We start from the raw sequence: 55,422 nt of genomic DNA, 5'->3' as shown, positions 1-55,422 counted from the left end.
ACCCCGCCGGAACCCGCCGCCTCGGGCACGCCGGGCATGCCCAGCCTGCCCGCGATGCCCGGCCCGGATGCCGACGCCATGGCCGCGGCCGAGGAAATGACCGCCGAAGAGCGCCAGCAGATGGTCGAGGGCATGGTCAAGGGGCTGGAGACCCGGCTGGCGACCCAGGGCGGCACGCCCGAGGAATGGGCGCGGCTGATCTCGTCCCTGCCGGTGATCGGGCAAAAGGACCATGCCGGCGACATCCTGGGCGAGGCGCGCAAGCAGTTCGCCGGCGATGCCGCGGCGCTGGAGGTGATCGAGGCGGCGGCAAAACAGGCCGGGCTGGAATGATCTGCGAGAACGTCGAGAGCTTCGCCGCAGCCCTGCCCCGCACCGGCGCCGTCGCCGGGCTGGACCTGGGCACCAAGACCATCGGCGTCGCGGTCAGCGACGGGCTGCGCAGCGTCGCCTCGCCGCTGACGGTGATCCGGCGCACGAAGTTCACCGTCGATGCGCAGGCGCTGCTGCAGATCGCCGCCGACCGGGCGCTGGTCGGGCTGGTGCTGGGCCTGCCGCGCAACATGGACGGCAGCGAGGGGCCGCGGGCGCAATCGACCCGCGCCTTTGCCCGCAACCTGGAACGGCTGACGCCGCTGCCGATCACCTTCTGGGACGAGCGGCTGTCGACCGTCGCCGCCGAACGCGCGCTGCTCGAGGGCGACACCTCGCGCAAGCGCCGCGCCGAGGTCATCGACCAGGTCGCGGCCGGCTATATCCTGCAAGGCGCGCTGGACCGGCTGCGCTTCCTGGGGGCCGGCGGATGAAGCCCTCGACGCCTTGCGTCAACATCTGCCGGATCGAGCCGGCAAGCCGGCTTTGCACCGGCTGCCTGCGCAGCATCGACGAGATCGCCGGCTGGGGCCGCCTGACCGAGGCCGAGCGGCTGGCGATCATGGCCGAACTGCCCTCCCGCGCCCTGCCCGCCTGCGGCAAGGCGGACTAGCGCGTCACCACCCGCACCTCGCGGATCGCGGCCTTGAGCCGCACCCGCGTCTCGACCGGCTCGCGCGCCACCGCGTCCAGGATCGCCCGCATGTCGCCCCTGAGCCCGTGCAGCTGGTCGACCAGCGACAGCACCAGGGCCAGCGCCTCTTCGTCCAGGTGATAGCCCTCGGCCAGGTCGACGACCAGGCTCAGCCGCGCCAGGTCGATGTCGCGAAACAGCGGACCCTGTTCGGATTGCACCGGCACGACCACGCCGGCGCGGATATAGCGCTCCAGCTGCTCGGGCGTCAGGTCGCTGATCGCCTCCAGCGTCTCGGCCAGGGTATGATGGGGCTGGGTCATTTTCCCCTCCTCGGATCATAGGCATGGTTCTGGCGCCACTCTTCGATGAAGCGGGCCAATTCGTCGTCGACCCTGGGCGGCATCACGATCTTCAGCACGACATGCTGGTCGCCGCGCCGCCCGTCCGCGCCCCTGATGCCGCGGCCCTTCAGCCGCAGCTTCTGGCCGGAGCTGGCGCCGCGCGGGACGGTCAGCATCACCGGGCCGTCGATGGTCTGCGCCTCGACCTTGCCGCCCAGCACGGCCTCGTCGATGGTGATGGGCAGCGTGGTCTCGACATCGTTGCCGTCGCGCTTCCAGTCGGGATCCTCGGCCACGATCAGGGTCAGCAGCGCGTCGCCCGGCTCGCCATTGCCCATGCCGGGACCGCCCTTGCCGCGCAGGCGGATGACCTGGCCGTCATGCGCGCCCTCGGGGATCTTGACCTCCAGCACGCTGCCGTCGGGCATGGTGATCCGGGTCGAACCGCCGCGGGCCGCGCTCATGAAGTCGATCTCCAGGGTAAAGCGCTGGTCGGGGCCGCGCATGTCGAAGCTGCGCGCCCCGCCGCGCCGGCCGCCGCCGCCGGCACGGCCGCCGAACAGGTCCGAGAACACGTCCGACAGATCGTCGAACCCATGCGGCTGGCGATAGGGGTTGTCGCCCGATTCGGCATATTCGCGATAGTAATGCCGCTGCGGCTGCTCCTGCCCCTGGGCGTCGATCTCGCCGCGGTCGAAGCGGGCGCGCTGCTCGGGGTCTTTCAGCAGGTCATAGGCGGAAGAGGCGGCCTTGAAGCGCTCATGCGCGGCAGGATCGGGATTGAGGTCCGGGTGGTCGGTCTTGGCGATCCGGCGATAGGCCCGCTTGATGTCGTCCTGGCTGGCGTTCTTGCCCAGCCCCAGCGCCTTGTATGGATCGTCGGCCATGGCCGCGGCTTCCTTTCTTCACCTGTCGTCACGGGAACGCGCGGGCGCACCCTGGGTTTCATGCCCGTTCCGGCCCGGCCGCGGGGCCGAGAAACTGCCGCCCGGCAGGAAGCCCGCCCCCAGCGGCAGCGCGGCCGCCCCCAGCGTGCGGGCCCGGCGGCCCAGGGTTCCGGCGCGCACCTCGGGCAGGGTGACGCCGTGGTGGCGCATCCCGGCCAGGCTGGCCGCGGTCGCCTGCACCAGCCCGGCCCGCAGCGCGGCCGGCATGGCGCCGTCGATCACCACCAGCGGCAGGTCCAGCACCGCCACCGCCCCCAGAGCCGCATGGGACAGCACCCGCGCCGATTCGTCCAGCCATTCCCGGACGATACCGGCCGGCAGATCCCAGGCCGCATCGTCCAGCGGCAGGTCGCCCCCCAAGGCCGATTCCAGCACGGAAATCGAGGCCACGTCCAGCACCTGCCGCCCCCCCGGCACCGGATAGGAGCCCATCGCCCCGGCATTGCGCGACGGCCCCAGCCGCAGCCGCCCGTCCAGCACCACGCCGCCGCCGGCGAAATGCGCGACATAGAAATACAGGAAATCCTGCGGCAATTCCTGGGTGCCGAACATCATCTCGGCCCCGCAGGCGCAGGAGCCGTCATTCTCCAGCCAGACCGGCAGGTCCAGCGCCTGCGCCAGTTCGGCGCGCAGGTCGCGGCCGCGCCAGGGGGCCATCTCCTCGGCCCAGTCCCACAGGTAGAAGGGGCTGGCGATGCCCATGCCCGACAGCCGCGCGCGCTGCGCTTGGGTCAATTCGGCCAGGATCTCGGCCGCGCCGGCGACGGCGAAGTCGCGAATCGCGTCGGGCTGCGGATAGGCATGGGGCAGCACCCGCATCTGCCGGATGCCGCCGGCGAAATCGACCAGCACCAGCTCGGCCACCCGGCGCCCGACCTTGAGGCCCAGGAACAGCGCCCCCTCCGGCGCCAGGGCCAGCGGCAGTAGCGGCTGGCCGACCTTGCCGCGCCGCCGCTCGCCCCTCGCATCCAGCAGGCCCGCGGCGATCAACTCGCGGGTGATGTTGGTGACGGCCTGCGCAGACAGGCCCGTGGCCTGGGCCAGCGCGGCGCGCGGCATCGGCCCGTTGCGGCGAATCAGCCACAGGATCAGCCGCTCGTTCTGGCTGCGGACCCCCTGCGGCGTCGCCGCCGGATTGGTGTTCGGCATGGTCGCTTCCTCCCTCCCCTATTAAATCAACGAAATTGATTTATTGACAAGCCCCCGTTTCTTCGGCAGCCTTTTACAGGAGGCGGCGGTCAGACCCGCCCAGAGGAGGAAGGACATCATGACCAAGACCAAACTGCTGCGCGCGGCGCTGGCGGGCACGGCCCTGACCCTGATCGCCGGCATGGCGCAGGCCGACAGCGCCTGCCTGATCACCAAGACCGACACCAACCCCTTCTTCGTGAAGATGAAGGAAGGCGCGCAGGCCAAGGCCGCCGAGCTGGGGCTTGAGCTGAAATCCTATGCCGGCCGCATCGACGGCGACCACGAAAGCCAGGTCTCGGCGGTCGAGGCCTGCATCGCGGACGGCGCCAAGGGCATCCTGATCACCGCCTCGGACACCAAGGCCATCGTCGATTCCCTCCAGGCGGCGCGCGATGCCGGGCTGCTGGTCATCGCGCTGGACACGCCGCTGGACCCGGTCGATGCGGCGGACGCGACCTTCGCCACCGACAATTTCAAGGCCGGCGAGCTGATCGGCCAATGGGCCAAGGCCACCATGGGCGATGCGGCGGCCGAGGCCAAGATCGCGCTTCTGGACCTGGCGATCTCGCAGCCCTCGGTCGACGTGCTGCGCGACCAGGGCTTCCTGCAGGGCTTCGGCATCGAGCTGGGCGACCCCGAGAAATGGGGCGACGAGACCGACCCGCGCATCGTCGGCCACGAAGTCACCTCGGGCAACGAGGAAGGCGGGCTGAAGGCGATGGAGACGCTGCTGGCCAAGGATCCCGACATCAACCTGGTCTATACCATCAACGAACCGGCCGCCGCCGGCGCCTATGAGGCGCTGAAGGCCGTCGGGCGCGAAGGCGACGTGCTGATCGTCTCGGTCGACGGCGGCTGTCCCGGCGTGCAGAACGTCAAGGACGGCGTGATCGGCGCCACCTCGCAGCAATATCCGCTGGACATGGCGTCGCAGGGCATCGAGGCCATCGCCGCCTTCGCCAAGGACGGCACCAAGCCCGTGCCGACCGAGGGCAAGGATTTCACCGATACCGGCGTGCAACTGGTGACCGACAAGCCAGCCGAGGGCATCGAATCCATCGACTCGGCCCGCGGCGCCGAGCTTTGCTGGGGCTGAGCCTCGACTGAACCGCAGGGCGGGGGAAACCTCGCCCTGACCACAGGCAGCGGCGCCCTGCACGGCGTCTTGCAAGGGGGGAGACCGTCCATGTCATCCGACACCAAGACGGCCGCCGGCTACGAGGAGGGCCTGCAAGGCGCCTCGGACAAGGTTGCCGAGTTCCACGAACAGAAAACCGCCCTGAAGCGCCTGCAGCACTGGCTGCACATGACGCCCTCGGCCGTGCCGATGATCGTGCTGGTCGCGGCGATCATCGTCTTTGGCCTGCTGTCACCGAACTTCTTCAAGGCGGTGACGCTGTCCACCATCCTGCAGCAGATCGCCATCGTCGGCATCCTGGGCTGCGCGCAGTCGCTGGTGGTGCTGACCGCCGGGATCGACCTGTCGGTCGGCGCCATCGCGGTGTTTTCCTCGGTGCTGATGGGGCAGTTCACATTCCGCTATGGCATCCCGGCGCCGGTCTCGATTGCGCTGGGGCTGGCGGCGGGCACGGCCATGGGCTTTGCCAACGGCTGGCTGGTCGCCCGCATCAAGCTGCCGCCCTTCATCGTGACGCTGGGCACCTGGCAGATCATCCTGGCGGCGAACTACATCTATTCCGCGAACGAGACGATCCGCTCGTCGGCCATCGCCGCCGAGGCGCCGGCGCTGCAATTCTGGGGCTATTCCATCCAGCCGGGCGGGGTGAAGATCCTTTACGCGGTGTTCCTGATGGTCGCGCTGGTCGCCATCCTGGCCTACGTCCTGCGCCATACCGCCTGGGGCCGGCATGTCTATGCGGTGGGCGACGACCCGGATGCGGCGGAACTGGCCGGCGTGCGCACCCGGCGGGTGCTGATCCAGGTCTATGCGCTGGCCGGGTTCTTCTGCGCCATCGCGGGCTGGGTGATGATCGGCCGCTTCGGTTCGGTCTCGCCCTCGGCCTCGACCGGGCAGCTGGGCAATATCCAGTCCATCACCGCGGTGGTGATCGGGGGGATCAGCCTCTTCGGCGGCCGCGGATCCATCGTCGGCATGTTCTTCGGCGCGCTGATCGTCGGCGTGTTCGAGATGGGGCTGAAGATGGTCGGCACCGATCCGCAATGGACCTTCTTCCTCATCGGCCTGCTCATCATCCTCGCCGTGGCGGTGGATCAATGGATCAGAAAGGCATCGGCATGAACGCGAACATTTCCGGGGAACCGCTTCTGAAAGCCCGCGGGCTGGTGAAACGCTATGGCAAGGTCACCGCGCTGGACCATTGCGACTTCGACCTGATGCCGGGCGAGATCCTGGCCGTCATCGGCGACAACGGCGCGGGCAAGTCCTCGCTGATCAAGGCGCTGTCGGGCGCGGTCCAGCCCGACGAGGGCGAGATCACGCTGGAGGGCAAGCCGGTGCGCTTTGCCAGCCCGCTGGATGCGCGCGGCTATGGCATCGAATGCGTCTACCAGACGCTGGCCATGTCGCCGGCCCTGTCCATCGCCGACAACATGTTCATGGGGCGCGAGCTGCGCAAGCCCGGCATCATGGGCAAGTGGCTGCGCAAGCTGGACCGGCCGGCGATGGAGAAATTCGCCCGCGAGAAGCTGACCGAGCTGGGGCTGATGACGATCCAGAACATCAACCAGGCGGTCGAGACGCTGTCGGGCGGCCAGCGCCAGGGCGTGGCGGTGGCCCGCGCCGCCGCCTTCGGCTCGAAGGTGGTGATCCTGGACGAGCCGACGGCGGCGCTTGGCGTCAAGGAAAGCCGACGCGTGCTGGAGCTGATCCGCGACGTGCGCTCGCGCGGGATCCCGATCATCCTGATCTCGCACAACATGCCGCATGTCTTCGAGGTGGCGGACCGCATCCATATCCACCGGCTCGGCCGGCGCCTTTGCGTGATCCGGCCGGACGACTATTCCATGTCGGACGCGGTGGCCTTCATGACCGGGGCAAAGGTGCCGGACGAGGTGGCAACGGCGGCCTGAACGGCGCGGCTGCGGGGGGCTTTGCCCCCCGTCCTTCGGACTCCCCCCAGGATATTTTTGCATGGAAGAAATACTGGACCTTGTGGCAAGGCTAGGCCCTGGCCGGCGGATCGTGGCCATCCTGGGTGCGCCCGGATCGGGGAAATCGACCCTGGCCGCGCAGCTGGTGGCCGGGCTGGAGGATGCGGTTCTGGTACCGATGGACGGGTTCCACCTGGACAACCGGCTGCTGGAGGCGGGCGGGCTGCGCGGCTGCAAGGGCGCGCCCGAGACCTTTGACGCCGCGGGTTTCGTCGCGCTGGTGCGGCGACTGAAGGCGGGGGGCGAGGTGGTCCATCCGGTCTTCGACCGCGGCCTGGACCTGGCCATCGCCGGCGCCGGCCGCGTCGAGACGGGGCACCGGCTGGTGGTGGTCGAGGGCAACTACCTGCTGCTGGACCGCGCGCCCTGGCGCGAACTGGCCGGGCTTTGGGATCTGTCGGTCATGCTGGACGTGCCGATCGAGGAGCTGCGCCGGCGCCTGACCGCGCGCTGGCAGGGGCTGGGGCGTTCGCCGGCCGAAGTGATGGCGCATCTGGAGAACGACCTCGGCAATGCCGAACTGGTGCTACGCGAATCGCTGCCCGCCGTTCTGCGGGTCCGGCCCGCGCCTATTTCTTCGGCCGGAACGCCTTGATGCGGCCGGGGTCGGTTTCGATCCAGGCCGCGCCGATCAGGTCGAGGCAATAGGGCACCGCCGCGAAGACCGCGTCGAGGCAGGTGGCGATGGCCGAGGGGTTGCCCGGCAGGGTGATCATGAGCGAGGCGCCGCGGATGCCCGCGGTCTGGCGCGACAGGATGGCGGTCGGCACCTCGCGCAGGCTGGCGCGGCGCATTTCCTCGCCAAAGCCGGGCAGTTCCTTTTCGATCACGTCGGCCATGGCCTCGGGCGTCTGGTCGCGCGGCGCCGGGCCAGTGCCGCCGGTGATCAGGATCAGGTCGGCGCCCTGGTCGTCGGCCAGGTCGCGCAGGCATTCGGCGACGATCTCGCGCCCGTCGGGGATGATGCGGCGCGTGATGTCCATGGGCGAGGTGATGGTGGCGCGCAGCCAGTCCTCGGCCCCCGGACCGCCCTTGTCCTCGTATTCGCCGCTGGCGGCGCGGTCCGAGACGGTGACGATGGCGATATGGGCGGGACGGGACATGGCGGGCCTCATGAAAAAGGCCGCGGGGGCTGCCCGCGGCCGGTGGGTCTTACTTGAACCTGGCGTTGCGGTTCGCCACCAGCTTCAGCCGCAGCGCGTTGAGCCGGATGAAGCCCGCCGCGTCCTTCTGGTCATAGGCGCCGGCGTCGTCCTCGAAGGTGACGTGCTTTTCGCTGTAGAGCGAATGGTCCGACCAGCGGCCGACCGTGTGGACGCTGCCCTTGTAGAGCTTCAGCCGCACGGTGCCGGTCACATGTTCCTGGCTCTTGTCGATCAGCGCCTGCAGCATCTCGCGCTCGGGGCTGAACCAGAAGCCGTTGTAGATCAGCTCTGCATAGCGCGGCATGATCGAATCCTTGAGATGGCCGGCGCCGCTGTCCAGCGTGATCTGTTCGATGCCGCGATGCGCCTCGAGCAGGATGGTGCCGCCGGGGGTCTCGTAGATGCCGCGCGACTTCATGCCGACGAAGCGGTTTTCCACGAAGTCGAGCCGGCCGATGCCGTGCCTGCGGCCGTATTCGTTCAGCGCGGTCAGGATGGTGGCGGGCGACAGCGCCTCGCCGTTGATCGAGACCGCGTCGCCCCGCTCGAAGCCGATCTCGATGTATTCGGGCTGGTCGGGCGCGTCCTCGGGGCTGACGGTGCGCTGGTAGACGTAGTCGGGCGCTTCCTCGGCGGGGTTTTCCAGCGCCTTGCCCTCGCTGCTGGTGTGCAGCAGGTTGGCATCGACCGAGAAGGGCGCCTCGCCGCGCTTGTCCCTGGCGATCGGGATCTGGTGTTCTTCGGCGAATTCGATCAGCCGGGTGCGCGAGGTCAGGTCCCATTCCCGCCAGGGCGCGATCACCTTGATCGAGGGGTCGAGCGCATAGGCCGACAGTTCGAACCGGACCTGGTCGTTGCCCTTGCCGGTGGCGCCATGGGCCACGGCATCGGCACCGTGGCGATGCGCGATTTCCACCAGGTGCTTGGAGATCAGCGGGCGGGCGATCGAGGTGCCCAGCAGGTAAAGCCCCTCGTAGACCGCATTGGCGCGGAACATCGGGAAGACGAAATCGCGCACGAATTCCTCGCGCACGTCGACGATATGGATGTTTTCCGGCTTGATGCCCAGCAGTTCGGCCTTCTGGCGCGCCGGCTCCAGCTCCTCGCCCTGGCCCAGGTCGGCGGTGAAGGTGATGACCTCGCAGCCATATTCGGTCTGCAGCCATTTCAGGATGATCGAGGTGTCGAGCCCGCCCGAATAGGCAAGGACGACTTTCTTCGGCGCGTCGGACATGCGATATGGCCCCCGTTTTTTGAGTTGATGTTGCAATAGGATGTTTTCCGATGACCGACAAGAGCGGGGCGCGGCCCAACCGCAGGCAGGGCTTTTCCGGCAAACCGGGGGGATTTCGGCACGGGGCCCGGAGCAGGGTCATCCTGTGCCGGCGCAGGCTGCGGCGGGCGCGCGATGCCTTCATGGACCAGGCGGGCGCGCTGCTGCGGCGCGTCTTTCGCGATTGCTGGTGGCTCAGCGCGATCATCGCCGCGGTCCTTTTCCTGCCGCCGCTGCTGGTCGAGCCGCTGCCCGCCTGGCATGATCCCGTCGCCCTTGCCGTGCTGACGCTGGCCTTCGGCATCGCGGTGCTGGGCTGGGCCATCGCGATCATGGGTAGCCTGCAGCTCTGGCCCGGTTTCAGGCTGGGGCTGACCATCGCCATTCCGCTTGGCATGGCCATGCTTGCCCGGCTGAGCGCGCGCGACATCCTGGCGCACAGTTTCGGGGTTTCGCCCGACGCCTTTCCGATGAGCCTGGACATGCTGACCGCGGTCATGAGCCTTTGGCTGACCTTCGCCGGGGTCGGGGCGCTGCTCATGCTGCTGCTGTTCGGGCTGTTTACCTTGCAAATGCTGACGGGGGGCGGCGGCGCAGCCCTGCGGTCGATGGCCTTTGCCCTGCCGCTCAGCGCGATGATCGCGATGCCGCTGGCATCATCGCTGGCGATCATGCCCGACCTGCCCGGCACCGTCCGCGCGCTGGATGGGCAGGAAAGCTACCGATGCGCGTTCCCTTCCATGCCGTCCCGGCCCCTTGCCGTCACCTTCCATTCCGATACGCAGGTGCTTGCCTGGATGCCCGATACCGCGCAGCCCGTCGTCCTGCCCTGCGAGATGGACGCCGCCCGCTAGCCAGGGCGGGCGGGCATCGCCCAGGGCGGCAAGCCATCCCCACTTGCCAACCGCCGCTTTTCGCGCCATTCGCCGGTCATGGAAAACTTTGCCGCCTCTGTCCGCCAGGCCGGGATCGCGCTGCGCGACCTTTTCGAGCCGACGCCCTTGCAGAAGAACGACCACCTCTCGGCGAAATACGGTGCCGAGATCTGGCTGAAACGCGAAGACCTGACGCCGGTGCGCAGCTACAAGCTGCGCGGCGCCTTCAACGCCATGCGCAAGATCGGCGCCGGGCCGCAGGGGCATTTCGTCTGCGCCAGCGCCGGCAACCACGCGCAGGGCATGGCCTATGCCTGCCGCCATTTCGGCACCCGCGGCACGATCTTCATGCCCGTCACCACGCCCCGGCAAAAGATCGACAAGACCCGCATCTTCGGCAATGGCGCCATCGAGATCGTGCTGACCGGGGATTATTTCGACCAGACGCTGGCCGCGGCGCAGGATTTCGCCCGCGCGCAGGGCGCCACCTTCCTGTCGCCCTTCGACGACCCGGACATCATCGAGGGGCAGGCCACGGTCGGGCTGGAACTGCTCGAGCAACTGGGCGGGGCGCCGGATGTCGTCGTCCTGCCGGTCGGCGGCGGCGGGCTGGCCGCCGGCGTCACCCGGCTGCTGGCCGAACTGGGCCCCGGCACCCGCGCCGAATTCGCCGAGCCAGAGGGCGGCGCCAGCCTGCGCGAGGCGCTGCTGGCCGGCGCCCCCGTGACCCTGCCCGCCGTGGACAATTTCGTCGATGGCGCCGCCGTGGCGCGGATCGGCGACCTGCCCTTTGCCGCGCTTGCCGGTTTCGACGCCGAGCGCGTCCATACCGCGCCCGAGGATCGCATCTGCGCTACCATGCTCGAGATGCTGAACATCGAGGGCATCGTGCTGGAACCGGCCGGGGCGCTGGCGGTGGACGTGCTGCGCGACATCCCGGATCTCGCCGGCAAGCGGGTGGTCTGCATCTGCTCGGGCGGGAATTTCGACTTCGAACGCCTGCCCGAGGTCAAGGAACGCGCCCAGCGTTTCTCGGGGCTCAAGCGCTATTTCATCCTGCGCATGCCGCAGCGGCCCGGCGCGCTGCGCGACTTCCTGCAGCTGCTTGGCCCCGAGGACGATATCGCCCGCTTCGAATACCTGAAGAAATCGGCGCGCAACTTCGGCTCGGTCCTGATCGGCATCGAGACCACCGCGCCGGAAAACCTCGCCCGGCTGTGCGAAAGGCTGGAGGCGGCGGGGATCGGCTATCGCGACATCACCCGCGACCCGGTGCTGGCGGAATTCCTGATCTGACCGACGCTCAGGCAAGGCGCGCCCGCCTGTCGGGGCGCAGCGCCGCGTCCAGTTGCCGCATCAGCGCCTGTTTCGACGCGGAATAGCTGGCCAGAAGCGATTCGACATCGACCTCGGCCGCCCGGCCGCCGGCGGCCTTGCGTTCGCCCGCGTCGCAAAGATTGCCGAAATCGGTAAAGCCCAGGTTCCAGGCGCATCCCTTCAGGAAATGCAGGTCGGTTTCCAGCTGCAGCACGTCCCGGCGCGACAGACGCATGATGACGCCTTCGACCTCGTCCAGAAACAGCTCCAGGATCAGCTGGAATTCGTCATCGCCGACCTCCCCGCGCAGTTCGTTGATACGGTTCCAATCCAGCATGGACAACCCTCGGAAGAATCACCCGGGCTTCATAACAGCAATTTCATCTATGACGTGTTAATCGCGAAAATTGTCTGGATTAACGGAACATTCAGACCCCGTGGTCTAGACCCTGGCGCATGATGATCCTCGAACCCCAGGCCGCGACGACGATACCGCACAGCATGCGGCTGGTGCTGCTTGTCGACGACAGCCGGGCGCAAAGGCGGACCCTGGCGGTGCAGCTCATCCGCGCCGGCTACCAGGTGGTCGAGGCGGCCAGCGGCGACGAGGCGATGCGCATCTGCCTGGAACGGCGGCCGGACATCGTGATCTCGGACTGGATGATGCCGGGGCAAAGCGGGCTGGAATTCTGCCGCCGCTTCCGCGAGATGCAGTCGGACCGCTATGGCTATTTCATCCTGCTGACCTCGCGCAACGACAAGAAGGACATCGCCCAGGGGCTGCGCGCCGGCGCCGACGAATTCCTGACCAAGCCGGTCTCGGGCGCCGAACTGCTGGCGCGGCTTTCCGCCAGCGAACGCATTCTGCGCATGGAGGAAAGCCTGCGCAGCGCCAATGCCCAGCTCAGCGCGACCCTGGCCCAGCTGCGCGAAACCCAGACCGCGATCGACCGCGACCTGCGCGAGGCGCAGCGCCTTCAGCAGGGGCTGGTGCGGGAACGCCATGGCCGCTACGGCGATTTCGACCTCTCGCTGCTGATGCGCCCGGCCGGCCATATCGGCGGCGACCTGGTCGGCTTCTTCCCGATCAACGCCCGCCGCATCGGGCTGTTCGCGCTGGACGTGGCGGGCCATGGCGTTGCCTCGGCGCTGCTTTGCGCCCGGCTGGCGGCGCTGCTTTCGGGCGGGACGGACCAGAACATCGCGCTGCGCATCACCGACCTGGGCCTTTACGACGCCCGCCCCCCGGCCGAAGTGCTGCGCCACCTGAACACGCTGATGATCGAGGAATTGCGCATCGAATCCTATTTCACCATGGTCTATGCCGACCTGGACTTCCTGACCGGCCAGCTGCGGCTGGTGCAGGCGGGCCACCCCCATCCGGTGCTGCAACACGCCGACGGCCGCATCGAGCGGATCGGCGGCGGCGGGCTGCCCGTGGGGGTCTTTCCCGATGCCGCATATGACGAGGTGCAACTGGCGCTCGGCCCCGGCGACAGGCTGTTCATCAGCTCGGACGGGCTGACCGAAAGCGAGAACGCGCGCGGCGAACCCCTGGGCGAGGAGGGACTGAACGCCATCCTGCGCACCAATGCGACGCTGCGCGGCGATGCGCTGCTGGAATCGATCTGCTGGTCGGCGGCGCATTACGCCGGCGGCCGGCGCAGCGACGACATCTCGGCCGTGCTGGTCGAGCGGCAGAGGAACGGCGACCACCCATGGGGCTGAGCAGGCGCGGCTCAGATCCGCCGCAACGCCGCCCGCACCAGGGCGCGCGAGCCCGGATCGGGCAACAGTTCCACGACCTGCCGCAGGGGCACCCAATGCGCCTCATGCCCCGGTTCGGCGGGGGCGCCCAGCCGCGCCACCGGACGCGCCAGCCAGAGGGTGCAGAGCTTTTCCGCCCAGAACCCGTAATCCGGCATATGGCAAAAGCGCCGATAGGCGCCGAAGCGGCGCGGATTGCCGATGCTCCAGCCGGTCTCCTCGCGCACCTCGCGATGCAGCGCGGCCAGCGGCGATTCGCCTGGGTCGATGCCGCCGCCGGGCAGCTGGAACTCGGGCTGCGGCGCCTGCTGGAAGGTCAGCAGCGCCGCGCCGTCGCGGATCAGCAGGCCATAGGCCCCCGGACGCAGGCGATAGGCGCGACGCCCCGGCGGCGATCCGAAACGCGGTATCATGCGGCTTGCTTTCCTTTCCCCACGGCGCCCTGCCGGCACCCTTCCTGGCCGGGAAGGCCATGGCGACGCCCTTCGCGGCTCCGCATGGCTTCTTCGTTCCCCAAATACTCATGCAACCGCGCCACCGGCGGCAAGGCCCGCCCGAAAGGGCCCCTGCCGCGCAAAGCAAAAGCCGCGCAAACCCAAGGGCTTGCGCGGCTTTTGTTCATGGTGCCCAGGAGAGGACTCGAACCTCCACGCCTTGCGGCACACGGACCTGAACCGTGCGCGTCTACCAATTCCGCCACCTGGGCAGGTCGCGTGAGCCGGGTGATTAAGCCCAGCCGCAGGGGGTGTCAACGGGGGATCGACAAAAATCTGCGCCCGGCCGCAAATCTTTTTCACGCCCCCGTTTCACGCCCTCGCCCAGGCCCTCGCCCTGGCCTTGTTCTGGGCCGCAGTCCATGGGCTGGCGGCGCCGGAAAGCCGCGCCCCGGCCAGGCGGCCCCGGCCCCCTTCAGCCGGACGGCCCGGCATGACCGCCCCCTTCGCCTTATACAGACCCGCTCGATCCTCCCGCGGTCGAAGTCATCCACACAGCCCCGCCCAGGCGACCGAGAGCAGGCCGCCCATGTCGGTCGCCATGACCCCCATGGCGCACGCGGTCGCGGCGGCAAGGCCGCACCTCTAAATGGCGCGACCTGACAGGTCTTTCATGCCGGGCCCGTTTGCCGCCCTCGCCCGGCCGTAGAAGGGGCGCGGCGCACGCCGGAAGCGGCCGGCAAGGCGGACCCGATCGTCGCAGGCCGGCGGCCACGGCTTGCCGCTGGCGGAAGGCTTGGGTATTGAACGATCAAGCACGCACGAAGGGAGCGCCGCATGTCCGCAGCCAAGCTTGTCACCATTTATGGCGGGTCTGGATTCCTGGGCCGGCAGATCGCACGGATCATGGCCGCCCAGGGCTGGCGCATCCGCGTCGCCGTCCGCCGCCCGAACGAAGCCGGCGTGGTGCGCACCTATGGCGCGCCCGGCCAGGTCGAGCCGGTGCCCTGCAACGTCCGCGACGACCTGTCCGTGACCGCCTGCATGGCCGATGCGGATGCGGTGATCAACTGCGTCGGCATCATGGTGCGCGAAGGCAGGAACACCTTCGACGCCATCCACGAAGAAGCCGCGGGCCGCATCGCCCGCATCGCCGCCGAAACCGGCGTCCGGCATTTCGTGCATGTCTCGGCCATCGGCGCGGACCCGGATTCGGACAGCCGCTATGCCGCCTCCAAGGGCCGGGGCGAGGCTGCGGTGCTGGCGCATCGCCCCGATGCGGTGATCCTGCGCCCCTCGGTCATGTTCGGGCCGGACGATCATTTCTACAACCGCATCGCCTCGATGACCCGGCTGGGACCGATCCTGCTGGTGCCAGGCGCCAGGACGCCGATGCAGCCGGTCTATGTCGAGGACGTGGCCCAGGCCGCCGCCATGGCGGCCGCGGGACAGGCCCGGCCCGGCATCTATGAGCTGGGCGGCCCCGATGTGCTGACCATGCGCGAGGTGGCGCAGCAGGTGCTGGTCGCGACCGGCCGCCGCCGCGCCATCGTCGGCCTGCCGCATTGGCTGGGCGGGGTGATGGGATCGGTGCTGGACACGGTGCAGACCGTCAGCGGCGGGCTTCTGACCAACCGCATCATGACCCGCGACCAGGCCCGGCTGCTGCGCCGTCCCAACCGGGTCTCGGAACAGGTCAAGACCTTTGCCGACCTGGGGATCGAGCCGACCGCCGCCCCCGCGATCATCGCGCAATACCTGTGGCGCTTCCGGTCCTCGGGGCAATATGAGGCGATCACCGCCTCGGCGAAGAACCTGCGCAACGGCTGATGGACCACAACACCCTCGTTGCCGCCGCCCTTGGTCTGCTGGAGGGGCTGACCGAGTTCATTCCCGTGTCCTCGACCGGCCACGTGCTGCTGGCCGGGCATTTCCTGGGCTTCGATTCGCCTGGCCGCGCCTTCGAGGTGCTGATCCAGCTGGGCGCCATCATGGCCATCCTGGGCGTCTATTCCGGGCGGCTGTGGCGGATCTTCACCAGCGCGCCGCATGACCCGCGCGCGCGGCGCTTCATCCTGGCGGTGCTGCTGGCCTTCCTGCCCGCGGTGGTGATCGGCGTGCTGGCGCATCGCATCATCAAGGAAGTGCTGTTCGAAACCCCGGCCCTGATCGCCATCATGCTGATCGTCGGCGGGGTGGTGCTGCTGTTCGTGGACCGGATGGCGACCCGGCCGCGCCATTTCTCGGCCGAGGATTTCCCGCTGCCCATGGCGCTGAAGATCGGCTTCATCCAGTGCCTGGCGATGATTCCCGGCGTCTCGCGTTCGGGGGCGACCATCGTCGGTGCCCTGCTTCTGGGCGCGGACAAGCGTTCTGCCGCGGAATTCAGCTTTTTCCTGTCCATGCCGACGATGCTGGGCGCTTTCGTCTATGACCTCTACAAGAACCGCGACATCCTGGACGCAGCGGCGACCGGGAACATCGTGCTGGGCTTCGTCTGCGCCTTCCTGGCCGCCGTGGTCGTGGTGCGGGGGTTGCTGAACTATGTCTCGACCTATGGCTACGGCTTCTTCGCCTGGTGGCGAATCGTGGTCGGGGCCGTGGTTCTGCTGGCTTTGCAGGCAGGATAGTAAACAATACTGACCCATTTTTCGCATTTGCAGCATGAAAAAGTGAAGGCGGATCGGAAGAATCGTTAATTAGGTCAACTGTGCTGACTTTTCTTTGACGGCAGCCTGTCTTATCAGGCTGTGAACACCCTCGTCATCGAAGGACGCGCAGCCATGGCCACGCAGAAGATGCTCAAATTCGTCACCATCGGGCGCGAGATGCCCGAAAAGCGTGACGCGGCATCCCGCTCGGAAGATTTCCACGAGATCTATCGCGAGTTCGCCGAAGCCAAGGCCAAGGAACAGGCCAGCCGCTGCAGCCAATGCGGCGTGCCCTATTGCCAGAGCCATTGCCCGCTGCACAACAACATCCCCGACTGGCTGCGCCTGACCGCCGAGGGCCGCACGCAGGAAGCCTATCTGCGCAGCCAGGAGACCAACACCTTCCCCGAGATTTGTGGCCGCATCTGCCCGCAGGACCGGCTGTGCGAGGGCAATTGCGTCATCGAACAGTCCGGCCACGGCACCGTCACCATCGGCGCCATCGAGAAATACATCACCGACACCGCCTGGGAGCAGGGCTGGATCACCCCGGTCGTGCCGATGCAGGAACGACCGGAATCCATCGGCATCATCGGCGCCGGGCCCGGCGGGCTTGCCGCCGCCGACCGGCTGCGCCGCATGGGCTTCCAGGTCACGGTCTATGACCGCCACGACCGCGCCGGCGGGCTGATGATCTATGGCATCCCCGGCTTCAAGCTGGAAAAGCAGGTGGTCGAGCGGCGCACGGAGCAGCTGGCCCAGGGCGGCGTGGACTTCGTGCTGAACGTCAATGTCGGCGAGGACATCAGCTTCGACGCCATCCGCGGCAAGCATGACGCGGTGCTGATCGCGACCGGCGTCTACAAGACCCGCGACCTGGACATCGACAATGCCGCCGCCAAGGGCGTGGTGCGGGCGCTGGATTACCTGACCGCCTCGAACCGGGTGGACCTGGGCGACGAGATCCCCGACTACGAGGATGGCGAGCTGAACGCCAAGGGCAAGCGCGTCGTGGTCATCGGCGGCGGCGACACCGCCATGGATTGCGTCAGGACTGCGATCCGCCAGGGCGCGCAATCGGTGAAATGCCTTTACCGCCGCGACCGGGCCAACATGCCCGGCAGCCAGCGCGAGGTGCAGAACGCCGAGGAAGAAGGCGTCGAGTTCGTCTGGCTGTCCGCCCCCGGCGCCTTTACCGGCCATGTCACCGGCGAGGCGATGGTCGCGCAGGAACGCGACGTCGACGACACCGGCGAGATCCCGACCATCAGCGCCGTGCGGGTGCAGCGGATGCGGCTGGGCCAGCCCGATGTCTCGGGCCGGCAGTCGCCGGAACTGATCGAGGGCGCCGATTACGACGAGCCGGCCGAGCTGGTCATCAAGGCGCTGGGTTTCGAGCCCGAGGAACTGCCGCGGCTTTGGGGCGTCGATGGGCTGGAGGTCACGCGCTGGGGCACGATCAAGGCCGATTACCAGACGCACCAGACCAGCCTGCCCGGCGTCTTTGCCGTGGGCGACATCGTGCGCGGCGCCAGCCTGGTGGTCTGGGCGATCCGCGACGGCCGCGAGGCCGCCGACAGCATCGCCGGCTACCTGTCGGGTGCCGCCCGCGTCGCGGCCGAATAGGGGGCGGCCATGGCACGACAACCACGCCCCAGCCCCGCACCCGGCGCCGCGCCGATGGCGCGTGGCATGGTGCTGGCGGCAGGAATGGCAGCCATGCTGACGCTTCCTGCCCTGCCCGCCGCGGCGGCGAATTTCACCCCGCCTTCCGGCTGCAAGCTGGAGATCACGGTGCAGAACCGCGGTTGCAGCGTCTCGCAGCATTATCGCTGCGGCTCGGATGCGCCGGGGGACCAGCGGGTGACCTATTTCACCCCCGAGGGCCCGACCTTCCAGTCGCGCATCGACCGCGAGACGCGCTGGATGGAAAGCACCGACCTGCGCAGCGGCCTGACCGACCTGCTGGAGGACGAGGCGCAGGACCACGCCTCGTTCAGCACGCTGCTGGAGACCGGGCGCGACGATTTCGATTTCTGGACCCGCTCGAACAGCGGCGAGCGGCTGCGCCATGTGGGCCATGACGAGCTGACCGGCGAAAAGGTGCAGATCGACGGGGTGACGCTGGAAGTCACGCGCTTCGAGCTGACCACCTATGGCGAATCCGGCCAGGTGCTGATCCAGCGCCGCGGCCAGCAATTCATCAGCCGCGCGCAGGGGCGGTTCTACGGCGGGGTCGAGACCTCCGAGGACTGGACCGGCGCCGTGCAGCAGACCAACGACAGCCCGGTGACGTTCTCGTTCCCCGGACAGCCCGGCTTCGGCTCGACCAAGCCGGAATATGATTGCGACCTGCAGATGGTGGGCGGCCAGGGCGCCGACATCCTGTGGCAGCTTACGAAGGAGGCACGGACGTGAAGGACTGTGAACAGATGAGCTGGGAACAGCAGGAACAGGCCCGCCGCGACTGGATGGCGGAACATTCGCTCTACCGTGCCGAGGACGAGCATTCGTCCTGCGGGGTCGGGCTGGTCGTCAGCATCGACGGCAAGGCCAGCCGCAAGGTGGTGGAAAGCGGCATCACCGCGCTGAAGGCGATCTGGCACCGCGGCGCCGTGGACGCCGACGGCAAGACCGGCGACGGCGCCGGCATCCATGTGCAGATCCCGGTGCCCTTCTTCTACGACCAGGTGCGCCGCACCGGGCACGAGCCCGACCACGACAAGCTGATCGCCGTGGGCCAGGTCTTCCTGCCGCGCACCGATTTCGCCGCGCAGGAGCGTTGCCGGACCATCGTGGAATCCGAAGTGCTGCGCATGGGCCATTACATCTACGGCTGGCGCCACGTGCCGGTGAACACCTCAGTCCTGGGCGAAAAGGCCAATGCCACCCGCCCCGAGATCGAGCAGATCCTGATCCGCTGCGACAAGGACATCGACGACGAGCAGTTCGAGCGCGAGCTTTACATCATCCGCCGCCGGATCGAGAAGGCGGCGATGGCGGCGCAGATCGCGGGCATGTATATCTGCACGCTGTCCTGCCGCAGCATCATCTACAAGGGCATGATGCTGGCCGAACAGGTGGCCGAGTTCTATCCCGACCTCAAGGACGAGCGCTTCGAATCCGCCTTTGCCATCTATCACCAGCGCTATTCCACCAACACCTTCCCGCAATGGTGGCTGGCGCAGCCCTTCCGCATGCTGGCCCATAACGGCGAGATCAACACGCTCAAGGGCAACTCGAACTGGATGCGCAGCCACGAGATCCGCATGGCCTCGCGGACCTTCGGCGAGATGGCCGAGGACATCAAGCCGATCATCCCCGGCGGCTCGTCCGATTCCGCGGCGCTGGACGCGGTGTTCGAGGTGCTGGTGCGCTCGGGGCGCAATGCGCCGATGACCAAGACCATCCTGGTGCCGGAGGCCTGGTCCAAGGCCACCACCGACATGCCCAAGGCCTGGGCGGACATGTATGCCTATTGCAATTCGATCATGGAGCCCTGGGACGGGCCGGCGGCGCTGGCGATGACCGACGGGCGCTGGGTCTGCGGCGGCCTGGACCGCAACGGGCTGCGGCCGCTGCGCTATGTCGTGACCGGCGACAACCTGCTGATCGCGGGCTCCGAGGCCGGCATGGTCCCGGTGAACGAGACCGCCGTGCGCGAAAAGGGCGCGCTGGGTCCGGGCCAGATGATCGCCGTCGACATGGCCGAGGGCAAGCTTTACCACGACCGCGAGATCAAGGACCACCTGGCGGCCAGCCAGCCCTTTGGCGACTGGGTGGAAAAGGTCGTCCAGCCCTCGGAGCTGATGGCCAAGCTGCCCGAGACCCCGCTGCATGTCGGCGAGGAACTGCACCGCCGCCAGATCGCCGTCGGCTATACGGTCGAGCTGGTCGAGCAGATGCTGGTCCCGATGGCCGAGGACGCCAAGGAGGCGCTGGCCTCGATGGGCGACGACACGCCGCCCGCGGTGCTGTCGCGCCAGTTCCGGCCGCTGTCGCATTACTTCCGGCAGAACTTCAGCCAGGTGACGAACCCGCCCATCGACAGCCTGCGCGAAAGCCGGGTGATGAGCCTGCGCACCCGCTTCGGCAACCTCAAGAACGTGCTTGAGGAAAGCTCGACCCATGCCGAGATCACCATGCTGGAAAGCCCCTTCCTCGCCAATGGCGAGTTCGAGGAGCTGACCCGCATGTTCCGCGACCAGGCGACGCAGATCGACTGCACCTTCCCGGTCGATGGCGGCGCCGATGCCCTGGGCGAGGCGCTGGCGCGCATCCGCGCCGAGGCCGAGGATGCCGTGCGGTCCGGCAACGGCCATATCATCCTGACCGACGAGGGCATCTCGGCCAGCCGCGTCGGCGTGCCGATGATCCTGGCGACCAGCGCGGTGCACAGCTGGCTGACGCGCAAGGGGCTGCGGACCTTCTGCTCGCTGAACGTGCGCGCCTCGGAATGCGTGGACCCGCATGATTTCGCGGTGCTGATCGGCTGCGGCGCGACCACGGTGAACCCCTATCTGGCGCAGGACACCCTGGCCGAGCGGATCGAGCGCGGGCTGCTGGACGGCAACCTGATCGACATCATGACCCGCTATCGCGAGGCCATCGACGCGGGCCTGCTGAAGATCATGGCCAAGATGGGGATCTCGGTCCTGTCCTCGTATCGCGGCGGGCTGAACTTCGAGGCGGTGGGGCTTTCCCGCGCCATGGTGGCGGAATATTTCCCCGGCATGCAGTCGCGCATCTCGGGCATCGGCCTGCACGGGCTGCAAGCCAAGCTGGAAGAGGCCCATGCCAAGGGCTTCCGCGCGGCCCTGGTCGATCTGCTGCCGGTGGGCGGCTTCTACAAGGCGCGCCGCTCGGGCGAGAAGCACGCCTGGGAAGCCAATACCATGCGGCTGTTGCAGCTGGCCTGCGAAAAGGCGTCCTACGACATCTGGAAGCAGTTCACCGCGACCATGCGGGCAAACCCGCCGATCCATATCCGCGACCTCTTGGACATCAAGCCGCTGGGCAAGCCGGTGCCGCTGGAAGAGGTGGAATCGATCACCTCGATCCGCAAGCGCTTCGTGACGCCGGGCATGTCGCTGGGCGCGCTGTCGCCCGAGGCGCATATGACGCTGAACATCGCCATGAACCGCATCGGCGCGAAATCCGACTCGGGCGAGGGCGGCGAAGACCCGGTCCACAGCCACCCGCTGCCCAATGGCGACAACCCCTGCGCCAAGATCAAGCAGGTCGCCTCGGGCCGGTTCGGCGTCACCGCAGAATACCTGAACGCCTGCGAGGAGCTGGAGATCAAGGTCGCCCAGGGCGCCAAGCCCGGCGAGGGCGGCCAGCTGCCCGGCATGAAGGTGACGGACCTGATCGCCCGGCTGCGGCATTCGACCAAGGGCGTGACGCTGATCTCGCCGCCGCCGCACCACGACATCTATTCGATCGAGGATCTGGCGCAGCTGATCTATGACCTCAAGCAGATCAACCCGCGCGCCAAGATCACGGTGAAGCTGGTGGCAAGCTCGGGCGTCGGCACCATTGCGGCGGGCGTGGCCAAGGCCAAGGCCGACGTGATCCTGATCTCGGGGCACAACGGCGGCACCGGGGCCTCGCCGGCCACCTCGATCAAGTTCGCCGGCCTGCCCTGGGAGATGGGCCTGACCGAGGCGCACCAGGTGCTGGCGATGAACCGCCTGCGCGACCGGGTGACGCTGCGCACCGACGGGGGCCTGCGCACCGGGCGCGACATCGTCATGGCGGCGATGATGGGGGCCGAGGAATACGGCATCGGCACCGCCGCCCTGATCGCCATGGGCTGCATCATGGTGCGCCAGTGCCAGTCGAACACCTGCCCGGTCGGCGTCTGCACCCAGGACGAAAAGCTGCGCGCGATGTTCAACGGTTCGGCCGACAAGGTGGTGAACCTGATCACCTTCTACGCCACCGAGGTGCGCGAGATCCTGGCCAGCATCGGCGCGCGCTCGCTGGACGAGGTGATCGGCCGCGCCGACCTGCTGACCCAGGTCAGCCGCGGCGACAAGTCGCTGGACGACCTGGACCTGAACCCGCTGCTCATCACCGTCGATGGCTCGGAAAAGATCGTCTACGACCGTTCGAAGCCGCGCAACGCGGTGCCCGACACGCTGGACGCCGAGATCATCCGCGATGCCGGCCGCTTCTTCTCGGACGGCGAGAAGATGCAGCTTTCCTATGCGGTCAGGAACACGCAGCGGACGGTGGGCACGCGCACCTCGTCGATGATCGTGCAGACCTTCGGCATGCGCAACAAGCTGCAACCCGATCACCTGACCGTGCGCCTGACCGGCAGCGCGGGCCAGTCGCTGGGCGCATTCGCCGCGCCGGGGCTGAAGATCGAGGTCTCGGGCGATGCCAACGACTATGTCGGCAAGGGCCTGTCCGGCGGCACCATCGTCGTGCGCCCGCCGATGGGCAGCCCGCTGAAGGCGGCCGAGAACACCCTCATCGGCAATACCGTGCTTTACGGCGCGACCGACGGCCATCTCTTCGCCGCCGGCCGCGCGGGCGAACGCTTCGCGGTCAGGAACTCGGGCGCCAAAGTGGTGATCGAGGGCTGCGGCTCGAACGGCTGCGAATACATGACCGGCGGCGTCGCGGTGATCCTGGGCCGGATCGGCGCGAACTTCGGTGCCGGCATGACCGGGGGCATGGCCTATCTCTATGACCCCGAGGGGCTGGCGCGCGACTATATCAACGCCGAGACGCTGGTCCTGTGCCCGGTGACGCAGGCACATTGGGAAGAGCAGCTGCGCGACCTGATCGAGCGGCACCACCAAGAGACCCGCTCGCGCCGGGCCGAGGAGATCCTGCAGAACTGGGAGGACGAAAAGGCGAACTTCCTGCAAGTCTGCCCCAGGGAGATGCTGCCGCATCTGCAATATCCCATCGCCCCGGTCGAGGATCTGGCGGCGGTGCCGGCGGAATAGGACGGATCGGGGGCCTGCGGGCCCCCTTTCCTTTAGCTGCGCCAGGGACCATCCCGGCCACCGGCACCCCCGGCCACCCGGACAAATGCCGCTCCACCCGAAACACTTCCGTTGAATCGCGCTTCGGGCATGCTATGTGAACTATACTGTTCAGTTGGTGGAGCCGACGGGGATCATGTTCACAAGCGTGCTGGCCAGCCTGGGAGCCGCAATCCTGTCGATGATCCTGGGCTTGCCCTGGTGGGTCTCGGCCCTCGGTTTCCTGGGCGCGGGCGTCTGCGCCCTTTTCGCCGCCGACGCATGGGCGGCCAGAAGGATCCCGGCCGAACCGCATCAGATCCAGCGCGACCAGCTGGAAAAATCCTCGGATCTTTATGCCGGGGCTGCGCGTCCCCGTTCGGGCAACCCGGCGGCACGCACCTTCCGGGCCTGACCGGGGCGCCCCCTTTCCCGCAGCACGCAACTTTCCCGCAAGGCCGGTTGGCCCTGGCCGCCAACCCGGATAAAACCCCGGCGCGACGGATTCGGAAAAGGAAGCGCCCATGTCTGCGACCGAAAAGATCGCCTTCGGCAGCATCCTCGTCGGGCTGGTCGTTCTGGCGCTGAAGGCGCTTGCCTGGTGGCTGACCGGCTCGGTCGCGCTGCTGTCGGATGCGCTGGAAAGCACGGTGAACGTCGCCACCGCCGTCGCCGCGCTGATCGCGATCCGGGTCGCGGCCAAGCCCGCCGACCGCGGCCACCCCTATGGCCATCACAAGGCCGAGTTCTTCAGCGCCGTGCTGGAGGGGGTGATGATCATCGTCGCCGCGCTGCTGATCCTGCGCGAGGCATGGCACGGCTTCCAGAACCCGCGCATGCTGGATGCGCCGCTCGAAGGGCTTCTGGTCAACGGCCTGGCCAGCGTGCTGAACGCGCTGTGGTGCTGGGTGCTGATCAGCCGCGGCGGCCGGCTGAAATCGCCGGCGCTGGTCGCCGACGGGCGGCATCTCCTGTCGGACGTGATCTCGTCCGTGGGCGTGGTGGCGGGCGTGACCCTGGCGGTCCTCACCGGCTGGGCGGTGCTGGACCCGGCGCTGGCGGCGCTGGTCGCCCTGAACATCCTGTGGTCGGGTTGGAAGGTCATGGCCAGCTCGCTCTCGGGCCTGATGGACGAGGCGGTTTCCGAGGACACGCTGGCCGAGATCCGCGCCACCATCTCGGACACCGCCATCGGTGCCATCGAGGCGCATGACCTGCGCACCCGCCATGCCGGGCCGCGCACCTTCATCGACTTCCACCTGGTGGTGGACGGCCAGACCACGGTCGATGCCGCCCATGACATCTGCGACCACATCGAACAGGCGCTCAAGCGCAAGCTGCCCGGCGCGTTCATCACCATCCATGTCGAGCCGGAACACAAGGCCAAGCATTCCGGCGTCGTGGTGATCTAGCGCAGCCGCCGCCCCTCGGCGTCGAAGTGAAAGGCGCGGTTCGGCTCGAAGCCCAGCCCGACCACCTCGTCCACGGCATAGTCCTGCTCGCCGAAGAGCCGCACGGTCAAAAGGCCGTGGTCCTCGGATGCGACATAGACCAGCGTCTCGCCGCCCAGCTTCTCGACATGGCTGACGCGGCCGCCGATCTGGCCGCCGCCCGGCACCAGATGCTCGGGGCGGATGCCCAGCCGGGCCGAGCGCAGGCCCAGCTTGCCGGCATCCAGGAAATTCATCTGCGGGCTGCCGATGAAGCCAGCGACGAAGGTGTTGTCGGGATCGTTGTAAAGGTCCATGGGGCGGCCCACCTGCTCGACCACGCCGCCGCGCAATACGACGATCTTGTCGGCCAGCGTCATCGCCTCGACCTGGTCGTGGGTGACATAGATCATCGTCGCGCCCAGTTCGCGATGCAGCCGGGCAATCTCGATCCGGGTCTGCACGCGCAGCGCGGCGTCGAGGTTCGACAGCGGCTCGTCGAACAGGAACAGCTTCGGGCGCCGCACGATGGCGCGGCCGATGGCGACGCGCTGGCGCTGGCCGCCCGACAGCTCGGCCGGGCGCCGCTCCAGCAGATGCGCCAGCGCCAGCATCTCGGCCGCCTTGCCGGTCGCCGCCTCGATCTGTGCCCTGGGCGTGCCGGCCTGTTTCAACGCCAGCCCCATGTTGTCGCGCACGGTCAGATGCGGGTAAAGCGCATAGCTCTGGAACACCATGGCGATCTCGCGCCGGGCCGGGGCCAGGTCGTTCACCCGCGCGCCGTCGATGGCCACGTCGCCCGAGGTCACGTCCTCGAGCCCGGCGATCATGCGCAGAAGCGTGGACTTGCCGCAGCCCGAGGGGCCGACGAAGACGCAGAACGCGCCATCCTCAACCGCCAGGTCCACGCCCTTGATGACCTGGGTGGTGCCGAAGGACTTGGTGACTTGGGTAAGGGTCAGGGCTCCCATCGGGGTCTCCTTGCTGCAAGACGGATCATTTGACGGCGCCGGCGGTGATGCCGCGGATCAGCTGGCGCGAGAACACGAGGTAAAGCACCAGCACCGGCAGGATGGCGAGGCTCAGCGCCGCCAGCACCGCATTCCAGTTGGTGACGAACTGGCCGATGAAGACCTGGCTGCCCAGGGTGACGGTCTTGGTCGCCTCGCTGGGCGCCAGGATCAGCGGGAACCACAGGTCGTTCCAGATCGGGATCATGGTGAAGACGGCGACGGTGGCCATGGCCGGCCGCACCAAGGGCAGCACCAGCCGGAAGAAGATGGTGTATTCCGAAAGCCCGTCGATGCGGCCCGCGTTCTTCAGGTCGTCCGAGACGCCGCGCATGAACTCGGACAGGATGAACACCGCCAGCGGCAACCCTTGCGCGGTATAGACCAGCACCAGCGCCGTCAGCGTATTGACCAGCCCGGATGCGACCATCATCTGCAGGATGGCGACGGTGCCCAGCCGGATCGGGATCATGATCCCCAAGGCCAGGTAAAGCCCCATCAGCATGTTGCCGCGAAAGCGGTATTCCGACAGGGCGAAGGCCGCCATGGCGCCGAACAGCAGCACGAAGAACAGGCTGGCCACGGTCACGACCAGCGAGTTCTGGAAGTAAAGCAGGAAATCCCCCTGCGCCAGCACCGTGCGATAGCCGACCAGGTCGAAGCTTTCCGTCGTGGGCACGGCCAGCGGGTCGGCGAATATCGCGCGGCGGTTCTTGAAGCTGTTGATGACCACGACGAATACCGGAAACAGCGCGATCACGGTATAGAGGATCAGCACCGCATGGGCAGCCAGGCTGCGGGCGGTGGAATGGCGGGCTTGGCTCATGGCTCTCCCCTCAGAACTGATAGCGGCGCAGCCGGCGCTGGATGGCGAACAGGTAGAAGCCGACGCCCAGCAGGATGATGCCGAACATGGCGGTGGCGATGGTCGCGCCCATATGCGGGTCGCCGATCTGCAGCTGGAAGCCGAAGAAGGTCCGGTAAAGGAACGTCCCCAGGATGTCGGTCGAGAAATTCGGCCCCGCCAAGGCGCCTTGCGTGACGTAGATCAGGTCGAAAGCGTTGAAATTGCCGACGAAGGTCAGGATCGAGATGATGCCGATCGAGGGCAGGATCAGCGGCAGCTTGATCTTCCAGAACTGCGACCAGCCGGTGACGCCGTCCATCTCGGCCGCCTCGATCACCTCGTCGGGGATCGACAGCAGCGCGGCATAGATCAGCATCATCGGGATACCGACGAACTGCCAGACCGAGATCAGCGCCAGGGTGGTCAGCGCCGTGCCCTCGCGGCCCAACCAGGGCGCAAACAGGCTCTTCAGCCCGACGGCGTCCAGCATGCCCGGCGCAATGCCCCAGATCGGCGACAGGATCAGCTTCCAGACGAAGCCGACGATGACGAAGCTCAGGATGGTCGGGATGAAGATCGCGGTGCGATAGAAGGCCGCGCCGCGCAGCCGCGGCGAACTCAGCAGCGCCGCCAGCGCCACGCCGACCGGATTCTGCACCAGCATGTGGACCAGGAAGAACCAGGCGTTGTTGCCCAGCGCGTTCCAGAAACTCGCCGACCAGCGCGGATCGCCGAACAGCGTGGCGAAATTCCGCAGGCCGACGAAGACGCGGCCCTGCTCGCCGGTGTTGAACAGCGACAGGTTCAGCGTCCCGAACAGCGGCACGATCATGATGGCGGTATAGACCAGCACCGCGGGCGCAAGAAACACCGCGATATGCCAGCGAAACGCTTTCCGCTGCGCCATGACGCCCTCCTTCTCCGTTGAAAAATACCCTCGGGGGGTGCGGGGGGCGGAAAGCCCCCCGCCACCGCCGGGCCGCCAGGCCCGGCAACATTTCACCTCGGGCCACCAGGCCCGGCCACATTCACTTCCGGCCGTCAGGCCCGGCCGAGGCTCAGTTCTGCTGCGGCGCGTACCACGAGGCCAGGCCCTGTTGCAGCCGCTCGGCCGCGGCCTCGGGCGTCTCGGTGCCGGTGATGACATTGGCCGAGGCGGTCCAGGTCTCGTTCTCCAGGTTCGGCGTGCCCCGCGACAGGATCTGGTAGGTCGAGCGGATGGTGGGCTCGCAGCTCTCGCGCCAGGAGACGAATTCCTTGGCCAGCGCATCCTCCATCTCGACCGGCGCCGAATTCAGCGAGAAGAAGCCCGGCAGCGCATTGGCGTAAAGCGTGGCGAACTCGGACGAACCGACCCATTCCAGGAATTTCCGCGCCTCTTCCGGGTGCTTCGTCGCCGCGTTCATGCCCAGCGCGATGTCGGTATGGTCGCTGATATGGCAGGTGTCGCCCTCGGCCGGGACGGGGGGCGGAAAGGCGCCCATCTCGAAGGCGCCGCCGATCTGCGGGCCGAAGACACCGATCTCCCAAGACCCGGCCGGATAGATCGCGGCGCGGCCCAGCGTGAACAGGTTCTGGCTGTCGGGATAGGTCTGCGCCTCGAACCCGTCGCCCAGGTAGTCCTTCCATTTCGCCAGCTGGCGGAAGGGTGCGACCCAGCCTTCGTCGGTCAGCTTTTGCGTGCCCTCGATCAGCGCCTTGCGGCCCTCCTCGCCCTTCCAGTAGTTCGGGCCGATGTTCTGGTAGCCCATGGTCGCGGCCTCCCACTGGTCCGCGGTGCCCATGGCCATCGGGATATAGGTGCCGTCCTCCTTGATCTTGTCGAGCAGGGCAAAGAACTCGGCCTCGGTCTTCGGCGGTGTCAGCCCCAGTTCCTCGAAGGCGGTCTTGTTGTAGATGAAGCCGTGGATCACCGAGGCCATCGGCACGCAGAAGGTCTGGGCGCCGTCATCGGTCTGCCAGGCCGATTTCGCCACGTCCGAGAAATTCGCCATCGCCGCCAGGTCGCTCAGGTCGGCCAGCTTGCCCTTCTTGAACAGTTCCAGCGAGGCGTCGAAGGGCCGGCAGGTGATCAGGTCGCCGGCCGAGCCCGCATCCAGCTTGGAGTTCAGCACCGCGTTGTATTCCGGCGGCGCCGAGGGCGCGAAATTGATCTTGATGCCGGGATTGGCCGCCTCGAAGGCCGGGATGATCTTTTCCTGCCAGATGGCGAGGTCGTCGTTGCGCCAGCTCTCGATGGTCAGCGTCACGTCCTGGGCCCAGGCGGCGCCGGTCAGCAATGTGCTGGCCAGCAGCGCCAGGCGGATGGTCTTGGTCATGGTCTTCTCCCTTCGGCATCGGGTCTCTCGCGGACCCTCCGGTTGCAATCAGATCAGCGGGGCCAGCAGGCCCCCGGTTTCGGCCAGCCGCGCCTGGGCCATATCAGGCGCCATGCCGCGCGCGACCAGGATCGCGGGCTTCACCGCGCCGCCGCTGCGCGACAGCGCCGTCTCGGCCGCGTCGCGCCCGACCCCCGCCACGGCGGCGACGATGCGGGCGGCGCGGTCCACCAGCTTGATGTTGTCGGCCACCAGGTTGACCATGTAGCCGTCATGGACATGGCCCAGCCGGATCGCCACCAGCACCGACAGCATGTTCAGCGCCACCTTCTGCGCCGTGGCCGCCCCCATGCGGGTCGAGCCGGAAACCACCTCGGCCCCGGTCTCGATCAGCACCGGGATGTCGGCGCGTTCCAGCAGGGCCGAGCCCGCCACATTGGCTAGGCCGGCCACGGTCACGCCCCGCTCCTGCGCCGCCGCGCAGATCGCCAGCGCATAGGGCGTGCGCCCCGAGGCCGAGAGGCACAAGAGCACATCTCCCGCCGCCAGCCCGGAACGGTCCAGGTCGGCCAGCGCAAGCCGCGGGTCGTCCTCGACGCTGCCTTGCAGGTGCAAAAGCGCCTCGGTCCCGCCGGCGAACATCATCGGCGCGCGCTCGGGCGCGATGCCGAAGGTGCCGGCCAGTTCCAGGCAATCGGCCAGCGCCATCAGCCCCGAGGAACCGGCCCCGGCATAGCCGAGCTTGCCGCCCCGGCGCAGCGTCTCTGCTGCGGCCTCGGCCGCGCGTTCCAGTGCCGGCAAGGCGGGCTGCAACGCAGCCAGCGCCGCGACCTGCGCCTCCAGCAGGATGCGCAGCACGTCGCCGCCGGGGCGCGCGTGAAGCCCTGTCGATGCCGGATGCCTTGCCTCGGTGCCGGATGCGGTCATGTGATTCCCCCTGTTCCGTTGATAATGCCAAAACAATACCACTTGTAAACCCCCTTCTTCAAAAAGGCCGAAAAACGGCGTTTCTTGAGGAAATTCAAATTAACCCTTCCCATTTGGTATTGTTTTGGTATCTTGCCTGCAAAGGGAGTCGCCATGTCATATTTCCTGGGCATAGACGGAGGAGGGACCGGCTGCCGCGCCGCCATCGCGGACGGCTCGGGCCGGATCATCGGCCGGGGCGCGGCGGGGCCGGCGAATATCTCGGTCGAGACCGAGGGGGCCTGCGCCAATATCCTCGCCGCCGCCCGCGCCGCGCTTCAGGACGCCGGGCGGGGCCACCTGGACGAGCTGACCGCCGTGCTGGGCCTGGCCGGCGCCAATGTCACCGCCGCCGCCCGCAGCCTGCAGGCCATGCTGCCCTTTCGCCGCACGCGCATCGTCACCGATGCCGTCACCGCCGCCACCGGCGCGCTGGGGGGCGGGGACGGCATCGTCGCCGCGATGGGCACCGGCTCGGTCTTTGCGGTACAGATCGGCGGCGAGATGCGGCAATATGGCGGGCGCGGCTTCGTCCTGGGCGACGAGGGCAGCGGCGCGGTGCTGGGCCGGGCGCTTCTGTCCGAGGCCCTGCGCGCCGAGGACGGCTTCGCGCCGATGAGCCCGCTGCTGCAAGCCGTCCTGGACGAGCTGGGCGGGATCGAGGGGGTGATCTCCTTCGGCTTCCGCGCCCGGCCCGCCGAATTCGCCGCATTCGCGCCGCGCATCACCGCCGGCACCGACCCGGCGGGCGAGCGCATCTTTGCCGCGGCCGTGGCCGAGATCCGCGCCATGATCGACACCTTGCAGGCCAGCCGCGACCTGCCGGTGGTGTTCCTGGGCGGGCTTGGCGCGCATTACGCCGCCCGCCTGCAGGGGCTGTGGCCCATCCAGCCGCCCAGGGGCTCGGGCCTCGACGGCGCGCTGCACCTGGCCCGGCAGGAGGCGTGATGGGCGAGCTGTTCACCCCCGAGGCTTTCGAGGAAACCGGCGGCGGCCCGCTTTACCTGCAATTGCACCGGCTGATCGCCGAGGCCATCGCCTCGGGGCGGCTGCAGCCGGGCGACAGCCTGCCGTCGGAACGCGAACTGGCGGCGATGACCGGCCTGTCGCGCGTCACCGTGCGCAAGGGGGTGGCGGAGCTGGTCGCCTCGGGGCAGCTGGTGCAAAGGCGCGGCTCGGGCACCTTCGTCGCGCCCAGGGTCGAAAAGCTGGAACAGGCGCTGTCGCTGCTGACATCCTTTACCGAGGACATGGCCCGGCGCGGCCGCAGCGTCGAAAGCCGCTGGATCGCGCGGGGCCTGCACGCCCCGGCGCCCGAAGAGGTGATGGCGCTGGGGCTGGGCGTCGGCGAAAAGGTGGCGCGGCTGGAACGAGTGCGCAGCTCGGACGGGGTGCCGCTGGCCATCGAGCGCGCCTCGCTGTCGCAGGCGATCCTGCCCGATCCCGAAGGCGTCACCGATTCGCTTTACGCCGTGCTGCAAGGCCGCGGGCTGCGGCCGGTGCGGGCGGTGCAGCGCATCTCGGCCGCGAACCTGAACGCCAAGGACGCCGAGCTGCTGGGCGTCAATCCCGGCGTGGCCGGACTGCGGATCGAACGCATCTCCTACCTGCCCTCGGGCAAGGTGGTCGAGTTCACCCGCTCGCTCTATCGCGGCGATGCCTATGACTTCGCCGTGGAACTGAAACTTGCCCCGGAAGGCGAAAGGAACCCGTGATGAGCCAGACGCATATGGCGCGCGAAGTGGCCGAGATCCCCGAAGCCGCCGCCCGTTTCCTTGACCGTTCGCGCGACGCGGTGCTGGATGCCGCCAGCGCCCTGCGCCGCAAGGATCCCGACCTGGTGGTGACGGTGGCGCGGGGGTCGTCCGACCATGCCGCGACCTATCTGAAATACGCCATCGAGCTGGAGGCGGGCGTGCCGGTCGCCTCGGTCGGGCCCTCCATCGCCTCGATCTATCGCCGGCCCCTGCGGCTGGGCAAGGCGGCCTGCATCGGCATCTCGCAATCCGGCCGCAGCCCGGACGGGGTCGAAATGATGCGCGCCTCGGGCCAGGGCGGCGCGCTGTCCATCGCCATCACCAATGTCCCCGACAGCCCGATGGCGCAGGTTTCGGCCCATTGCCTGCCCCTGCAGGCGGGCGAGGAGAAAAGCGTCGCCGCCACCAAGACCTTCGTCTGCTCGGTGCTGGCCGGCCTGTCGCTGCTGGCGGAATGGCGGCAGGATCACGCCTTGCAGGACGCCGTCGCCGCCCTGCCCGAAGGGCTGGCGCAGGCCGTGGCGCTGGACTGGTCGCCGCTGTCGGCGCGGCTGGCGCGGGCATCGTCGGCCTTTGTCCTCGGCCGCGGCCCCAGCTTCGCCATCGCCTGCGAAGCGGCGCTGAAGTTCAAGGAGACCTCGGGCATCCATGCCGAGGCCTATTCGGCCGCCGAGGTGCTGCACGGCCCCGCCGCCATCGTGCAGGCCGGCTTTCCGGTGCTGGCGCTGGGGATCGAGGACGCCGCCCTGCCCCAGCTGAAGGCCACGGCCGAGCGGCTGGCGGCGCAAGGCGCGGATGTCTTCGTCACCGGCACCGAGGTCGGCGGCGCCGTCACCCTGCCCTCGGTCCCCGGCCTGCATCCGCTGGTGGCGCCGCTTGTCACCATCGCCGGCTTCTACGCCTTCATCGAGGGCTTGGCGCGGCGGCGCGGCTTCGACCCCGACACGCCGCCGCATCTGCGCAAGGTGACGGAGACGGTGTGATGGCGCGCGAGGTCCTGACCGGCGCCCGCATCTTCGACGGTGCGCGTTTCCTCGACGGTCATGCGCTGGTGATCGAGGCGGGCGAAATCGCCGCCATCCTGCCCGAGCCCGAGGCCCCGGCCGAGGGGCGGCGGGCGGTCACGGGCATCCTGGCCCCGGCCTTCCTGGACCTGCAGGTGAACGGCGGCGGCGGGCTGATGCTGGACGGCCAGACCGATCTGGACGGGCTGCGCCGCATCTGCGCCGCGCATCGCGCGCTTGGCACCGCCGGGGTGCTGCCGACGCTGATCACCGACACGCCCGCGGCCACCGCCCATGTCATCGCGCTGGGGATCGCGGCGGCCAAGGCACAGGTGCCGGGCTTCCTGGGTCTGCATCTGGAGGGGCCGCATCTCGACCCGCGCCGCAAGGGCGCGCACGACCCGGCGCTGATCCGGCCGATGGCCGAGGACGACCTGGCCCGGCTGTGCGAGGCCGCGCGGCAGTTGCCGGCGCTGATGGTGACGCTGGCGCCCGAGGCGGCAAGCCCGCAGCAGATCGCCGCCCTTGCCGGGGCCGGCGCGGTGGTCAGCCTGGGCCACAGCGATTGCAGTTTCGAACAGGCGCAGGCCGGCTTTGCCGCCGGTGCCCGCTGCGCCACGCACCTGTTCAACGCCATGAGCCAGATCGGCAACCGCGCGCCGGGGCTGGTGGGCGCGGTGCTGGCCGGCGAGGCGGGCGCCGGGCTGATCGCCGACGGCATCCACGTCCATCCGGCGGTGATGCGGCTGGCGCTGGGGGCGCGACCCGAGGGCATCTTCCTGGTCAGCGACTGCATGGCCTTCGCCGGCACCGATCTAACCGAGATGGAACTGGGCGGCCGCAAGGTGCTGCGCCGCGACGGGCGGTTGACGCTGGCCGACGGCACGCTGGCCGGCGCCGACCTGACGCTGCCGCAGGCCGTCGCCGTGCTGGTCCGCCAGGTCGGCATCGCACCCGAACGCGCGCTGCGCATGGCCTCGGCCATTCCCGCGGAACTGCTGGGCTTGCAGGACCGTCATGGCACGCTGGCACCCGGCCGGCCGGCCGAGCTGGTGCTGCTGGACCGCGATTTCGCCTTGCGCGAGCATTGGCTGTCGCCCTGATGGCCGGCAAATGCCGAGTGGAACGCACGGTCTTTTCCTCGCCCGCCGCTCGTGCGACACTCGGCCCCGCGCGAAACCAAGGATGAGGCTGCGATGAACGCCCCCCTGCCCGAGGCGGTGAAGAAATCCGTTCTGCTGAACGGGCTGGCCCCCGAAGTGCGCGACAAGCTGCTGAAGGACGCCCAGCGCCGCAGTTATCGCGAGGGCGAGACCATCTTCCTGCAAGGCGATCCGGCGCGGGCGGTGTTCATCGTGCTGAACGGCTTCATCAAGCTGTCGCGGCTGACCCCCGGCGGGTCCGAGGCGGTGGTGGCGATCCTGGGCCGCAACCGCAGCTTCGCCGAGGCGATGGCGCTGCGCGGCACGCCCTATCCCGTCTCGGCCGAGGCGGTGTCGGACTGCACGGTCCTGCAGATCGACGGGGCGCGGCTGCGCCAGCTTCTGCTGGAGAACCAGGAATTCGCCATCGGCCTGCTCGCCTCGACCTTCGTGCATCTGCAAGGGCTGGTGGACCAGATCGAAAAGCTCAAGGCCCATACCGGGGTGCAGCGGGTGGCGCAGTTCCTGGCCGACCTGTCGGATGCCGTGGCCGGCCCGGCCGAAGTCCGGCTGCCCTATAACAAGCGCCTGATCGCCGGGCACCTGGGCATGCAGCCCGAAAGCCTGTCGCGCGCCTTCGCCCGGCTGCGCCAGCATGGCGTCGAGGTCGAGGCCGACAAGGCCACCATCGCCGACATCGCCGAATTGCGCATGCTGGCCATGGACTGACCCGCCGCCCCCGGCATTGGAAATCACCGCGCGCCGCGCCGGCCCTCGCCCCATCGGGTGAAGGCCCGCCGGCGGTTGCGCGATAGCGACGGCGCATTGCTTTCCATGGAAAGGTTGAAACGCACCGCGGCTTTGCTCTTGCCAGTGCCTTGGCGCCCTTGATGCTGTTGTCGGCCTGCGACACCTCCGGGCTGGACCCCGCAACCGCCGACCAGGTGAACCAGAGCGAGATGACCGCGGCCGTGGGCCTGCCGGGGGCGGCCTTCGGCGGGGATGCCTATCGCGACGCCAGGCTTCAGGTCGCGACCGCCAGCCCGAACGATGCCGCCCAGCGCCGTTCGGCGGCCGAGGCTGCGCCCGCCGCCACGGGGTCGCCGATCCAAAGCGCAACCGCCACGCTGGACACGCCCGCAGCGGCCTCGGCAGGCGCATCCCGGCCCGGCACCGGGAAATGCGAGCAGCGGCCGCAAGGCCGCGCGGCAAGCAGCCGGCTTCGCGACTATTCCGACCGGCTGCTTGCCCCTGGGCGCGCAAGGCGGCAGCTCGGTCCATGTCTCGGCCAAGATGGCATGATGCGGCGCGAACAGGGCATTGCGGTGCTGGAAACCTGCCTGGCCGAGGCCAGGGCTGCCGGGGACGCCGAATGCGTCGCCGGCATCCCGGCCGCCTTGCAGGACACCCGCCGCCTGGCCGCCGAGGCAAGGCAGACCGCGAATCAGTCCTGTGTCTATGCCCCGGACGGGTGGATGGCCAGCTGCCCCGCGTAGCCGGCGGGGCGCGGCGCTGTCGAAAATGCGGCCAAAACATGGCCTTGCCCGGTATCGGCGCTTGACCTGGGCGGATCCGAAAATAACATCGACCCCGGCATTCCCGTCCGGGTCGGATGCACGGGCCGGACAAGGCCCGCCCCCTGCCCGCGGCAAGGGCTGCAAAGCAAGAGGCAGGCGGGGCATTTCAGGCGGTCCATGAACGGCATCGAGGAACGGCTGACCGACCTGATCTATGCGATCCTTCTGGGCGAGCGCAGCTGGCGCGACTTCCTGGCCGAGATCGAGCGCGCAACACCGGGCGGCATGGGGGCGATGTTCTACCAGGGCGCCGACGGCAGCTGCTCCATCCTGCACAACAGCGCGCCGGAAAAGGCGCTGGCGGAATATGTGGACTACTATACCCACCGCAACCCCTGGATGGAGCGGGCGATGGCGGCCCAGTCGCGCCAGTCCATGCCGGCGCATCGGCTGGTGCCGCATGACGAATTGCTGCGCACCGAATTTCACGACGGTTTCCTCAGGCCGCTGGGGCTGGACACGGCGGCGGGGCTGCTGCTGGATGCGCGGCGTTCGGGCACGGCGACACTGACGATCATGGCCCCGCTGGGCCAGTCCGCGCTGATCGAGGCATGGTCGCAAACCTTCAACCGGATTTCCGCACACCTGCACCGGGCCATGGCCTGGTGCCGCCGCGGCTCGGGGCTGGGCGCGCTGGCGGAACTGCCCGCGGTGCTGTCGCAATCGCTGGACCTTGGGGTGATGATCGTCGGCGCGGATCGCAAGATCCTGCCGGTGTCGCCGGCCGCGCAACTCTCGGACAAGGTTTGGCAGGCGGTCCGGCAATCGCCCTTTGGCACGGTCGGGCTGGTCGATCAGGCCGCCGACGACTGCCTGGGCAAGATGCTGTCGCGCAACCGCGCCGGGCGCAAGCTGGCAGAGTTCAGGACGGCGCAGGCCACGATCACCATGGTCCGCATCCGCCGTGACGAATTGTCGGAACTGCTGCTTGGCCCCTGCGTCATGCTGGTGGTCGATCCGGGGCTGCACGGGCTGGACCTTGAACAAAAGCGCGACCGGCTGCGCCTGGCCCATGACCTGACCGCCGCGGAAGGCAGGGTGCTGGGCGGGTTGCTGCAAGGCTTCAACCTCAGGCAGATCGCCGAGGCGGCCGGGCTGTCGCACGAGACGGTGCGAACCCAGCAAAAGGCGCTGTTCGTCAAGACCGGGGTCAACAGCCAGACCCAGCTCGTCAACCTGGCGCATGGCCATCCGCCGCAGGACCGGGACGAACCGGGTCGCTGACCGGCGGGGCCGTCATATGACGTGCAGCCCCCAGACCAGCGCCAGCCAGATCGCCAGCGGCACGGTAAAGGCCGCGCGCCAGCCCGAGCCCCGGCCGAGATGCAGGAAGCCGCCCAGGATCGCGCGGGCCTTGAGGAACGCCACCGCCAGCAGCGCCGCCGCCGCGGCAGGGCCGGGCACGAAGGCCAGCGCCGTGGTCGCGGCGGTCAGCGCCAGCAGGGTCAGCCAGATGCGCGTCAATTCCATCCCCTAGCCCAGCAGGTAGACCGGCGGCAGGATCAGCACCCAGACCAGGTCGACCATGTGCCAGAAGGCCGCGCCCGCCTGCACCTCTTCGGGGCGCAACCGGATCGCGACCAGCGCCAGCACGCCGATGCCGAACAGCACATGCGCGGCGTGAAAGCCGGTCAGCAGATAGTAGAAGGTGAAGAACGGATGGCTCTCCATCCCCAGGCCCGCGCGCAGGTCGCCGGCATATTCCACCGCCTTCACCGCCAGGAAGGCCGCGCCCCCCAGGGCGGCCAGCGCCAGCCCGATGCGCGCGCGGCGGCCGTCGCCGCGGTGGCAGGCGCGCTCGGCCAGGGCGGCGCAGAAGCCCGAGCTGACCAGGATCGCCGTGTTCAGCGCCGCCATCCAGCCATGCAGTTGCGCCTGCGCCGCGGCAAAGCCGGCCGGGTCGGTCAGCCGCACCCCGGCCATGGCGGTGATGCCGGCGGCAAAGACCAGCAGTTCCGAGGCGATCAGCACCCACATGATCGGCTCGCCCGGCAGATCCTGGACCCGCATCACGCCACCAGCTGGCGATAGATCACCGGCAGGGCCGCCAGCAGCCGGTCGGGATGCGGGATCAGCGAAAAGCCGCCCTGGCCGAAGATGCGGGGAAACCAGCTTTTCGCGTCGCGGTCCACGGTGATGCCATGCACGGCATGGCCGGCGCGCCGCGCCTCGCGCACCGCCATGGCGCTGTCCTCGATGCCGTGGCGACCCTCGTAATGGTCGAGGTCGTTGGGCTTGCCGTCGGTGATGACCAGCAAAAGCCGCCGGCTGCTGGCCTGCTGCGCCAGCCCGGCCGAGGCATGGCGGATGCCGGCGCCGAGCCTTGTATAGAAGCGCGGCCGCAGCCCGGCGATGCGCCGTTCGACCGCGACGCCCATCGGTTCGTCGAAATCCTTGCAGGCGGTCAGGAACACCCGGTCGCGCTTCAGCGAGGAAAAGGCGTTGACCGCGAAACGGTCGCCGCAGGCATCCAGCCCCCAGGCCAGCGCCGCCAGCGCCTCGCGCTCGATCTCGATCACCGCGCGGCCCGTCACCGCGCTTTCGGTGGAACGCGACACGTCGAGCAGGATCGACACCGCAAGGTTGCGTGCAAGCGGCCGGGACTGGCGCCAGATGCGGTCGCTGCCCTGGCCGGTGGCGCGCAGGTCGGCGGCGGCGCGGACGGTCAGCTCGGCGTCCAGTTCCTCGCCGTCGCGGTGGCCGGTGGTGGTGACGCGGCCGGGACGCAGCGCCTCGAACTGGCGGCGCACGGCGCGGATGCGGGCTTGCGCACGGGGGTCCGGGGTCAGCGCCTCGTCATGCTCGGGCGCGCGGTTTTCCAGCACGCGCACATGATCGGCAAGGTAGCGGCCGCGCCGCGCATCCCATTCGGGATAGGTGCGGATGCCGGCGACCGCCTCAAGATCCGCATCCTCGGGCGCAAGATCGAGATGCAGCCGCAAACGCGTCGCCGGTGCCTTCGACACCTGGCCAAGGCCCAGTTCTTCCTGATCCTCGGCCGCCTTCTTCGCGTCGTCCTGATCGTCATCGTCGACATGCCGGTTGAGGTTCATCAGGTCGGCCCAGCTCAGCAGGGCCTCGAACTTGTGCAGGATCAGGCTGTCGCGGCGCTGCGGCTGGTCGCTCTGCCGGCGGCGGGCGCGGAACATGCGCGCGCTGGCCGGGTCGGCGGCGATGCCGTCGGGCGCATCGCCCGGCGCCGCGGCCAGCGTCGTCTCGGGCAGGGCCAGGTCGGGCCAAAGCGGCACCGGCCGCATCGGGTGATAGTCGCGCGGCGCCCTGGCCTGCGGATCGTCCAGCTCGGCCAGCCAGTCGCGGGCCAGGGGCGGCAGCGGCGCGGGATCGCCCAGAAGATGGCGCGCCAGCGCCTCGACCACCGCCTCGGCCGGGGGCAGCGGCGGGTCGGGGCGCAGGGACAGCACCAGCCTGGCCAGATCGTCGTAAAGCCCGGCCAGGCCCGGCGCATCCTCCAGCGTCGCCGCGACGGCCCGGCGCGCCGCGCCCAGCCGCGCCAGGTCGCGGCGCAGCGGATCGTCCTGCGGCGGCACCGGGCTGCCATGCGCAGCGCAGGCCGCCAGCCACAGGTAAAGCGCCCCGTTCGCCTGGCGCGAGGGCAGCGCCGTCAGCCGTTCCGGCAGGCGCAGGATCTCGCCGTCGAAACTTGCGCGCGGCACCATCTCGGCCGGGGTGCCCAGCCGGCGAAGCCAGCCGATGCGATGATGCGATGCCTGGGCGGCGGCGGGCCGGATCTCGACCCCCGCGCCGCCGCCCAGGGCCCGGAACAGCACCGCGAGCCGCCCCGAGACCTCGGAAAGCGCCACCGCCTGATCCTCGAACGCCTCCGGCGCGCCGAAGCTGCTGGCCCAGACGTGCCAGAGCTTGCCGACGGTTTCCTCGGGTTCCCAGGGTTCCAGGTCCAGGCCCATGATGGCGTCCTCCCTTAGCCGAAGATCGCCGCGGCCAGGTCGCGCAACCCGCGCTTGACCTCGGCATCGTCGGTCAGGGGCTCGATCATCGCCGCCTCGATGGCGCGGTCCAGGGACATGCCCCGCGCGACCAGGCTGGCGGCATAGACCACCAGCCGGGTCGAGACCCCCTCTTCCAGATCCTGGCCCTTGAGGCCGCGGATCTTGCCCGCCAGCCGCACCAGCCCCAGGGTGCGGTCGCGGTCGAGGCCGCTTTCGCGGGCCACGATCTCGGCCTCGCGCCGGGGTTCGGGAAAGTCGAACTCCATGGCCACGAAGCGCTGCCGGGTCGAAGGCTTCAGCGTCTTGAGGATGTTCTGGTAGCCGGGGTTGTAGGAGGCGACCAGCATGAAGCCGGGCGCCGCCTCGATTTCCTCGCCGGTGCGGTCGATGGGCAGGATGCGGCGGTCGTCGGTCAGCGGGTGCAGAACGACGGTCACGTCCTTGCGCGCCTCGACCACCTCGTCGAGATAGCAGATCGCGCCCTCGCGCACGGCGCGGGTCAGGGGACCGTCGGTCCAGACCGTCTCGCCGCCCTTGAGCAGGTAGCGGCCGATCAGGTCGGCCGCCGACAGGTCGTCATGGCAGGCCACGGTGTAAAGCGGCCGGCCCAGCCGCGCCGCCATATGGGCGACGAAGCGGGTCTTGCCGCAGCCGGTCGGGCCTTTCAGCAGCACCGGCAGGTCGTTCGCGGCGGCGGCCTCGAAGACCGCGACCTCGTCGCCCTGCGGCAGGTAGAAGGGGGCGTCGGCCGCCCCGTTCCGTTCGGGTTTCGCATAGGCGTTCATGGCTTACTCCGCAGCCTCCAGATGGCCGTCCTTGTGCGCCTGCACCGGGCCGGCTGTGACCACCTCGCGGCGCGGGAACAGCACCGCATAGATGAAGAGCAGCGCGCCCAGCACCACCGCGACGCCCGAGCCGAAGCGCATCCAGTAGAACAGCGCCAGCCCGTCCTGCACGTCCATGAAGAACCCGCCCTCGACCCGCTGCAGATGGGTCTGCACCGTGCCGGCGAAGGTCAGCGTCACCGTCATGAACACCATGCCCGAGGACATCAGCCAGAACGAGGCCATGTTCAGCACCTGGTTGTAGGGGTCGCGGTTCTTCATCAGCGGCATGCAATAGGTCACAAGCGCCAGCACCAGGCAGACATAGGCGCCATAGAAGGCCAGGTGGCCATGCGCGGCGGTGATCTGCGTGCCGTGGGTATAGTAGTTCACCCCGTGCAGCGTGTGCAGGAAGCCCCAGACCCCGGCCCCGAAGAAGGCCAGCACGGTGCAGCCCAGGCTCCAGACCAGCGCCGCCTTGTTCGGGTGATCGCGCCGGCCCTTCCAGACCATGACGAAGGCAAAGGACATCATCGCGAAGAAGGGCACGATCTCGAAGCTCGAGAAGATCGAGCCGATCCACTGCCAATAGGCCGGCAGGCCGATCCAGTAGTAATGGTGCCCGGTGCCCAGGATGCCCGAGAACAGCGCCGTGGCGACGATGACGTAAAGCCATTTCTCGACCACCTCGCGGTCCACGCCGGTCAGCTTGAGCATCAGGAAGGCGAGGATGGCGGCCATGATCAGCTCCCACACGCCCTCGACCCACAGGTGGATCACCCACCACCAGTATTGCTTGTCGAGGACCAGGTTCGCCGGGTTGTAGAAGGCAAAGAGCCACAGCAGCACCAGCCCCCACAGGCCCATCAGCAGCACGTTCGTGACCGCCGTCCGCCGGCCCTTCAGCGCGGTCATGCTGACGTTGTACATGAAGATCACCGCGGCCACGGCGATGCCGACCTTGACCCATTTCGGTTGTTCCAGGAACTCGCGCCCCTCCTTGCCCAAAAGCCAATGGCCATGGAAAAGGTCGAACAGATAGGTCACGACCACGCCCAGCGTGCCCAGCACGAAAATGCCCAGCTGGATATAGGCCAGCATCGGCGAATGGATTTCGCGCTCGGCCTCTTCGGGCAGGATGTAATAGGTCGCGCCGAAAAAGCCCAAGAGCAGCCAGACGACCAGGCTGTTGGTATGCAGCATCCGCGCGATATTAAAGGGCAGCAATTCGGACAGGAAATTCGGGCTGACATAGATCCAGCCCATGATCAGGCCGAAAATCACCTGAACGGCGAAAAGCGCCATGGCCACCAGGAAATAGGCATAGGCGATGCGTTGCGAATGGTATCTCATCGGTTTTCCCCCTCAGCCCGCGTCGTTCGGTGGCCAGTTCTGGGTGTTGATCGTGCCGGTCCACAGCAGGAAATCCGACAGCGCCCGGAATTCCTCGTCCGTCAGATCGAAGCGGGGCATCTGGCGGCGACCCTCGATTCCGGTGGGCATGGATTCCATCCAGCCCTTCAGCGTCTCGAAGGCGGATTCGGGATCATCCTGCACGCCCCAGCGTTTCATCACATTGCCAAGCTCGGGGGCGAAATAGGCGCCCTCGCCCAGGATGGTATGGCAGTCAATGCAGGCGTTGCGTTCCCAGATATGCTTGCCCTCGGCGACCGAGGGGGTGAGCTGGCTTTCATCCACTGCCTTGGTGCGGGCATAGATATGGCTATGCACGGTTAACGCGCCAAAGATCAGGATGAAGAATATGGACCCGCCGTAGAAGACGTTCCGGGCCATGTTCTTGGTCATGATTTCGCTCATGACGCGGGTCCCCTATCTGTTGTTTTCGATACGACCTCACTGTCCGGCAAGCGTGAGTCGATCATTGATGAAAGTCAAGCGAGGCAAAAGCTTGAGGTCTTGCCGGGAAATTCCGCATGCGGCGCGGGGATCGCCAGCTCGATCCGGCAACCCGGCAGGCGCGCCAGCGCCGCGCAGGCGGCCTCGGGCGGCATCAGGCAAAGCGCGGTCGAAAGCCCGTCGGCCAGGGCGGCGCTGTCGGCGCTGACCGAGATCGTGTCCCAAGGCGGCGCCCCGCCGTCCGGCGCCAGGATATGCGGCAGGCCGCGCGGGCCGATCAGCGTGCCGCCGGGCGACGAGGTCGCCAGCGCCCGGTCGCCCAGCCGGATGCGGCGGTGTTCGCGCCCTGCGGCATCGGCCAGCCCCACCCGCCAGCCGCCCGCACCCAAGGCCCGCATCTCGCCCGCGTCGATCAGCAGGTCGGTCAGGCCGTGGCGCGCGGCCGCCTCGGCCAGCCTGTCGGCGGCCCAGCCCTGCGCCAGGCCGTTGAAGGTCAGCGCCATGCCGGGGCGGGCCAGCCGCACCTCGGCCCGCGACCAGGCGACCGAATCCCAGCCGGCCAGGGCACGGGCCGCGGCCTCGTCCCCGCCCTGCGCCCGCGTCAGCCACAGCGGCTGCACGGTGGGGTCGAAGGCGCCGCCGGTGGCGCGATGCAGCCGGTCGGACAGGGCCAGCAGCTCGACCATGCCGGCGGCGGGAAAGCGCAGCCGCCCGTCGCGGTTCAGCCGCGCCAGGTCCGAATCGCGATGCAGCGAGAACAGGTTTTCGACCTGGGCCAGCAGCCGCGCCGCCTCGGCAAAGAAGCCGCGCGCCTGCGCCGGGCCTGCGCCATGCAGCCGCAGGGTGACATCGGCACCCATGGCGCGGCCCCGCCATTCCTGGGAAGGCGCGGCGGGTGCGGCGCCTGCCATGCCGGGCAGCGCGGCGCAGGCGGTCAGCAGCAGGAAGCGACGGCGGTTCATGGCGCATCTCCGGTCGGGGCGGGGCTGCGGGCGCGGCGCTTGAGCACCGGGCAGGTGCCGGGGTCGTTCATCACCACCTGGCAGCGCAGGCACAGCACGCATTCGTTGGGGTTGATCCGGCCCAGCGGGTCGATGGCGCCGACGGTGCATTTCGTCTCGCACAGCCGGCATTCGCGGCCGCATTGCGGGCGGCGCTTGAGCCAGTCGAAGATCTTCAGCTTGGCCGGGATCGCCAGCCCCGCGCCCAGGGGACACAGGTAGCGGCAATAGAACCGCTCGATGAACAGCCCGCCCGCCAGCACCGCAAGCGCGAACAGCACGAAGGGCCAGGCGCGCAGGAAGCGCATCGAGATCGCGGTCTTGAACGGCTCGACCTCGGCCAGGATCAGCGCCTGCTCCATGCTGTAGAAGCTCAGCGCGACGATGGCGACGAACAGCGTATACTTGATGACCCATAGCCGCTCGTGCAGGGCCTGGGGCACGGCGATCTGCCGCACCCCCAGCCGCTGGGCGGCGGCGTTCATCAGCTCTTGCAGCGCGCCGAAGGGGCACAGCCAGCCACAGAACACGCCGCGGCCCCAGAACAGCAGCCCCAGGGCGACGGCGGACCAGATCAGGAAGATGATCGGCTCGATCAGGAAGGTCTCCCAGCGAAAGCCGGACAGCAGCGCGTTCAGGAAGGCCACCACCTGCACCACCGAAAGCTGGCCGTTCAGCCCCCAGCCCAGCACGAAAAGCGTGGTGGCCAGAAAGCCCAGCCGCACGCGCCGCCACAGCATCGGCCGGCGCACCAGCGCCTCTTGCCCGAACAGGATCAGCGCCAGCACGAACAGCATGGCGCCGACGATGGCGATGCCGGGGATCTTCTTCAGCCAGAACTCCTGCCACAACGGGACGGCGGGGGCCTCGGCGACGGCATAGGCCGCGGGCAGGCGGATGGTGGCGCGGATGGGCAGCGCGCCTTCGCCCCCCGCGGCCAGCGGCCGGGTCGCCGTCACCACCAGGTCGAAGGGCCGGCGCGGGTCGATGCCGCCGGCGGCAGGGTCGATGTTCAGCCGGAACAGGCTGATTTCCTTGAAGGCCGGTGCGTCGGCCAGCGCCAGCGTCTCGGCCATGACGAAATCGCCGTCGCCCGGCTCGATCCGCAGCGCGCCCTGTTCGAAGGCGATGCGCTCGAACCGGCCCGAGCGGCGCCATTCCGTGCCGCGCGGGCTGTAAAGGCCGCGCGACAGCACCGCCACCAGCGCCTGTCCCGGCTGCAAGGCGCCCACGGCGGCGGTGAAGTCCTGCGCGCCCAAGAGGTTGCGCCCGACGGTCGGCGGGTCGATCAGCCCGGCATAAAGGTCGAGGAACGGCGCCTCCGATGGCTCGACCGGCACCTTGGCGCCGGCAAAGGCCCGCGCCGCCTCGGCCATCGAGACCGAGGCATGGCCGAATGCCCCCTCGGCCAGCAGTTCGGCCCAGGTGGCGGGGCGGTAGCCCACGCGGTCGATGCCGCCGCCGCCCAGCCCCTGCGCCTGCGCCAGCACCCGGCCGCTGCGCAGGATGCCGTCGCGAATCACCCCGGTCGAGACCGTCGCGCGCGAGATCACCGGCGGCAGCCCGCGATCCCGCCCTTGGCCCTGCGACAGGTCGACGCCGCGGAACCCGTCCACATAGGCGGCGATATGCGCCTGCGAGATCCCGAGGCTCAGCACCGGCTCGGTCTGGCGCACCAGCCTGGCGCCGGCGATGACCCCCTTGGGCGTGACCGCGACCAGCACGTCCAGCGGCTTGCCGGAATAGCCGGTTGTCGCCGCGATCTCCCAGGTCGAGCCGATCATGCCCAGCGCCCGGCCGTCGCGGCTGACGCTCCAGCCCGGCACCGGGGTTTCGCGGCGGTCCAGGACCACCGGCCCGTCGGCGCCGAACAGCGCCTGCGCCAGCCGCGCGTCGGGGGCGGCGGGCGGTTCGGCCCAGGCGGGCAGAATCAGCAGGACCAGCGCCAGGAGCGCAGCCAGCAGGCGGCAGGGTGCAACAAGATATTTGACGGGCATCGCCATCCGCATCCCAGGGTTTTCCTGCTGATCGCGCGAATGCCGCAGCCCGGCCTTAACAATGGTCAAAGCCTTGCGCGCAAATTCCGCACAGGAACGACGGGAACGCGCGCCAGCAAATAGGAAAGCCAGATGAGACAAAGGACTCCATTCGCCAGACCCGGCCTTCTGGCCTCGGCAGCCCTGGCCCTTGTCCTTGGGCCGCTTGCGGCCTCCGCACAGGAACAGGCCGCCCCGCCAAAGGATCCAGCCGCCGCGCTGGAGGACCACAAGACCCGCACCGACAACCGCTACGAGCCCTCGCTGGACAACCTTGCGCAGCAGGACGTCGCGGCGCCGGGCGCCCCCGAGGGCGTCCCCGCCCTGTCCGATGCCCAGTATAACGAGGCCAACAAGATCTATTTCGAACGCTGCGCCGGCTGCCACGGCGTCCTGCGCAAGGGCGCGACCGGCAAGGCGCTGACCCCCGACCTGACCCGCGAGCTGGGCTTCGACTACCTGCAAAGCTTCATCACCTACGGCTCGCCCGCGGGGATGCCGAACTGGGGCACCTCGGGCGATCTTTCGGCCGAGCAGGTCGACCTGATGGCGAACTACCTGCTTCTTGACCCGGCCGCGCCGCCGGAATTCGGCATGAAGGAGATGCGCGAATCCTGGAAGGTGCATGTCGCGCCCGAAGACCGCCCCACCCAGCAGGAAAACGACTGGGATCTGGAAAACCTGTTCAGCGTCACCCTGCGCGACGCCGGCCAGATCGCGCTGATCGACGGCGCCACCTACGAGATCAAGTCGGTCCTCGATACGGGCTATGCGGTCCATATCAGCCGGCTGTCCGCCTCGGGCCGCTATCTGTTCGTGATCGGCCGCGACGGCAAGGTCAACATGATCGACCTGTGGATGAAGGAGCCCACCACCGTCGCCGAGATCAAGATCGGCTCGGAGGCGCGTTCCATCGAGACCTCGAAGATGGAGGGCTGGGAGGACAAATACGCCATCGCCGGGGCCTATTGGCCGCCGCAATACGTCATCATGGACGGCGAGACGCTGGAGCCGAGAAAGATCCAGTCCACGCGCGGCATGACCTATGACGAGCAGGAATATCACCCCGAGCCGCGCGTCGCCGCGATCCTGGCCAGCCACTACCGGCCCGAGTTCATCGTGAACGTCAAGGAAACGGGCAAGATCCTGCTGGTGGACTATACCGACCTCGACAACCTCAAGACCACCGAGATCAGCGCCGAGCGCTTCCTGCACGACGGCGGCCTGGACGGCTCGCACCGCTACTTCATCACCGCGGCGAACGCCCGCAACAAGCTGGTGGTGATCGACACCAAGGAAGGCAAGCTGGTCGCGATCGAGGATACCGGCGGCCAGACCCCGCATCCGGGCCGCGGCGCGAACTTCGTCCACCCGACCTTCGGGCCGGTCTGGGCGACCTCGCACATGGGCGACGATTCGGTGGCGCTGATCGGCACCGATCCCGAGGGCCATCCCGACAATGCCTGGAAGATCCTGGACAGCTTCCCGGCGCTGGGGGGCGGCTCGCTGTTCATCAAGACGCACCCGAATTCGCAATACCTCTATGTCGATGCGACCCTGAACCCCGAGGCCGAGATCTCGGGCTCGGTCGCGGTCTTCGACACCAAGGCGATGACGGGCGACGGCGCGGACCCCGAGTTCACCACCCTGCCCATCGCCGAATGGGCCGGCATCACCGAGGGCCAGCCCCGCGTCGTGCAGGGCGAGTTCAACAAGGACGGCACCGAGGTCTGGTTCAGCGTCTGGAACGGCAAGGACCAGGAATCGGCGCTGGTCGTGGTGGACGACAAGACGCTGGAGCTGAAGCACGTCATCAAGGACGAGCGGCTGGTGACGCCCACCGGCAAGTTCAACGTCTACAACACCATGACCGACACCTATTGAGCGGTCACAACCCAGGTGGGGGCGTTCGCGCCCCCGCCCCGGCAGTATTTCAATGGGGTTCGACATGGCCGGCAAGACGGTGACGGGCGGCGCGGCGCCAGGCATGGCCGCGCGCAACTTGAACGATGCGGCAGCGGGCAAGGCACGGATGGGCAGGGTCGATCTGATCGGCGCCGGTCCGGGCGACGCCGAGTTGCTGACGCTGCGGGCGCTGCGGCTTTTGCAGCAGGCGGATGTGGTGGTGCATGACCGGCTGGTCTCGGACGAGGTGATGGCCTGCATCCCCGCCCATGTCCGGCGCATCCCGGTGGGCAAGGCGGCGGGCTTCCATCCCGTGCCGCAGGATGAGATCAACGCGCTTCTGGTCGAGCTGGCCCTGTCCGGCCTGGCCGTGGCGCGGCTCAAGGGCGGCGATCCGACCATCTTCGGCCGCGGCGGCGAGGAGTTCGAGGCCGTGACCCGCGCCGGCATCCCCTGCGACTATGTGCCCGGCATCACCGCGGCGCAGGGCGCGGCGGCTTCGGCCCGCTTTCCGCTGACGCATCGCGGGCTGGCGACCGGGCTGCGCCATGTCACCGGCCACCGGGCGCGGGACGCGGCGCTGGACCTCGACTGGGCCTCGCTGGCCGATCCGCAGACCACGCTGGCCGTCTACATGGGCGCGGCGAACATGGCCGAGATCGCGGCCCAGCTGATCCGCCACGGCATGCCGGCCGACCTGCCGGTGCTGGCCGTGTCGCAGGCCAGCACCCCGCAGGAACGGCGGCTGCGCGCCACGCTGTCGGGCATCGCCGCCGCCCTGGCGCGCGAGCCGCTGCCGGCGCCGGTGCTGTTCATGGTCGGCCATGTCGCGGCAATGGCCGAGGATTGCGCCCTGCCGCAGGGGCTTTACCGCCCGGAATGGCGGCTGGTGGCGCATGGCTAGGCTGGCGCTCCTGCTGGTGCTGCTGGCCGGGACCGCTGCGGCGGGCCCGCCCGATGCCGCGCGGCAGGACCAGCTGCGCCATCTGGTGCGGCAGGATTGCGGCTCGTGCCACGGGCTGCGGCTGACCGGCGGGCTCGGCCGGCCGATCACCGCCCAGGCGCTGGCCGGGCGCGATGCCGAGGATCTGAGCGGCGTGATCCTGGACGGCATGCCCGGCACCGCCATGCCCGGCTGGCGCCCGCTGCTGACCGAGGACGAGGCGCGCTGGATCGCCGATTACCTTCTGACGACGGAGACGCAATGATGCTCAAGCCATTCCTGGCCGCCCTGATGATCGCCAGCCCGGCGCTGGCCGACGAGTTGCGCGGCACCGGCGACCTGGGCCTGGTGGTCGAGCGCGAGGCCGGCTCGCTGCTGGTCGTGGACCGCAGCGAGCGCGCCGCGCTCGGCCGGATCGAGGGGCTGGGCGACCTGTCCCACGCGAGCCTGGTCTATTCCCCCGACGAACGCTTCGCCTATGTCTTCGGCCGCGACGGCGGGCTGACCAAGGTCGACATCCTGACCCGGCAGGTGGTCCGCCGCGTGGTGCAGGCCGGCAATTCCATCGGCGGCGCCATCTCGGACGACGGCCGTCTGGTCGCGGTCGCGAATTACGAGCCGGGCGGCGTCAAGGTCTTCGACGCCGAGACACTGGAGCTGGTGGCGGACGTGCCGATGGGCTCCAAGACCGTGGGCATCGCCGATGCGCCCGGCTCGCGCTTCGTGGTGGCTACCTGGGACACGGGCGAGGTCTGGATCCTCGACCATTCCGCCGATCCGGCGCAGCCTGCGGTGACGACGCTGGAAGGCATCGGCGCCAACCCCTATGACGCGCTGCTGACCGACGACGGGCGGCACTATATCGTCGGGCTCTTCGGCGAAAAGGGGCTGACGCAGGTCGACCTGTGGCAAGACCCGCCCAAGGTCACGCGCTTCCTGCCCGACTACGGCAAGGACCAGCCCGACCTGCCGGTCTACAAGATGCCGCATCTGCAAGGCTGGACCCTGGCCGACGGGCTTTTCGCCCTGCCTGCCGTGGGGCTGCACCAGCTGCTTTGGGTCGATGCCGACGGGCTGGCCGAGATCGGCCGCACCGAGCTGGCCGGCCAGCCGGTCTTTGCCCTGGCCCGCCCCGACAAGCGCGAGGTCTGGGTGAACTTCGCCCCGCCCGACAATGACAAGCTGCAGGTGGTGGACGTGCTGACCCACGAGGTTCTGGACACGCTGACCCCCGGCAAGGGCGTGCTACACATGGAATTCGCCCCCCGGGGGCGCGAGGTCTGGCTGTCGGTCCGCGACGAGAACCGGGTCGAGATCCGCGACACCCGCACCCGCGAGGTTCTGGGCGAGATCGAGGCCCGCGCGCCCTCGGGCATCTTCTTCACCGATCGCGCGCATCGCACGGGGTTATGACATGGATGATCTGGACCTGCGCCTGCTGGACGGTTTCCAGCGCGACCTGCCGCTGGAGACCCGGCCCTTCGCCGCCATCGCCCACCGCCTCGACACCAGCGAGGCCGAGGTGATCGCCCGCCTGACCCGCCTGCGCGACGAGGGGCTGATCGCCCGCATCGGCGCCACCTGCCGGCCGAACACCGCCGGCGCCTCGACGCTCGCCGCGCTGCGCGTGCCGGTGCGGCGCATCGACAAGGTCGCGGCACTGGTCGGGGCCGAGCCCGGCGTCAACCACGCCTATCTGCGCGAGGGCAGCGACTGGAACCTGTGGTTCGTCGCCACCGCCCCCGATGCCGCCGCGCTGGAGGAAAGCCTGGCCCGGATCGAGACGGCGACGGGGCTGCTGCCCTTGTCGCTGCCGCTGGTGCGGGCCTTCAACATCGACCTGGGCTTTCCGCTGCTCGGCCCGCGCCGCACCATGGCGCTGGACCGGCCCGCCGATCTGGCCGCGCTGCGCCCGCGCGACAAGGCGCTGATGCAGGCGCTGACCACCGGGCTGGCGCTGGTGCCGCGCCCCTTCGTCGCGCTGGGACAGGCGCTGCACCGCAGCGAGGCCGAGGTGATCTCGCGCATCCGCGCGCTGGCCGAGGCCCGCATCCTGACCCGCGTCGGCGTGATCGTGCGCCATCGCGCGCTCGGCTGGACCCAGAACGCCATGGTGGTCTGGCGCCTGCCCGAAGCCGCGGTCGAGGCCGCCGGCACGGCGCTGGCCGGGGTTCCCGGCGTGACGCTGTGCTATCAGCGCCGCTGCGTGCTGGGGCTGTGGAGCTGGCCGCTGTTCTGCATGATCCACGCCCGCTCGCGCGCCGAGGCGATGGAGGTGCTGGTCCAGGCCCGTGCCCTGCCCGAACTGCAAGGCGTGCCGCATCGCATCCTGTTCTCGACCCGCTGCTTTCGCCAGCGGGGCGCCGTCATCGCCGAGGTTGCCGCATGAGCCGCCAGACCCTGCCCCCCGAGGCGCTGGACGATACCGACCGCGCCATCCTGAACAGCCTGCAAGAGGGGTTTCCGCTGACCCCCCGCCCCTTCGACGATGCCGGCGCGGCGCTTGGCCTGACCGGCGCCGAACTGATCGAACGGCTCGAACGCCTGCGCGCGATCGGCGCCATCACCCGCTTCGGCCCGTTCTACGACGCCGCGGCGATGGGCGGGGCCTTCTGCCTTTGCGCGCTTTCCGCGCCGCAGGCGGATTTCGACCGCATCGCCGATCTGGTCAACGCCCATCCCGAGGTGGCGCATAACTATGCCCGCGACCATGCGCTGAACATGTGGTTCGTGCTGGCCACCGCCACGCCCGAAGCCATCGCCGAGACCGCCGGGCAGATCGAGGCCGAGACCGGGCTGACCGTCTGGCGCTTTCCCAAGCTGCAGGAGTTTTTCATCGGCTTTCGGGTGGCGGCATGACGGTCCTGGACGATACCGACCGCCGGCTGATCGCCGCGACGCAAGCCGGGCTGCCGCTGGTCGAGGCGCCCTACGCCCGGATCGCCGCCGACCTGGGCCTCACCGAGACGCAGGTCATCACTAGGCTGTCGATCCTGCATGCGCGCGGCGTGATCCGCCGCATCGCCATCGCGCCCAACCACTACGCGCTGGGAATGACCGCGAACGGCATGAGCGTCTGGGACGTCGAGGACGCGCAGGCGGCCGGCCTTGGCGAAAAGGTGGGCGCGCTGGATTTCGTGACGCATTGCTACCTGCGGCCGCGCGCGCCGGTCTGGCGCTACAACCTGTTCGCCATGCTGCACGGCCAGAGCCGCGCCGAGGTCGAGCAAAAGCGCGCCCAGGTCCGCGCGCTGCTGGGCGCCGCCTGCCGGGCCGACGACATCCTCTATTCCACCCGGATCCTGAAAAAGACCGGCCTGCGCCTGAAGGACGGCTAAGAAAGGCAAACCATGTTCCGCCTGACCCAATACATGCAGCAGCTTCTGGACCCCTCGCCGCCGCGCCGCCGCAGCCGGCCGGATGCGGTCCGCCCGGTGGTGATCTGGAACCTGACGCGCAGCTGCAACCTGAAATGCCGCCATTGCTATACCGTCTCGGCCGACCGGCCGTTTCCGGGCGAGCTTTCGCATGACCAGGCCATGGCGGTGCTGCGGGATCTGTCGGATTTCCGCATCCCGGCGCTGATCCTGTCGGGGGGCGAGCCGATGTCGCGCTTCGACTTCTGGGAACTGGCGGCCGAGGCGCGGCGGCTGGATTTCCGCCACCTGTCGCTGTCCACCAACGGCACCAAGATCAATGCGCAGAACGTGGACCGGCTGGCCGGGCTGGGCTTCGACTATGTCGGCATCTCGCTGGACGGGATCGGCGCGGTGAACGACTGGTTCCGCGGCGTCGAGGGCGCCTTCGACCAGGCGCTGGCCGGCGTGCGCGCCTGCAAGGCGCAGGGCGTCAAGGTGGGCCTGCGCTTCACCATCACCGAGGGCAATGCCCATCACCTGCCCGCCATGCTGGACCTGTGCCGCGACGAGGGCGTGGACAAGTTCTACCTGTCGCATCTGGTCTATGCCGGGCGCGGCGACAAGCACCGGGGCGAGGATACCGAACATGCCCGCACCCGCCGCGCCATGGACCTGCTGATCGCCCGCGCCTGGCAGGCGGTCGAGCGGGGCGAGCCGCTGGAGGTCGTCACCGGCAACAACGACGCCGATGCGGTCTATTTCCTGCGTTGGGCCGAGACGCGCTTTGCACCCGCCGCCGTCGCGCATCTGCGCGCGCATCTGGAAGCCTGGGGCGGCAATTCCTCGGGGCTCGGGGTCGGCAACATCGACCCGCAGGGCCGCGTCCATCCCGATACCTATTGGTCGGACTATACGCTGGGCTCGGTCAAGGAACGGCCGTTTTCCGCGATCTGGACCGGGGACGACCCGATCCTGGCCACGCTGCGCACCCGGCCGCGGCCGCTGAAGGGGCGCTGCGGCGCCTGCGCCTATCAGGCGGTCTGCGGCGGCAATACCCGCATCCGCGCGCTGCAACTGACCGGCGATCCATGGGCCGAGGATCCGGCCTGCTATCTCTCGGGCTCCGAGATCGGCGCCGAGGGCGCCGACCAGGGCCGCCTTGCCGTCACGCCTTTCCGGGGAAAAAGCCATGATCCGGCCCATCGTTTCCTTTAGCCTGCTGCTTGCCCTGCCGCTGATGGCGCAGGCCGACCCGGCCGCCGATTACGCCGAACATTGCGCCGCCTGCCATGGCGAGGACCGGCTGGGCGGCACCGGCCCGGCGCTGATCCCCGAGACGCTGGGGCGGGTGAAGGGCATCGACGCGGTGATCGCCCAGGGCCGGGTCTCGACCCAGATGGAGGGCTTTGCCGACCGGCTTTCGCCGGAAGCCATCACCGCGCTGGTGGACTACGTCACCGCACCGTTGGACCACCGCCCGGACTGGAGCGCCGAGCAGATCGCCGCCAGCCGCGAGATGAATGCCGACTACCACCCCGCGGACAAGCCGGTCTTTGCCGCCGATCCGCTGAACATCACCCTGGTGGTGGAAACCGGCGACCATCACGTCAGCGTGCTGGACGGCGACACGTTCGAGGTCCTGGACCGCTTCGCCACCCCCTTCGCCGTGCATGGCGGGCCGAAGTTCAGCCCCGACGGGCGCTTCGTCTACATCATGTCGCGCGACGGCTGGGTGCAAAAATACGACATCTGGTCGCTGGCCGAGGTCGGCCGCATCCGCGCCGCGCTGAACAGCCGCAACATCGCCATCAGCCCGGACGGCCAGCGCATCGCGGTCGCAAACTACCTGCCCGAAAGCCTGACCATCCTGGACGCCGACCTGAACCCGTTGCGGCTGATCGAGACCGAGGTCGGCGGCACCCCCAGCCGGGTCAGCGCCGTCTACCAGGCGCCGCAGCGCCGCAGCTTCGTGCTGGCGCTGAAGGACGCACCCGAGATCTGGGAGGTGGCGACCGCCGACCTGGCCATCCGCCGCATCCCGATCGACGAGCCGCTGGACGATTTCTTCTTCTCGCCCGACTACCGCCAGCTGATCGGCGCCAACCGGGCGGGCGACAAGGGCGTGGCGATCGACCTGGACGACGGGCACAAGGTGGCGGAACTGCCCTTGCCGGGGATGCCGCACCTGGGCTCGGGCATCACGTGGGAACGGGGGGGCCGCCGCGTCATGGCCACCCCGCATCTGGGCGAGGGGGTGATCTCGGTCATCGACATGCAGGACTGGAGCCTGGTCAAGCAGATCAAGACCGACGGCCCCGGCTTCTTCCTGCGCGGCCATGCCGCCAGCCCCTATGTCTGGGCGGACGTCTTCTTCGGCCCGCACAAGGACGAGATGCATGTCATCGACAAGGAGACGCTGGAAATCGTCAAGACGCTGGCGCCCTTTCCCGGCCAGACCTTCGCCCATAGCGAATTCACCCGCGACGGCAGCCATGTCCTGGTCTCGTTGTGGGAGGACGAGGGCGCGGTCGTGGTCTATGATGCCGGGACGCTGGACGAGGTGAAACGGCTGCCGATGCGCAAGCCTTCGGGGAAATACAATGTCTGGAACAAGATCACCTTCGAGGACGGAACCAGCCACTGACGGCTGGCCGGCCTGGAAACTGGCGCTGCTGTTCTATCCCTTCGCGGCGGCGGCGGTCTGGATCAACCTGTTCATGCTGTCGCTGCTGACAAGCTGGCTGGGCCTGCCGGTGCTGGCACCCGCCAAGGCCGCCGGCGCCGCGCTGCTTCTGGGCGTGCCGGCGGGCTGGGCCTCGGGGCGCTGGATCCGCAGCCTGATGGACCGCGCCCGGCCGCGCGACTGACCCTTTTCACCGGAAAGGCGGCCCCCTGCGCCCGGCCGGCGCAAGGGGGCGCGAAACTGCGGCACCCTACATAATAAAAAGTTATTAAAACTATTAAAATTTATAAATTCCAACAATTTCTGAAGCTGCTAGAACCTGTCTCCAGAAGGTGCGTAGATTCGAAAGAGCCATCCGTCGCAGCCACAAGACGGCCGCGATCCGCACCGGTCTACCAGCGCCGCCCCGCGGCGCGGCCCAGCAAAGGAGAGCTAGCATGGACGGCAACGATATTCCCTCGGCGGGCAAATGCCCCGTCATGCATGGCGGCAACACCGCCATGGGAACCTCGAACATGGACTGGTGGCCGAATGCGCTGAACCTGGACATCCTGCACCAGCATGACCGCAAGACCAACCCGCTCCAGGACTTCGACTATCGCAACGAGGTGCGCAATCTCGACTTCGACGCGGTCAAGCGCGACCTGCATGCGCTGATGACCGACAGCCAGGACTGGTGGCCGGCCGACTGGGGCCATTACGGCGGGCTCTTCATCCGCATGTCCTGGCACGCCGCCGGCACCTATCGCATCGCCGACGGCCGCGGCGGCGGCGGCACCGGCAACCAGCGCTTCGCCCCGATCAACTCGTGGCCCGACAACGTCAGCCTGGACAAGGCGCGCCGGCTGCTGTGGCCGATCAAGAAGAAATACGGCAACCGGCTGAGCTGGGCCGATCTGATCATCCTGGCCGGCACCGTGGCCTATGAGAACATGGGCCTCAAGACCTATGGCTTCGCCTTTGGCCGCGACGACATCTGGCACCCCGAGAAGGACACCTACTGGGGTGCGGAAAAGGAATGGCTGGCGCCCTCGGACGAGCGTTACGGCGACGTGAACGACCCCACGACCATGGAAAACCCGCTGGCCGCGGTGCAGATGGGCCTGATCTACGTCAACCCCGAGGGCGTGAACGGCAACCCCGATCCGCTGAAGACCGCAGCCCAGGTGCGCGAGACCTTCGCCCGCATGGCGATGAACGACGAAGAAACCGTGGCGCTGACCGCGGGCGGCCACACCGTCGGCAAATGCCACGGCAACGGCAAGGCCGAACTGCTGGGCGCCGACCCGGAAGCGGCCGATGTCTGCGAACAGGGCCTGGGCTGGGCCAATTCCAACAAGTCGGGCAAGGGCCGTTATACCATGACCTCGGGCATCGAGGGCGCCTGGACCACCCATCCGACCCAATGGGACAACGGCTTCTTCTACCTGCTCTTCACCTATGACTGGGAGCTGCGGAAATCCCCCGCCGGCGCCTGGCAGTGGGAGCCGGTCAACATCAAGGAAGAAGACAAGCCGGTCGATGTCGAGGATCCCTCGATCCGCTACAACCCGATCATGACGGATGCCGACATGGCGATGAAGATGGACCCGATCTATCGCGAGATCTCGCTGCGCTTCTACAACGACCCGGACTATTTCTCGGAAGTCTTCGCGCGGGCCTGGTTCAAGCTGACCCATCGCGACATGGGGCCGAAGGTGCGCTATATCGGCCCCGAGGCGCCGACCGAA

The 55,422-nt window shown here is 68.7% G+C and carries 56 protein-coding genes and 1 tRNA gene (2 of these 57 only partly in view); 35 read left to right on the top strand and 22 right to left on the bottom strand.

What is annotated here, in order from left to right:
* The 3 genes in view from ccmI to E3U26_RS10150 are tightly spaced (each overlapping or abutting the next) and all read left to right on the top strand, a layout consistent with a single transcriptional unit that may run on beyond the window.
* On the top strand, positions 1-333 hold the 3' portion of the coding sequence (gene ccmI / locus E3U26_RS10160; protein ID WP_114535100.1) for a c-type cytochrome biogenesis protein CcmI. Its footprint begins 915 nt before the window's first position; only the last 333 of its 1,248 coding nucleotides appear in the window; its start codon lies off the left edge, out of view; it ends in the stop codon at positions 331-333.
* Positions 330-806: a Holliday junction resolvase RuvX gene (gene ruvX, locus E3U26_RS10155; RefSeq protein ID WP_036751867.1), complete on the top strand. Its 477-nt coding sequence runs from the start codon at positions 330-332 to the stop codon at positions 804-806. The genes ccmI and ruvX overlap by 4 nt, the downstream gene beginning before the upstream one ends.
* Entirely contained in the window at positions 803-985 is a 183-nt protein-coding gene (locus E3U26_RS10150; protein WP_243783590.1) for a DUF1289 domain-containing protein, read from the top strand. Before ruvX ends, E3U26_RS10150 begins: the two co-directional genes overlap by 4 nt.
* Here the strand turns inward: E3U26_RS10150 and E3U26_RS10145 are convergent.
* From E3U26_RS10145 to E3U26_RS10135, 3 genes are read right to left on the bottom strand one after another with little or no spacing between them, the layout of a single operon-like run.
* Positions 982-1,329, bottom strand: coding sequence for a hypothetical protein (locus E3U26_RS10145; RefSeq protein ID WP_036751871.1), 348 nt, complete (start codon positions 1,327-1,329; stop codon positions 982-984). The genes E3U26_RS10150 and E3U26_RS10145 overlap by 4 nt on opposite strands.
* Complete coding sequence (locus E3U26_RS10140; RefSeq protein WP_243783589.1) at positions 1,326-2,237, bottom strand: DnaJ C-terminal domain-containing protein; 912 nt, start codon at positions 2,235-2,237, stop codon at positions 1,326-1,328. The genes E3U26_RS10145 and E3U26_RS10140 overlap by 4 nt, the downstream gene beginning before the upstream one ends.
* A gap of 18 nt (positions 2,238-2,255) precedes the next feature.
* Positions 2,256-3,446: an ROK family transcriptional regulator gene (locus E3U26_RS10135; protein ID WP_243783588.1), complete on the bottom strand. Its 1,191-nt coding sequence runs from the start codon at positions 3,444-3,446 to the stop codon at positions 2,256-2,258.
* Positions 3,447-3,564: 118 nt separating this feature from the next.
* Here E3U26_RS10135 and E3U26_RS10130 point away from each other — a divergent pair, with 118 nt between their 5' ends.
* The 4 genes from E3U26_RS10130 (at position 3,565) to E3U26_RS10115 (ending at position 7,215) form a co-directional block, all read left to right on the top strand.
* Positions 3,565-4,584 (top strand): sugar ABC transporter substrate-binding protein, encoded by a 1,020-nt coding sequence (locus E3U26_RS10130; RefSeq protein ID WP_036751878.1) that lies wholly within the window; start codon positions 3,565-3,567, stop codon positions 4,582-4,584.
* Positions 4,585-4,674: 90 nt separating this feature from the next.
* Complete coding sequence (locus E3U26_RS10125) at positions 4,675-5,748, top strand: ABC transporter permease (RefSeq protein ID WP_072461070.1); 1,074 nt, start codon at positions 4,675-4,677, stop codon at positions 5,746-5,748.
* Positions 5,745-6,539: an ATP-binding cassette domain-containing protein gene (locus tag E3U26_RS10120; protein WP_208021261.1), complete on the top strand. Its 795-nt coding sequence runs from the start codon at positions 5,745-5,747 to the stop codon at positions 6,537-6,539. The genes E3U26_RS10125 and E3U26_RS10120 overlap by 4 nt, the downstream gene beginning before the upstream one ends.
* 61 nt (positions 6,540-6,600) lie before the next feature.
* Positions 6,601-7,215 (top strand): nucleoside/nucleotide kinase family protein, encoded by a 615-nt coding sequence (locus E3U26_RS10115; protein WP_243783587.1) that lies wholly within the window; start codon positions 6,601-6,603, stop codon positions 7,213-7,215.
* On the opposite strand, the gene mog is transcribed toward E3U26_RS10115, so the two are convergent.
* Complete coding sequence (gene mog / locus E3U26_RS10110) at positions 7,190-7,723, bottom strand: molybdopterin adenylyltransferase (protein WP_243783586.1); 534 nt, start codon at positions 7,721-7,723, stop codon at positions 7,190-7,192. The genes E3U26_RS10115 and mog overlap by 26 nt on opposite strands.
* Before the next feature lie 49 nt (positions 7,724-7,772).
* Positions 7,773-8,999 (bottom strand): argininosuccinate synthase, encoded by a 1,227-nt coding sequence (locus tag E3U26_RS10105; protein ID WP_036751889.1) that lies wholly within the window; start codon positions 8,997-8,999, stop codon positions 7,773-7,775.
* A gap of 50 nt (positions 9,000-9,049) precedes the next feature.
* On the opposite strand from E3U26_RS10105, the gene E3U26_RS10100 reads away from it, so the two are divergent.
* Both E3U26_RS10100 and ilvA read left to right on the top strand, forming a co-directional pair.
* Entirely contained in the window at positions 9,050-9,892 is an 843-nt protein-coding gene (locus E3U26_RS10100) for a hypothetical protein (RefSeq protein ID WP_499104779.1), read from the top strand.
* 78 nt (positions 9,893-9,970) lie between these two features.
* A complete protein-coding gene (gene ilvA / locus E3U26_RS10095; protein WP_072461072.1) occupies positions 9,971-11,209 on the top strand; it encodes a threonine ammonia-lyase IlvA in 1,239 nt (412 codons plus the stop codon).
* A 7-nt stretch (positions 11,210-11,216) separates the two neighbouring features.
* Here ilvA and E3U26_RS10090 read toward each other — a convergent pair whose 3' ends face one another.
* Positions 11,217-11,567: an Hpt domain-containing protein gene (locus tag E3U26_RS10090; protein ID WP_036751896.1), complete on the bottom strand. Its 351-nt coding sequence runs from the start codon at positions 11,565-11,567 to the stop codon at positions 11,217-11,219.
* 119 nt (positions 11,568-11,686) lie between these two features.
* On the opposite strand from E3U26_RS10090, the gene E3U26_RS10085 reads away from it, so the two are divergent.
* Positions 11,687-12,958, top strand: a complete 1,272-nt coding sequence (locus E3U26_RS10085; RefSeq protein ID WP_243783584.1) for a PP2C family protein-serine/threonine phosphatase — start codon at positions 11,687-11,689, stop codon at positions 12,956-12,958.
* An 11-nt stretch (positions 12,959-12,969) separates the two neighbouring features.
* Here the strand turns inward: E3U26_RS10085 and E3U26_RS10080 are convergent, their stop codons facing one another.
* Both E3U26_RS10080 and E3U26_RS10075 read right to left on the bottom strand, forming a co-directional pair.
* A complete protein-coding gene (locus E3U26_RS10080; protein WP_116223062.1) occupies positions 12,970-13,410 on the bottom strand; it encodes an NUDIX domain-containing protein in 441 nt (146 codons plus the stop codon).
* Between the two features lie 208 nt (positions 13,411-13,618).
* Positions 13,619-13,703, bottom strand: a tRNA-Leu gene (locus E3U26_RS10075).
* A gap of 565 nt (positions 13,704-14,268) precedes the next feature.
* On the opposite strand from E3U26_RS10075, the gene E3U26_RS10070 reads away from it, so the two are divergent.
* From E3U26_RS10070 to E3U26_RS10040, 7 genes are all read left to right on the top strand, one after another.
* Entirely contained in the window at positions 14,269-15,261 is a 993-nt protein-coding gene (locus E3U26_RS10070) for a complex I NDUFA9 subunit family protein (RefSeq protein ID WP_114535040.1), read from the top strand.
* On the top strand, positions 15,258-16,061 hold the full coding sequence (locus tag E3U26_RS10065; RefSeq protein WP_181180843.1) for an undecaprenyl-diphosphate phosphatase: 804 nt from the start codon (positions 15,258-15,260) through the stop codon (positions 16,059-16,061). Before E3U26_RS10070 ends, E3U26_RS10065 begins: the two co-directional genes overlap by 4 nt.
* A 153-nt stretch (positions 16,062-16,214) precedes the next feature.
* Positions 16,215-17,708, top strand: a complete 1,494-nt coding sequence (locus tag E3U26_RS10060; protein ID WP_036751906.1) for an NAD(P)-dependent oxidoreductase — start codon at positions 16,215-16,217, stop codon at positions 17,706-17,708.
* A 9-nt stretch (positions 17,709-17,717) separates the two neighbouring features.
* Entirely contained in the window at positions 17,718-18,500 is a 783-nt protein-coding gene (locus E3U26_RS10055) for a hypothetical protein (protein ID WP_243783583.1), read from the top strand.
* 14 nt (positions 18,501-18,514) lie between these two features.
* On the top strand, positions 18,515-23,047 hold the full coding sequence (gene gltB, locus E3U26_RS10050) for a glutamate synthase family protein (RefSeq protein ID WP_499105792.1): 4,533 nt from the start codon (positions 18,515-18,517) through the stop codon (positions 23,045-23,047).
* A 136-nt stretch (positions 23,048-23,183) separates the two neighbouring features.
* Complete coding sequence (locus E3U26_RS10045; protein ID WP_499104777.1) at positions 23,184-23,480, top strand: hypothetical protein; 297 nt, start codon at positions 23,184-23,186, stop codon at positions 23,478-23,480.
* Between the two features lie 109 nt (positions 23,481-23,589).
* Complete coding sequence (locus E3U26_RS10040) at positions 23,590-24,477, top strand: cation diffusion facilitator family transporter (protein WP_243783580.1); 888 nt, start codon at positions 23,590-23,592, stop codon at positions 24,475-24,477.
* Here the strand turns inward: E3U26_RS10040 and E3U26_RS10035 are convergent.
* The 6 genes from E3U26_RS10035 to E3U26_RS10010 all read right to left on the bottom strand — a co-directional run bounded on the left by E3U26_RS10035 (position 24,474) and on the right by E3U26_RS10010 (position 29,752).
* Positions 24,474-25,466, bottom strand: coding sequence for an ABC transporter ATP-binding protein (locus E3U26_RS10035; protein ID WP_114535035.1), 993 nt, complete (start codon positions 25,464-25,466; stop codon positions 24,474-24,476). The two genes, E3U26_RS10040 and E3U26_RS10035, sit on opposite strands and share 4 nt — an antisense overlap.
* A gap of 25 nt (positions 25,467-25,491) precedes the next feature.
* On the bottom strand, positions 25,492-26,331 hold the full coding sequence (locus E3U26_RS10030; protein ID WP_243783579.1) for a carbohydrate ABC transporter permease: 840 nt from the start codon (positions 26,329-26,331) through the stop codon (positions 25,492-25,494).
* 10 nt (positions 26,332-26,341) lie between these two features.
* Positions 26,342-27,259: a carbohydrate ABC transporter permease gene (locus E3U26_RS10025; RefSeq protein WP_114535034.1), complete on the bottom strand. Its 918-nt coding sequence runs from the start codon at positions 27,257-27,259 to the stop codon at positions 26,342-26,344.
* Between the two features lie 151 nt (positions 27,260-27,410).
* Complete coding sequence (locus E3U26_RS10020; protein ID WP_243783578.1) at positions 27,411-28,670, bottom strand: ABC transporter substrate-binding protein; 1,260 nt, start codon at positions 28,668-28,670, stop codon at positions 27,411-27,413.
* A 48-nt stretch (positions 28,671-28,718) separates the two neighbouring features.
* The gene (locus E3U26_RS10015; protein ID WP_499104775.1) at positions 28,719-29,597 is read right to left on the bottom strand and encodes an N-acetylmuramic acid 6-phosphate etherase family protein; all 879 of its coding nucleotides are present in this window, start codon (positions 29,595-29,597) and stop codon (positions 28,719-28,721) included.
* On the bottom strand, positions 29,594-29,752 hold the full coding sequence (locus tag E3U26_RS10010; protein ID WP_499104774.1) for a hypothetical protein: 159 nt from the start codon (positions 29,750-29,752) through the stop codon (positions 29,594-29,596). The genes E3U26_RS10015 and E3U26_RS10010 overlap by 4 nt, the downstream gene beginning before the upstream one ends.
* On the opposite strand from E3U26_RS10010, the gene E3U26_RS10005 reads away from it, so the two are divergent.
* The 7 genes from E3U26_RS10005 (at position 29,751) to E3U26_RS09975 (ending at position 36,340) form a co-directional block, all read left to right on the top strand.
* The gene (locus E3U26_RS10005) at positions 29,751-30,584 is read left to right on the top strand and encodes a glucosamine kinase nucleotide-binding domain-containing protein (protein ID WP_499104773.1); all 834 of its coding nucleotides are present in this window, start codon (positions 29,751-29,753) and stop codon (positions 30,582-30,584) included. The two genes, E3U26_RS10010 and E3U26_RS10005, sit on opposite strands and share 2 nt — an antisense overlap.
* Complete coding sequence (locus E3U26_RS10000) at positions 30,584-31,351, top strand: GntR family transcriptional regulator (protein ID WP_036751936.1); 768 nt, start codon at positions 30,584-30,586, stop codon at positions 31,349-31,351. Before E3U26_RS10005 ends, E3U26_RS10000 begins: the two co-directional genes overlap by 1 nt.
* On the top strand, positions 31,351-32,376 hold the full coding sequence (locus E3U26_RS09995) for an SIS domain-containing protein (RefSeq protein WP_072461081.1): 1,026 nt from the start codon (positions 31,351-31,353) through the stop codon (positions 32,374-32,376). Before E3U26_RS10000 ends, E3U26_RS09995 begins: the two co-directional genes overlap by 1 nt.
* Positions 32,376-33,500: an N-acetylglucosamine-6-phosphate deacetylase gene (gene nagA, locus E3U26_RS09990; protein ID WP_243783575.1), complete on the top strand. Its 1,125-nt coding sequence runs from the start codon at positions 32,376-32,378 to the stop codon at positions 33,498-33,500. The genes E3U26_RS09995 and nagA overlap by 1 nt, the downstream gene beginning before the upstream one ends.
* Positions 33,501-33,593: 93 nt before the next feature.
* Complete coding sequence (locus tag E3U26_RS09985; protein WP_036751943.1) at positions 33,594-34,268, top strand: Crp/Fnr family transcriptional regulator; 675 nt, start codon at positions 33,594-33,596, stop codon at positions 34,266-34,268.
* Between the two features lie 161 nt (positions 34,269-34,429).
* A complete protein-coding gene (locus E3U26_RS09980; protein WP_243783574.1) occupies positions 34,430-35,035 on the top strand; it encodes a hypothetical protein in 606 nt (201 codons plus the stop codon).
* 198 nt (positions 35,036-35,233) lie between these two features.
* Positions 35,234-36,340 (top strand): helix-turn-helix transcriptional regulator, encoded by a 1,107-nt coding sequence (locus E3U26_RS09975; RefSeq protein ID WP_243783573.1) that lies wholly within the window; start codon positions 35,234-35,236, stop codon positions 36,338-36,340.
* A 12-nt stretch (positions 36,341-36,352) separates the two neighbouring features.
* On the opposite strand, the gene E3U26_RS09970 is transcribed toward E3U26_RS09975, so the two are convergent.
* The 8 genes from E3U26_RS09970 to E3U26_RS09935 form a co-directional block, all read right to left on the bottom strand.
* On the bottom strand, positions 36,353-36,586 hold the full coding sequence (locus E3U26_RS09970) for a cytochrome C oxidase subunit IV family protein (RefSeq protein ID WP_036751948.1): 234 nt from the start codon (positions 36,584-36,586) through the stop codon (positions 36,353-36,355).
* 3 nt (positions 36,587-36,589) lie between these two features.
* Positions 36,590-37,126, bottom strand: a complete 537-nt coding sequence (locus tag E3U26_RS09965) for a cytochrome c oxidase subunit 3 (RefSeq protein ID WP_214273322.1) — start codon at positions 37,124-37,126, stop codon at positions 36,590-36,592.
* Positions 37,126-39,042: a nitric oxide reductase activation protein NorD gene (locus tag E3U26_RS09960; RefSeq protein ID WP_243783572.1), complete on the bottom strand. Its 1,917-nt coding sequence runs from the start codon at positions 39,040-39,042 to the stop codon at positions 37,126-37,128. The genes E3U26_RS09965 and E3U26_RS09960 overlap by 1 nt, the downstream gene beginning before the upstream one ends.
* Before the next feature lie 14 nt (positions 39,043-39,056).
* Positions 39,057-39,869, bottom strand: a complete 813-nt coding sequence (locus E3U26_RS09955; protein WP_036751956.1) for a CbbQ/NirQ/NorQ/GpvN family protein — start codon at positions 39,867-39,869, stop codon at positions 39,057-39,059.
* A 3-nt stretch (positions 39,870-39,872) separates the two neighbouring features.
* Entirely contained in the window at positions 39,873-41,261 is a 1,389-nt protein-coding gene (locus tag E3U26_RS09950; protein ID WP_036751959.1) for a cbb3-type cytochrome c oxidase subunit I, read from the bottom strand.
* A 12-nt stretch (positions 41,262-41,273) separates the two neighbouring features.
* Positions 41,274-41,726, bottom strand: coding sequence for a c-type cytochrome (locus E3U26_RS09945; RefSeq protein ID WP_036751962.1), 453 nt, complete (start codon positions 41,724-41,726; stop codon positions 41,274-41,276).
* A 74-nt stretch (positions 41,727-41,800) separates the two neighbouring features.
* Entirely contained in the window at positions 41,801-42,727 is a 927-nt protein-coding gene (locus E3U26_RS09940) for an FAD:protein FMN transferase (RefSeq protein WP_499104770.1), read from the bottom strand.
* Positions 42,724-44,769 (bottom strand): NosR/NirI family protein, encoded by a 2,046-nt coding sequence (locus E3U26_RS09935; RefSeq protein WP_116223286.1) that lies wholly within the window; start codon positions 44,767-44,769, stop codon positions 42,724-42,726. The genes E3U26_RS09940 and E3U26_RS09935 overlap by 4 nt, the downstream gene beginning before the upstream one ends.
* A gap of 126 nt (positions 44,770-44,895) precedes the next feature.
* Between E3U26_RS09935 and E3U26_RS09930 the strand changes: the two genes are divergently transcribed.
* From E3U26_RS09930 to katG, 11 genes are all read left to right on the top strand, one after another.
* Positions 44,896-46,686, top strand: a complete 1,791-nt coding sequence (locus tag E3U26_RS09930; protein ID WP_243783571.1) for a nitrite reductase — start codon at positions 44,896-44,898, stop codon at positions 46,684-46,686.
* A gap of 64 nt (positions 46,687-46,750) precedes the next feature.
* Positions 46,751-47,611, top strand: a complete 861-nt coding sequence (cobA, locus tag E3U26_RS09925) for a uroporphyrinogen-III C-methyltransferase (protein ID WP_243783570.1) — start codon at positions 46,751-46,753, stop codon at positions 47,609-47,611.
* Positions 47,604-47,915, top strand: a complete 312-nt coding sequence (locus E3U26_RS09920) for a c-type cytochrome (protein WP_036751969.1) — start codon at positions 47,604-47,606, stop codon at positions 47,913-47,915. The genes cobA and E3U26_RS09920 overlap by 8 nt, the downstream gene beginning before the upstream one ends.
* Positions 47,912-49,063 (top strand): cytochrome D1 domain-containing protein, encoded by a 1,152-nt coding sequence (locus E3U26_RS09915; protein WP_243783569.1) that lies wholly within the window; start codon positions 47,912-47,914, stop codon positions 49,061-49,063. The genes E3U26_RS09920 and E3U26_RS09915 overlap by 4 nt, the downstream gene beginning before the upstream one ends.
* Before the next feature lies 1 nt (position 49,064).
* Positions 49,065-50,039, top strand: a complete 975-nt coding sequence (ahbB, locus tag E3U26_RS09910) for a siroheme decarboxylase subunit beta (protein WP_243783568.1) — start codon at positions 49,065-49,067, stop codon at positions 50,037-50,039.
* A complete protein-coding gene (locus E3U26_RS09905) occupies positions 50,036-50,509 on the top strand; it encodes an Lrp/AsnC family transcriptional regulator (protein ID WP_214273327.1) in 474 nt (157 codons plus the stop codon). The genes ahbB (E3U26_RS09910) and E3U26_RS09905 overlap by 4 nt, the downstream gene beginning before the upstream one ends.
* Positions 50,506-50,988 (top strand): siroheme decarboxylase subunit beta, encoded by a 483-nt coding sequence (ahbB, locus tag E3U26_RS09900; protein ID WP_243783567.1) that lies wholly within the window; start codon positions 50,506-50,508, stop codon positions 50,986-50,988. The genes E3U26_RS09905 and ahbB (E3U26_RS09900) overlap by 4 nt, the downstream gene beginning before the upstream one ends.
* A gap of 12 nt (positions 50,989-51,000) precedes the next feature.
* Positions 51,001-52,224: a heme d1 biosynthesis radical SAM protein NirJ gene (gene nirJ / locus E3U26_RS09895; protein ID WP_243783566.1), complete on the top strand. Its 1,224-nt coding sequence runs from the start codon at positions 51,001-51,003 to the stop codon at positions 52,222-52,224.
* A complete protein-coding gene (locus tag E3U26_RS09890; protein WP_243783565.1) occupies positions 52,199-53,653 on the top strand; it encodes a nitrite reductase in 1,455 nt (484 codons plus the stop codon). The genes nirJ and E3U26_RS09890 overlap by 26 nt, the downstream gene beginning before the upstream one ends.
* Positions 53,610-53,876, top strand: a complete 267-nt coding sequence (locus E3U26_RS09885) for a hypothetical protein (protein ID WP_243783564.1) — start codon at positions 53,610-53,612, stop codon at positions 53,874-53,876. Before E3U26_RS09890 ends, E3U26_RS09885 begins: the two co-directional genes overlap by 44 nt.
* Positions 53,877-54,129: 253 nt before the next feature.
* Positions 54,130-55,422 carry the 5' portion of a catalase/peroxidase HPI gene (gene katG / locus E3U26_RS09880; protein WP_243783563.1) on the top strand. It continues 879 nt past the right edge of the window, so 1,293 of the gene's 2,172 nt are visible here — the first part of the coding sequence; it begins with the start codon at positions 54,130-54,132; the stop codon falls past the right edge of the window.

The sequence above is a fragment of the Paracoccus ferrooxidans genome, from assembly GCF_029909815.1.
In the GTDB taxonomy this organism is placed as follows: domain Bacteria; phylum Pseudomonadota; class Alphaproteobacteria; order Rhodobacterales; family Rhodobacteraceae; genus Paracoccus; species Paracoccus versutus.
This window is presented reverse-complemented; position numbering and strand designations above follow the sequence as displayed.

Bases quoted from the DNA above. Each gene is read 5' to 3' on its own strand.
- E3U26_RS09940 (WP_499104770.1), bottom strand. From the start codon at position 42,727: ATGAACCGCCGTCGCTTCCTGCTGCTGACCGCCTGCGCCGCGCTGCCC.
- E3U26_RS10115 (WP_243783587.1), top strand. From the start codon at position 6,601: ATGGAAGAAATACTGGACCTTGTGGCAAGGCTAGGCCCTGGCCGGCGG.
- E3U26_RS10010 (WP_499104774.1), bottom strand. From the start codon at position 29,752: ATGGCGACTCCCTTTGCAGGCAAGATACCAAAACAATACCAAATGGGA.
- E3U26_RS10100 (WP_499104779.1), top strand. From the start codon at position 9,050: ATGACCGACAAGAGCGGGGCGCGGCCCAACCGCAGGCAGGGCTTTTCC.
- E3U26_RS09905 (WP_214273327.1), top strand. From the start codon at position 50,036: ATGAGCCGCCAGACCCTGCCCCCCGAGGCGCTGGACGATACCGACCGC.
- E3U26_RS10120 (WP_208021261.1), top strand. From the start codon at position 5,745: ATGAACGCGAACATTTCCGGGGAACCGCTTCTGAAAGCCCGCGGGCTG.
- nagA (WP_243783575.1), top strand. From the start codon at position 32,376: ATGGCGCGCGAGGTCCTGACCGGCGCCCGCATCTTCGACGGTGCGCGT.
- E3U26_RS09955 (WP_036751956.1), bottom strand. From the start codon at position 39,869: ATGAACGCCTATGCGAAACCCGAACGGAACGGGGCGGCCGACGCCCCC.
- E3U26_RS09975 (WP_243783573.1), top strand. From the start codon at position 35,234: ATGAACGGCATCGAGGAACGGCTGACCGACCTGATCTATGCGATCCTT.
- mog (WP_243783586.1), bottom strand. From the start codon at position 7,723: ATGTCCCGTCCCGCCCATATCGCCATCGTCACCGTCTCGGACCGCGCC.
- E3U26_RS10055 (WP_243783583.1), top strand. From the start codon at position 17,718: ATGGCACGACAACCACGCCCCAGCCCCGCACCCGGCGCCGCGCCGATG.
- nirJ (WP_243783566.1), top strand. From the start codon at position 51,001: ATGTTCCGCCTGACCCAATACATGCAGCAGCTTCTGGACCCCTCGCCG.
- E3U26_RS09960 (WP_243783572.1), bottom strand. From the start codon at position 39,042: ATGGGCCTGGACCTGGAACCCTGGGAACCCGAGGAAACCGTCGGCAAG.
- E3U26_RS10035 (WP_114535035.1), bottom strand. From the start codon at position 25,466: ATGGGAGCCCTGACCCTTACCCAAGTCACCAAGTCCTTCGGCACCACC.
- E3U26_RS10130 (WP_036751878.1), top strand. From the start codon at position 3,565: ATGACCAAGACCAAACTGCTGCGCGCGGCGCTGGCGGGCACGGCCCTG.
- E3U26_RS09950 (WP_036751959.1), bottom strand. From the start codon at position 41,261: ATGAGATACCATTCGCAACGCATCGCCTATGCCTATTTCCTGGTGGCC.
- E3U26_RS09930 (WP_243783571.1), top strand. From the start codon at position 44,896: ATGAGACAAAGGACTCCATTCGCCAGACCCGGCCTTCTGGCCTCGGCA.
- E3U26_RS09965 (WP_214273322.1), bottom strand. From the start codon at position 37,126: ATGCGGGTCCAGGATCTGCCGGGCGAGCCGATCATGTGGGTGCTGATC.
- E3U26_RS10090 (WP_036751896.1), bottom strand. From the start codon at position 11,567: ATGCTGGATTGGAACCGTATCAACGAACTGCGCGGGGAGGTCGGCGAT.
- E3U26_RS09945 (WP_036751962.1), bottom strand. From the start codon at position 41,726: ATGAGCGAAATCATGACCAAGAACATGGCCCGGAACGTCTTCTACGGC.
- E3U26_RS09890 (WP_243783565.1), top strand. From the start codon at position 52,199: ATGATCCGGCCCATCGTTTCCTTTAGCCTGCTGCTTGCCCTGCCGCTG.
- cobA (WP_243783570.1), top strand. From the start codon at position 46,751: ATGGCCGGCAAGACGGTGACGGGCGGCGCGGCGCCAGGCATGGCCGCG.
- E3U26_RS10150 (WP_243783590.1), top strand. From the start codon at position 803: ATGAAGCCCTCGACGCCTTGCGTCAACATCTGCCGGATCGAGCCGGCA.
- E3U26_RS10125 (WP_072461070.1), top strand. From the start codon at position 4,675: ATGTCATCCGACACCAAGACGGCCGCCGGCTACGAGGAGGGCCTGCAA.
- E3U26_RS10000 (WP_036751936.1), top strand. From the start codon at position 30,584: ATGGGCGAGCTGTTCACCCCCGAGGCTTTCGAGGAAACCGGCGGCGGC.
- E3U26_RS09915 (WP_243783569.1), top strand. From the start codon at position 47,912: ATGATGCTCAAGCCATTCCTGGCCGCCCTGATGATCGCCAGCCCGGCG.
- gltB (WP_499105792.1), top strand. From the start codon at position 18,515: ATGAGCTGGGAACAGCAGGAACAGGCCCGCCGCGACTGGATGGCGGAA.
- E3U26_RS10105 (WP_036751889.1), bottom strand. From the start codon at position 8,999: ATGTCCGACGCGCCGAAGAAAGTCGTCCTTGCCTATTCGGGCGGGCTC.
- ahbB (WP_243783568.1), top strand. From the start codon at position 49,065: ATGGATGATCTGGACCTGCGCCTGCTGGACGGTTTCCAGCGCGACCTG.
- E3U26_RS09980 (WP_243783574.1), top strand. From the start codon at position 34,430: ATGCTGTTGTCGGCCTGCGACACCTCCGGGCTGGACCCCGCAACCGCC.
- ilvA (WP_072461072.1), top strand. From the start codon at position 9,971: ATGGAAAACTTTGCCGCCTCTGTCCGCCAGGCCGGGATCGCGCTGCGC.
- ahbB (WP_243783567.1), top strand. From the start codon at position 50,506: ATGACGGTCCTGGACGATACCGACCGCCGGCTGATCGCCGCGACGCAA.
- E3U26_RS10020 (WP_243783578.1), bottom strand. From the start codon at position 28,670: ATGACCAAGACCATCCGCCTGGCGCTGCTGGCCAGCACATTGCTGACC.
- E3U26_RS10030 (WP_243783579.1), bottom strand. From the start codon at position 26,331: ATGAGCCAAGCCCGCCATTCCACCGCCCGCAGCCTGGCTGCCCATGCG.
- E3U26_RS10145 (WP_036751871.1), bottom strand. From the start codon at position 1,329: ATGACCCAGCCCCATCATACCCTGGCCGAGACGCTGGAGGCGATCAGC.
- E3U26_RS10140 (WP_243783589.1), bottom strand. From the start codon at position 2,237: ATGGCCGACGATCCATACAAGGCGCTGGGGCTGGGCAAGAACGCCAGC.
- E3U26_RS10040 (WP_243783580.1), top strand. From the start codon at position 23,590: ATGTCTGCGACCGAAAAGATCGCCTTCGGCAGCATCCTCGTCGGGCTG.
- ruvX (WP_036751867.1), top strand. From the start codon at position 330: ATGATCTGCGAGAACGTCGAGAGCTTCGCCGCAGCCCTGCCCCGCACC.
- E3U26_RS10005 (WP_499104773.1), top strand. From the start codon at position 29,751: ATGTCATATTTCCTGGGCATAGACGGAGGAGGGACCGGCTGCCGCGCC.
- E3U26_RS10080 (WP_116223062.1), bottom strand. From the start codon at position 13,410: ATGATACCGCGTTTCGGATCGCCGCCGGGGCGTCGCGCCTATCGCCTG.
- E3U26_RS10060 (WP_036751906.1), top strand. From the start codon at position 16,215: ATGGCCACGCAGAAGATGCTCAAATTCGTCACCATCGGGCGCGAGATG.
- E3U26_RS09985 (WP_036751943.1), top strand. From the start codon at position 33,594: ATGAACGCCCCCCTGCCCGAGGCGGTGAAGAAATCCGTTCTGCTGAAC.
- E3U26_RS09885 (WP_243783564.1), top strand. From the start codon at position 53,610: ATGTCTGGAACAAGATCACCTTCGAGGACGGAACCAGCCACTGACGGC.
- E3U26_RS10135 (WP_243783588.1), bottom strand. From the start codon at position 3,446: ATGCCGAACACCAATCCGGCGGCGACGCCGCAGGGGGTCCGCAGCCAG.
- E3U26_RS10025 (WP_114535034.1), bottom strand. From the start codon at position 27,259: ATGGCGCAGCGGAAAGCGTTTCGCTGGCATATCGCGGTGTTTCTTGCG.
- E3U26_RS09935 (WP_116223286.1), bottom strand. From the start codon at position 44,769: ATGGCGATGCCCGTCAAATATCTTGTTGCACCCTGCCGCCTGCTGGCT.
- E3U26_RS10085 (WP_243783584.1), top strand. From the start codon at position 11,687: ATGATGATCCTCGAACCCCAGGCCGCGACGACGATACCGCACAGCATG.
- E3U26_RS10015 (WP_499104775.1), bottom strand. From the start codon at position 29,597: ATGACCGCATCCGGCACCGAGGCAAGGCATCCGGCATCGACAGGGCTT.
- E3U26_RS09995 (WP_072461081.1), top strand. From the start codon at position 31,351: ATGAGCCAGACGCATATGGCGCGCGAAGTGGCCGAGATCCCCGAAGCC.
- E3U26_RS09970 (WP_036751948.1), bottom strand. From the start codon at position 36,586: ATGGAATTGACGCGCATCTGGCTGACCCTGCTGGCGCTGACCGCCGCG.
- E3U26_RS10070 (WP_114535040.1), top strand. From the start codon at position 14,269: ATGTCCGCAGCCAAGCTTGTCACCATTTATGGCGGGTCTGGATTCCTG.
- E3U26_RS09920 (WP_036751969.1), top strand. From the start codon at position 47,604: ATGGCTAGGCTGGCGCTCCTGCTGGTGCTGCTGGCCGGGACCGCTGCG.